This window comes from Pseudovibrio denitrificans JCM 12308 (assembly GCF_001310815.1).
GTDB lineage: Bacteria > Pseudomonadota > Alphaproteobacteria > Rhizobiales > Stappiaceae > Pseudovibrio > Pseudovibrio denitrificans.
Genome location: NZ_BAZK01000032.1, coordinates 1 through 50,382, shown reverse-complemented (window position 1 = coordinate 50,382; position 50,382 = coordinate 1). Strand labels below are relative to the sequence as shown.

The following is a 50,382-nucleotide window of genomic DNA, read 5'->3' as shown; positions in this document are numbered from 1 at the left end:
TACAAAGAGGTTTAGCAAAGCTCCCTCCCGGGAGCTTTTTGCTTTTGTGCCTTGTGTCAGCACTATGTCAACAAATGAGAGCGCGCAGGCTTCCCATAAGGCTTAACCTCCAAAAACCACCAACGAACTGTCCCGTATCTTCAGATCACAATCAAAATTCGCAACAAAAAGCATGTCCGCTTGAAGTAGAAGCGGAAAAAGTCGCTCTAATTAGAGTGATAACTTATTTTCTTCTCATCGCCTGACAGTCAAGCGGATACTTAAAAGGCCGACCTTGCGTTAAAGGAACTTGACGGCGCTACCTCGACCTAAACTCAAAGAAGCAAACAGATCAGGGAGTTTTAACTAGTTTCTCTCCATTTTTAAGAACCCCTCTTTTCTCAACCTAGAACTGCACGAACAGCCTTGCGTTGGCGCCGTGGTCTACGGCTTCGTCGGCAAGGAGGCCGTAGTAGTTTATGTTGAGTTGGATGTGATCACTGAGGTTGGACTGAAGGCCGGCTTCGATTAGGGCCACGTTGCGGGCAATTGGTACGCTGGCAACCGTGAACGGGTTACCGCTGTCGATGAAGCTTTGAGTGTAGTCCAGTGAATCGGCGGAAGAGTATTGCCAGGCTGCGAGGCCGACAAAGCTTGTCTCACCATACAGGAAGTTGGATAGATCAAACTCACCGCGTGTTCCCAGTGTCAGGAAAGTGAGGCCGTTGGACTGTCCGTCTGCTTTGAGAGCCGCCGCACCACCGGTTTCGTTGAAGCCAGGACCAGAGAGATAAGCGTAGGCGATACCAGCGAAGGGCTCCAGATTTCCGTAGGTGCTTTCCAGTGTGTAACCGAGTTCACCGAAAACCTGTACGGAGCCAGCAAACTGGTCAGCTGAAAGTGTTTCTTCCGGGAAAAGAGCAACATTACGGTCAGTTGCGATGTTGTACCATGTGCCGGCAACACCTCCGCGCAGTTTGACATTGTCAATCGGATTGGCGCTGGCGTACCCGCCGACGCTGTAGCTGTCGCTGTCCGAAGACGCATCAATTGAGCTGATGTCGATGGAGGTTCTGCCGAAGCCCGCAACCACACCGAGCTGCACCATGTTAAAGTAGGTCGCATCAACGCCAACTAGAACACCACCCACACTTCTGCCGGTGGTTCGGGCATTGCCGTCTGAGAAGAATTCCCCCCAGCTGCCATAGGCTTGCCCCCACATCTCAAAGTCGCCAACGGTTCGGGAAACCATGTCATCATCCATTTTTGATGCAAAAGCACTGTGTGCCTTATAGAGACGATCATTTACGGCCTGCCGCAGGAACCGGCTATCAGCAAGGAGGATAGCGCGGGTGGAGGCGTTGATTTCGCCGGCAAGTGGGTCGAGAAGAGCTTTAATTTGCGCGTTGTTCATCGGAGCTAGCTGTGTAAACAGGTCGCCGCTCTCATTGATAGTATCTAGTGCCTGCGCGACAGCATGTTCGTTGCGCGTATCTGCAAGAAAGTTGAAGTTGTTGGAGCTTCGGATGAACTGGATCGCCACATCATTTGCATCTCCTGGGATGCCATAGATAATGTTGACATCGAGCATGAACATGTCGTGGTTGACTGAACTGAATGTGCCAGTCGGAGGCTCTGTTCCCGGAGTGGAGAGATTGTCAATAATCACGAACTCATCGCCGATTTTGACGGGTGTTGGACCCATTACGTTAACAAGATTGAGCGCAATGCCATTCAGATCCACGCTTCCGCCCGCGAGGATCTGGATCTGATCTGTATTTACCGTTCCAGATACTGGATCTGAGCCGATCTCCATTTCCAGCGCGCCTCCAGCACCTGTTGCATCCAGGCTGCCGAGCGTGATGGTACCAAAGGAGGCGCCGGGAGCGATGATGCCGCCGTCAAGAGTAACACTCCCATCAGCAGTTCCGTGCCCACCAAGGCGAGCGTCTGTATCAACTGTAAAAGTTGACACAACAGATGCAGTGCTAAAGTCCGTTGCATCGCCAATCAGCAACGTTCCTTCCTGAACTGTCAGACCTGCCACAAATGAGTTACTAGAACTATTGAAGGCGAGAGATCCGACGCCAGTTTTGGTGAAGGTTCCCGTACTGATCACAGTGTTCGTAAACTGCAGAGCTCCACTGCGATCCAGCACTTCGACAGTAGCTCCAGCTGCTCCTACTGCGAGCGCGCCATAGCTGTCTGTTCCTACGCCACTATAGGCCAGCGTCGCCCCATTAAGAGTGGTGGTTCCTGTTCCCAAGTTCGCAACCTGTGAAACTTGCAATGTTCCCGAAGAAACAGTCGTCCCACCGCTATAGGTATTGGTGCCGGATAAGACAAGCGTACCTGCTCCGGTCTTGGTTAAACTGCCCGTGCCCGATAGATCCCTTGAAAGCGTCACAGCCGCTGCAGCATTGGCCACCTCCAATGTACTGGCACCTGTCCCCAAAGCTACGGTGGATAGAGTAGCGTCGATGCCCGCAGTATAGCTGAGTGATGTACCATTAAGCAGAGTAGTTCCAGTACCCAACTGGTTGGCAGCCGAGATCGACAGCCCGCCGCTATCGACGGTGATCACGCCAGAGTAACCGGAATTATTACCTGATAGGGTCAAAATACCAGATCCGGTCTTAGTCAGAGCACCAGAACCGGACAAGTCTCCGCTATAGGTTCCGTTTGTCGCTTGAGTAAGAGCCACAGTAGCCCCACTGTCAATCAACATATCTCCCTGAATGTTAGAGCTATCACCTTGCAGTGTTCCTGCTGAAACAGTTGTTCCACCACTGTAAGTGTTGGTCCCGGTAAGGATGAGAGTACCGGCTCCACTCTTGGTTAAGCTGCCCGTACCCGAAAGACCGCTCGAAACCGTAATACTCGCCGCACTATTGCTGATATCAAGCGTGTTGTCAGCACCACCTAAAACCAAATCAGAGAGCGTGATAGCGCCTGTTCCTGTATAATTGAGGGATCCACCGTTGAGTGTGGTTACTCCCGTTCCCAGGCGGTCCAGATCATCGACTTGAAGTACTCCACCTGTAATAAACGTTCCACCGCTGTAGGTGTTCGTTCCGGAGAGAACTAGCGTTCCGCTTCCATCTTTGGTTAGGCTTCCCGTCCCCGAAAGACTGCTGCTAACCTCAAGTACTCCCGAACTCTCAGTAACTTCCAAGGCGCCGCCTGCAGCACTCAAGACAAGATTGGAGTAAGTCGCACTCGCTGTTCCACTGTAGCTCAGCGTTCCACCATTAACAGTCGTCGTGCCCGTGCCCAAACTGCTGATATTATCAACCTGCACACTTCCGTCAGTTATGGTTATTCCGCCGCTAAAATCATTTGCGCCAGTTAAACGAAGAACGCCGGCTCCGTCCTTGGTAATACTTCCTGTTCCTGTCAGCCCGCTTGAGATTGTAAAAGTTGCAGAGCTCTCCGAGACCTCAATTGTTCCGGCACTACTGCCAATCGTTAGTGCAGAGTATGAGCCATTTGATGTGTCGGCATATACAAATCTCCCGCCATTAAGGACAGTAGAGCTATCATCGAGTTGATCGATATCTGTAACGCGAAGCGTGCCACCCGTGATCGTGTTGGTTCCTGAATAAGAGCTATTGTTCCCCGTCAGCGTGGTTGTGCCGTTCTCAATAAGAACATCACCATCCCCAAAAAGCCCGGCACCGAACGTATAATCTGTACTCGTGTGATTGAAGACGATCACATCCCGGCCAGCGGTCAGGCGCACTTGGCTGCCAATGAATGTGCCAGCTGCCGTTGCCACTTCACCAGTAGCGGCACCTATATTTAGTGTGCCACGAGCCCCGGCCTCTTGACCGAGTACCAACCTTCGATTTCCGCCAGTAATCTCGAGAACTCCACCTTCAGAAAGTGTGATCACCGCACTGGCAGAACGGCCTGCCACAACATTGTTTGCAGCCGTCCAATTCGAACCTGCGCCTGTAACAACAACAGAACCCGTACCGTTAAAGAGGCCAATTGTATTGCTCCCACGGGTATCAAGCGTCCCACCATCGGAAATTGTAACAACTGCATCTTCCTGGCGACCAATGATTATGTTTCCCGAAACAGTCCATATTGAATCTGAACCAGTGATTGTCACCGCTCCATTGCTGGTTGCAAACTCAGAAACAATGGAGCCCTGCGAGGTTACTGATCCACCATCAGAGATATTCAAGTTGCCACCCGCAGCCCCAGTCGCTCCAACAACAAGCTCATCAGAAATGTCCCAGGTAGACCCTGCTCCAGTCACATTTACCGTACCTAAGTTGTTCGATACGCCGAGCTGCCCCTCTGTACTTGTAACGCTAGCACTATTTTCAACATTTACGGTGCCAGTGCCAGCTATACCAACCCGCAAGCGATCACTGAGATCCCAAGTTGATCCTGCATCTCGAATGGTTACAACGCCCGTACCACTGCCACCATTGTTCTCGCCAACAGAGCTTTCACCAGTAATAAGCGCTCCGCCTTGCTCAACGATAAGATTGCCTGTTCCACCATTCCCAACAATCAAATCGGTATCAATGGTCCATGCAGACCCAGTTCCGGTAATAGTAGCTGTGCCTTGTGATCCAATCACCCCAACACGACCCTGTGTACTGGTAACTGTGGCACCGTCTTCAATATTGAAGATACCGGTCCCTCCGCGCCCGACGCGAATACCGCTACTTGCAGTCCAATTCGAATCACTGCCAGTCACTGTTACGGTTCCTGATGAGCCATTTGTGCCTAACGTACTTAAGCCACTGGTTAGCTCCCCACCTTGTTGAACTGTTAAAGTGCCAGCACCGTTATCACCAACGACGAGTGTGCCACCAACATTCCAGGTATCTCCATGTGTGGAACCGGGCCCGCCAACCGTCTGGTTTGGGCCCAAGGGATTATCATCATCAATCACGGCCTGCGCATAAACGTCAGGATGGAACCATACTAATAATCCTAGTACTAAAACTGACTGTCGAAAGCGCAAGAACACCATTTGCTGTCCATTCATTACGGTTCATCAGTCATCATCTTAGAAGAAAGCCAAATATATTCATCGCAAAATACGATTTTTATTAAATAAATTAACAATAAATTAATATTTATTAAGACTACCAAATAGTATGTAATAAAAAATCACAATAATATAAATGAGTTCACCTTACATATACTTGACGCGCAAGTTTTCATGCTTCAGCCGCTTTGATGGATATCTAAGCAGAATTGGTTATTGGAATAGTGTAGTGCCTAGCCCTGAAGTTGATAGGATATGCACGCTAACGCGAGTACTGGAAGCGTTCTCTCAATCTTAAGATTGCAAATAGCCCGCTATATCTATTAGGAACGCCAGTCTCACCTCAACTACTGATGCGATTAGTTGCCTCGTTTCTCATACACTTTGCTGCACGTGCAAAAAGCTCTCCCAAAATTTAAGCTATCTTGCAACTAGGGGCCATAAGCGGACACTGGTACTTTTCAGAGTATTAGATTGGTAGCGGCACATCGATCGGGAAATGTCACAAGGGAAGCCACAAACCTGACTGCGAAACAGTTTGTATAAACATCGATAGAAGCCTGCGGGCTTGCTCTTTTTCTAATTAGGGAGAAACCATGAAAGCCAGCATCTTCGCTCTTGAGTAGTGATGTATAGCTTAAAGCAAAGTGTCTTATAACTTTTTTGCGTTGTAGGCATGTTGGTCTTCAAATACCTAATCTCCGATGACATCAAAATGATAAGCGCAGAGTCCGGTTCTGTTATTGCTAAATTTAATAGGAGTAAGAAGAACAATAGCCTGAGCGATTAGCTTTGGCATGGGAGAAATGCCAGTTAGCAACTTGATGACACCCCCTTGTTGTCAGGAATCGAAGAAGTACCCAATGACTTCGCTTGCAGGAGTGTTCCTATCTATAGTTCTAAGGAGCCTCTACTTAATTACCCTGGCATTTCTCCCAAATTATTCCTTAGTTATTTTTAGACTGCCTTTTCACAGTGGAATACTGAGAACTGTTAGATCACAACATCTCAGCAGCATTGCGTTGATCGTAGTATTAATGTCAAAAATACACATAAAACTAAAATTACTTAGATTAATTAACGTATAATCTGCAATAATATAACATTAAAACCATTTATATTGCCACCACTTCGAGACTAATCTATATCCTTTCTGCACTTTTACTTAAGGGCGGCAATATTTATGTCCAGTTACTTAAATAGGCAATCCCTCCCTTAAGTTGAAAAGATCTTCAAAAAGCTGGAACGGCGTATTCTGCAGCGTGCTTGCAAGGCGTTGCCTACGTCATTTCACAGCTGATGTGTTTTCTTGAAAGGAATATCCTTTGCTACGAAATCTTTTGATTGCTTCAAGCTCTGCGCTCCTAGCCCAAACCCTGGTTGCGCTCCCTGTGCAAGCCGATTCCGCTCATCAAAACGAGGAAGAAACAAGTTGGGTAAACTGCGCTGATGAAGGCAAACACTGTTATCCCGACAGCGACGGTATCGTCACCATGCGGTACGGCGAGGGAGACAATTATACCTACATCCTCGCTCAGGGGTTGGACAGAAATTCCTGCAATAACTTCTGGGGTAACCCGTCGGACGGTCAGAATAAGAAATGCGCCTATACGACAGCAAACCTTCTGAAAGTTGCACCAGAGAGAAGCTATTTTGACGTCGCCAAACAAGGAGAAACGTTCAGTCTGCCGGATACAGGTAAGATGCACTGGATCCGATATAGCAGTGGCAACGTGTGGATGTATACGGTGATGTCCGGTGATAGAAAGCAAACCGTGGACTGCTCCAACGATTATTTCAACTATAACCCAAGCGACGGCACCACCAAGGTCTGCCAGTACAGTAAGGATGCATATTACACACTTTCGGACAATGAGACGCTGACAGAGTGTGCGACCGAAGGACAAAACTGCACTCCAAAAGTCGGTGATGTAGTTCTCATGCGTTATGGGACTGACAATCAATATGATTGGCGCTTTATGCATTCAGCAGACAATGTTTATGAGTGCAATAATGAGACGTTTGGGCCTAATCCGATCCACGAAACCAAGCGTTGTTATTGGATGGCTGTCGCACCATCTGCGACCAGCACATTCGGGCTCTGGTCAAAAGTCGAGTCTTGTCAGGGTCAAGGATGTACGATTTCGAAACAACTCTCTATCGGCACCTCGCGTACCAACACCTGGTCCACGACGGCAGAATGGACGTCCACAGTTACAGAAACAGTAGAAGAAAGTTTTGAAGTCCTCGGCGCTGGTGGCAAGGTGAGTGAACAGGTGTCGATGAGTTTTGCATTGTCAGAGAACTTCCAAACAGCACTGTCGCAATCTGTGACTGACACTTTTACCGCCACATGCAATCCAGACAAACATGCCACTAATCGCGTACTTTTCCAGTTTCAGACAAACACAACCGAAAGCTGTCTGGAGAATGGAAGTTGTTCAGGAGCCACTTACACGCAAGATTATGCCTGCATTTCTAACCCGCCAGCAGGCTATGGCGGTCCGCAATGCGTTCCGGGCTATTGCAGAGAAGATGACCCACTGTGCCTAGAGCCTTGTGCTGAGTGATAAGCACCTGAAAGGCGGCGTCTTTATCTTGCGCCGCCTCTCCAGTTAAATGCAGAGTTCGAACAGAGAATCAGCCTACAATCCTAAAGCTGACGTTCCATGCGTTGCTTTTCTTGTGACAATCCTTCACGCAGCTTCTCAATTAAGAACTCGGCTTGCGGTGTAAGAACCCGGCCCTGGATCCGATTAACGCAGACGTTGTAGTCCATGGACACATCTAGGGGCGAAACTTTGATGGCGGCGTCTTTAGGTGGATGAAAGGCTGTGATCATATCAAGGATACTCAAGCATTCTAATGAATCTACGAGTAATGGTAGTTGGCTGGGCGCTTCTGCGCTGATCCTGGTATCTGGAACTACACCCACATGCTCCAGGGTTCTTAAAATGAGCTTACCATACAAAGTTGAATCTGAAGGCAAAATGCTTGGATATTTGCCAAAATCAGAAACTGAAACTTTCTTCTGCGTTGCAAGTTCGTGGGTTGCTGGCATGACAGCCACCATCCGCAAGGTGGTCAAAACCTCACTTTCAATATCTGGATGAGGAAGCTTAGGAGTTCCTATCCCGAGGTCAATTTCCCCTCTGCGCAGTTTCCAAATCTGAGTATCGCGCCCTCCAACAGAAACAATCAGATTAATATCTGGCCATCGATCTCTCACGGCCCGGATAGCATCACTAAAGAGGCGCAGCTGTGCACCAGGCACAACAATCATCACCCTGAGAACTTGCTCACTACCGCGACGCAGAGATTGGACAGACTGGTCAATATGCTCCAGCTGATCAAACATACCTTTACATTCTTGATAGAGTGCATTTGCTTCTACGGTTGGTCGCAAGCGCCCCTTCTCGTTAACGAAGAGATCAAATCCCAGAGTGCGCTGAAAATTACTGATATGCTTGCTGACAGTGGGCTGCGCAAGTTTAAGCTCTGATGCCGCCTGAGTAAGACTTCCACTTTCATAGATGGCTCGAAAGATCTCAAGCCTTTGAATGGTCAATGTACTCAATTGCCCTCCTCGCCTCATAGCTAATAACTATAGGGCCTTCAATTTCTTTTTGTTGCGGTGGCCTAATGAGTTGCTTACTCACAGTCCGTAGTTTTACTAGAGCGCAAAATGGAAATGGAAAGAAGCGAATGTAATGAGCGATCTTAAGTAACAAGAGGCCAAAACTCGCGTTACATTTAATCTCCGTGTCTAAATCGAGCGTTCGATGATGTGCACTTCGGACTGAGAGATCTAAATTCTAACTTGATGAAAGTCAATAATGTCGAGATTAACTTTGATGCTGCAATGTAGTAATGGGTTAGAATTTAATATTATAGCCTAACGAGCGGCGCGTTTACGCAATGAGTATTGCAGATTAAATAACGCGCTTTAATATATTATTAGATGTGTACTTTGCTGTGTGGGCAATGAGTTTCACTGCTTCAATATCACATGTAAAACTCCGTTGTAATACTCACTCCCCTAACGGGTAGTAGTGCCGCGGCTTGTCAAATTGATGCACGGCCACTCCACACAACTAAAACGACATCCGGTGAACTGCTGCGCTTCAGATGGGCCTTCACGCAGATCATCAAGTGAACATCACAGATCTGTTTCACACGTGGCGACAAGATTAGAGAACTTAATTTATGGATACTCAGATGCTCTCTGGCATGAGATCGCGAGTTGTTGTTTCAACACTTGCGGTTATCGCCGTGATGCTCGCACTCCAAAGTGCTTTAAGCTTACTTAAGTTTCGAACTCTGGCTGTCGAGGCAACATCATCTCGGTTGCAAGTCACCGCCAGCGCTATTGATGTGGTTATCCGGCGCGCGGAAGCTGTCGGCCTTGGTATGCATGAAATATCCGACTTAGACGCGTTGATCGAACGCGAGCGCTTGCGCGATCCAAAGATACATCAAATTCTTCTCTTAGATCTTCAGGGCGCTACTCTGGCTCGTTCCGGGGGGCGCAATGTCTTGCTAGAGGACATGAATGAGGTTCTGCCCCGTGTTCTGACGAGTGATGATAAAACCATAACACATGAAAGTGGGGCGTACCTGTACGCAGGCCGCATTCTGCGCGATTCATCAAACTCCATTATGGGCGCTATTTTAATCTCAGAGCATACTGATGAGCTGTCGGTAAAAGTAAGAGACACATGGTCTCGTCTCACCTTTATGTATCTTGCCATTTTTGCAATCGTTGCAATTTCGATAAGCCTTTTCTCCTTGCTCCAATTACATGCTCGAAAGTCCTATTTCAGGAAGTCTGGCAAGGCTGATCTTGGAACCTTTGACCCGAAGAGTGCTGATGAGCTGCAAAAGCAGATATCGAAGGGCAAGAAAGTACAGGAAACAGCGCTACTAGACATATCGAACCTGTCTAACATGAGCGCAGTTATCAAACAGAGCGATCAGCTTGGGGAGCGTTGACGTGATGATGTTTTCAAGATTCTCAAGGCATTTTTTGCTTATCATGTCGGTTGCAATGTCGCTGGCAGCATTTCTAAGTGTTATTGTTACTCTGGCCGAGTTTAACTCTGGTCTAAACCCTTTCTTGCTCGCTAAGGCACGTAGCCTAAGCGAAACCGTAAAGCAAAATCTGGAGTATGCTCATGAGATTGGTATCCCGTTCTCTGAAATTAGAGGCGTGAACAAGTATCTCACTGATCTAACTGCAGAGCATAATGAGATAAGTAGCATTTCAATTGTTGCTGCTAACTCTTCCGAGCATTTGGGAGAAAGTAAAGCAGTTCACGCCGAGCTAATGAATAACGAGAGCAGTACTTTTTTGCTTGCTCAGCAAACACTCGACTCCCTGTCAAAACTAGGAACTTTCATTTTTGGCTCGGACAATGGGAAACAGACGGTATCGACGGATGTAGTTGTAAACGGCGCTACTGTTGTTCGAGTGCAAACAACTCTGGATGAGGACTACGTCAACAGCCAGCTCACCAGTATCTTTCTTGATACGTTTGTTCTTCTCTTAGCAGCATGTCTGATTGCCGTTGAAGTCGTAATTGTTTGCGTCAATTCAACCATAACAGTGCCACTTCGTCTTGTTGAGGCGGCCATAGTGAAGTGTGCTGGGGGGCATTTGGGCACATACCATGGGTCTGATCGAAAAGATTGGGCCGGTCGGTTCATTTCAGCGATGAATCGGCAAAATGCCAAAATTCGCAAAACACTTGAGCAGCTACAGCAGGCAAAAAACATAACACGCGAGGAGTTGCGCACTTTCGCTCAGAAATACAAGTTGTATCGTGTCGAAGAAGGCAACAAGGCATCTATTGCGGATGCACGCATACCACTTTTTGTATTTTGCTTAGCTGATGAGCTTCAAAAGTCGTTTCTGCCGTTTTTTTCCATGGAGTATTACGGTGAAAACGCTTGGTTCGAAAAAGACATCATGATGGGATTGCCGATTTCCGCCTTCATGCTCGTGGTCGCTATTACATCGCCGTTTTCAGGACAGCTTATTGAGCGCTTCAGCAACAAAACGCTTTATCTTGCAGGTTTAGTCCCGGCAATTGGTGGCTACATCTTCTGCATTTTGGCCCAGGACGCTAACGACATTGTTATTGCGCGTTCGATTACGGCAATCGGTTACGGGATTATTACAATCAGTTGCCAAAGCTACATCGCTGCTGTTGCAGAAGAAGGAAGCCGTGCAAAGGCAATGGCAACCTATGTTGGCGTCACCATGACAGCTACTATGTGTGGAACGGCGATTGGGGCAATTTTGGCTGATTGGGTTGGTTACAAGCCAGTTTTCGTTATCGCTATCAGTCTCATGATCCTTGCAGGAATTCTGGGTTGGCGAATGCTGCAAAACGAGTTACCAAGCCCTAAATCCGATGCGAGTTCAATAGTATCAAAAGCAAGCAAACCATTGATAACGCTCATAGGAAACACCCAGTTTGTGGCACTCCTAATGTTTTGCGCAATCCCAACCAAAATCGTCCTTACAGGGTTCCTTTATTTCTTTGTTCCAATCTATCTGGCCAGCCTGGACGCCAGTCAATCTGAGATTGGTCGGATTATGATGGCCTATTCCTTGATTATTATTCCAATTAGTCCGCTGGCCTCTCGTCTCTCTGATCAACTTGGGAAAAATTTATCGGTGATCACCTATGCAACAATTGCATCAGGTGTGGCTCTGATGGCGCTCTACCAAAACACGAACATCATCGCAGTGTTTATAGTGGTCGCGTTGGTAGGTCTCGCCCACGCCTTCATCAAAGCTCCTATTATGGTAGCGGTCATGGAAGCAGTCGAGAAGGACCAGCACATTAGCAGAACTGGCGCACTGAGTTACCTTCGTATGTTTGAGCGTGTCGGCAGCGCTGCTGGTCCGCTGATCGTGGCAGCACTCCTTGTAAAGCAAGACTATACCACCGTGGCCGCCCTTCTTGGCGCTGCGATTATTGGCTCGGGCCTCATAATGCTCTTGGTCTCACACTCCTCGAAACAGGAGGTACAAGCTCATGCCTAAAGTGATGCTCATCCTTGTTGCCCTTGTTTTGATGGCAGGAACGACAAGAGCTGAAGAGGACACCACGGAATCTTATCAGGTGCACATGGTTGTCTGGCGTGGCTGTGAAGAGGCTTGCAGAAGCTTTATTCATTTCTTCAACAGCAGAAAACTTCCTGTGAACGTGACTGTTACTGATGTGTCGAAAGACAAAAGCCTCTTGCCCGAAGTGAAGCAGCAGCTCATTGAAGAGCGACCTGATCTTGTTGTCACCTGGGGAACCACAGTCACGCGATCTCTCATTGGCACGATTGCCGATTACGGTACCAGCTCAGGTTTAGGTGACATTCCATCCCTTTTCATGATTGTTGCTGATCCGGTTCGAGCAGGCATTATAGTAGACCAGGAAACCTCCGGGCGGCCCTTGGTAACTGGCGTGCATAATCGCGTAAATGAGACAGTGCAGCTCAAGCACATTTTTGAGTACCACCCATAAAGCGCCTCGCCGTCATTAACGAGCCAAACGCGGTTAACTCTCGCCAGAACACTCAGAAATTGAAAGTTCTTTCAGATCAACTGGGTTTTGACGTCATTTCTCTTGAATACAATCTTGGCGCAGACGACCGGGCAGATCCAGCAGAAATACCGATCAAGATTGCTGAGGCTAAAGCCCTGGGCGCAGACGCGCTATATGTGGGGTCCAGCTCTTTTAACCTCGAAAATCGAGGGAGTTACACCGAAGCTGCAATATCTGAAAATCTCCCAGTTTTCAGCGCCTATGAGCAAATGGTTCGCGATGGACTGGCCCTTATGTCGGTTTCTAACAGCTACAAAAACGTGGGCAAACTGGCAGCAACTCAGGCCTACGAAATTCTATTCAAAGCACAGTCACCTGGGAAACTTTCAGTCAAGGCTCTCGAGCGTTTCTCAGTGCTCATAAACATGCAAGCCGCAAAGCAACTAAGCCTCTACCCTCCCTTATCAATCATCAGTATAGCAAAGATTGTTCGCTGATAACTCTGTTTGCTTAATGCCCCCTGGCGCTGACGGGCTGAAGGTTAAACACGATCCAAATGACCGGTACCGAGTGTCCCTGATCTGCTTCTCAGCCGTATTGCCAGCAGCCTTTGCAATTTGCAGGAGAACTCGCAGTTTCTTTCGGTTGTGAAGGCCCAGAAGCCTAAGTGCTTTCATCCCAAGAAATAATTGGAGAGCCTGTCAGAGATGGATTGAGCTGGATGAAATGAACGACAGCAAATAGCAAGAACGCATCTTTTCGTCTGATCTAATTGCCCACTGTTGCTCTCTACCACTTCAACCCGAATGACTGGCAGCGCTCGTTCTGCATGAGCGCATTGCCTATAAAAATGTCCTACCCAACCAGAAGCACTTCATAAGTGCGATTTTGTACTTTTTCGAGAAGCCATACCGAAAACTGACGAGTGTTCTTAAATAGGTCACCGATAAATTCTGCATCTTTTCACATCAAAGATTTAGAACCAAGAGTTCCAATAACCGTATAACTACGCCCCTACAAGAGTGTGTTTTGATCACTTCTTGGACCATCTGCAGTGCGGTGGATGCATGACCAAAGTAGTTGGCATTACACCAAGTCGAGCGCCCCATCTTGCAGCTACGTTATTGGCCTCAGTGCTTATGGTGTGGTCCGGTGTAACTAGCGCACTTAAACAGCCCTTGCAAGGCAGCGTATCGACCAACTGGTTTACAGATAAGTACTGGAGTACCAATATCTATCAAACCGGTGTCATAAACATGAGGCTCCCCAACCCGGCCACCGTAACAGATACAACCATCAACAGGTACGCTGAAGCTCTGGAACTTGTTGTTGGCGATTATGACCAAAGTACTCTGACTGTTTCCGATGGCGGTGCATTATCGAGTGGTGAAGCCAGCTTTATTGGCCAAAACAACGGTGCAACCTTGGACAATTTGGGCAGTCTAATTATCGGACACGACGGCGATGGCAATTTGACGATTTTAGAGGATGCGAAATCGAGCGTGTCCGCGGCGACGAAGCCGGGTCAACCTATCAGGTGAAGGTTGACGAAGCTCGCAATAGCGATCTGATCGTAACAACCAGCACGGCAACGATTAACGGCGCCACCTTGGCCGTTTCCGGCATGCTTGGCTCAGACTCCACTTATACGATCCTGATTGCGGCAAGTGGAGAGATCGGCACATTCAACAGTTTGACCAATCAGGCGGACAGACACAGCGTTCGTGATTAACACACTCTCTTACGATGCCAACGTCGTTTACCTGACCTCTATGCAGATGAAGGGCTTTTGTGGTCATTCAGTAACGATCAATCAATCAGCTGTCGCCTGCGACAGTCTTGAAAGTCGTGCCACGTCCAGCGATATGGCTCAGTCAATACTCGCGCTCGCCACAAAGGTAGAAACGAATACCGTTTTTGACGCTTTGCCCGCTCTAATCCATTCCTCTCTCCACGGGGCGCTGTTGACAACAGTCAAAACAACATTGCTACGCTGCAATCTGCAGTGGCATTTCCACCCTTACCGAAAACACTAAGGGCTTCTGGGCAGAAGACTACGGTTTATGGGGTAGGAACGAAACGACAGAAAACACGGCGGCGCTAGATAACACCGTAGGAGGGATTGTGTATGGTTTCGATTAAAGCGTAGGCGACAACTGACATCTCAGTGTGTTTGACAGTTACAGTCAAACAGAAGTCAAGCAGAGCAACTTACAATCGTCGGAATCAGCAGACATCCGGTCGCAGGGTCTGTACAGCATGATTGAAGCGCCATCGTCGGCCTTAAGTTTCGGAGGCACTCTACAACTGGCATTTGGTTCGAACGCGTGGTGAGCTTTACTGGCCTTTCCATTGTTTTATCAGCGGAATACAATGCGCGAAACTGGCAACTCTTTGCTAAGGCCTACCACAACATACAGCTTCACAAGCTAATGCTGGAGCCGCTTGCCAATGTGCCTTACAACAGTCTAGAGGCGAGTGGCTATAGTGAGAGCGGCAGCTCAGCTACCCTTACGGCGGCGTCAACTTCGCAAAGCACTACTTTCACGACGCTGGGAGTGCGATCCATGTTTCAGGTGCTGGATAAGCTCCATGCGCGACGCATGGTTGCGCCCATCACAAAAGATACCTTTGTCACCGAAGTGGCTCTGGACAGCGGGCTTTCCAATTTTACTTTTCATGAGGCGCCTTACAACGGCCAGTATCAGGACGGTGCCACTATAAACAGCTTCAATCTTAAATTCCACGCGATGTTCTAAGGATAATTAAGATCACTGGTAAACTGCTCTGGAGTTTAACTTGGGTATTGAAACTATACTCTACTTTGACTCATTCCTACTCTGAAAAACTATTGTTTCCGCTCAAGGATATCGGCAGTGCAGCTTAGGCTTTTAAGCGTCTTACTAAAGATTGCAGCTATTATACTCTATGAACCAAAATCCAGCTATGGTTGAGTTTCGCGATTACAGGATATACCTAGATCTAAGCCGAATGGCCGCAATTGGTCAGCTATTACATGCTAGGAATGCCTAGAGTTTTGGACCAACAGCAGACATTCCTGACGTTCTCGATGGAATAGTGAGCAGAAATAGCCAACATTCAACTCGACGAACTGTATATTTGATGTAGTACTACCTTTTAGAATACCAAGAACTGAAACCCCGAATTTTCTCACAAAGTCAGAGTCAGTTGCCAGAGTAGGTAAACAACCGAGTAAATAGCTACCAATTAGTTTTAAATTGGAGACAAAATACGTTATAGACTGCTTCCAGTTGAGATTGATATTAAGACCTGACACAAGTGAAACGGCGAATGCCCATAAAGCTCCCCGCATCTAAGACTGCTCTACGCACAGAGTAGTTTTGATTAACAAGAAGATAGAGTATCTTGCGATCAGCAGCAGAAGTTACACCAAGTACTTTAAACGCATTTTCTTACTCGTCTAAATCAAGTAACGAAATATTTGAGTAGATACAGATACCCACAGAAATTTAAAACTACAGTTGCTTCTAAAGTCTACTCAACCTACAATCACTACAACGAACTATCTACCGGTAGCTATGCAAAAAACTGCGTTCGTTTCCAACTCTTCTATCGTAATGTCTGGCAAAATGTTTTGTATTTTTCCTATGATGTCGGGAGTTAAGCGTTTTAGAACATTATCTGGTGAAGGTCGAAGTTCCCAAGTTTTGATTTTGAAAAATTCGTGTGTCAACTTTTGTAGCTCACCAATTCGCAGTTGATTAAGGTTGGTATGCAAATAATGGTCTGCGGGCAACTCTTCAACGATGTTAATGTGGTTCCAGTCACAAAACTTTAGGTGCTCAGGATTATTCGTGTCCAAGACAGAAGGGTTATGAGGTGCCATATGGTGCCCACTCCAACCATAAAAATTATGATGCAGATAAATGAGTTTTCCATTTTTCGACAATAGCTTTGAAATATCTGAAAATATATTTCTGATATCCGACAGATGCTCAGTAACATTGTGAAGGCAAATAACATCATATGTGTTCTTACCAAGAAGCTCGTGTGTTGATGTTTGGAGTAACTCAATACCTTCAATAGTACTTGCGATCTCTTGAGCTGATTTGGGGACTTCTACCCACTGCCTGATGCGCTTGTTGCGCATCTTTTTTTCACTAAGTGACATAGCAGGATCGATACCAGTGTAACTCTTCGCACCAGCACATAAATAGCCGAATGCGTACCCGCCAAAGCCACAACCAACATCCAATACGGTTTTACCTTTAATATAGCTTTGGATCTTTTTTGGCCAGGTACAATAACCAAGTTCAACGGCCTTCTCGACTAACTCTGGATCGAAATTTTTCAGCGCTCGTTTTACGTTGCTACTATTATGGAAAAAAGCAACTTTAGCCTGCAACTCTTGGTTATCCCAATCAATAGTAAGATCAATTTTTTTCAATCTTTGCGCTGCTTTCACTCTAGAGAGCTTCGATGATTGAACTGCACTAATGATATTCAGAGCATCGCGAGCTTCCTCTTGTCCTCGCAGATAACTCACTTGCTGAAGTACTTTCAGAGCGCGTTGATGTTTTGGATTTGTGTTTAACGCAATTTTTAGCTCATTCTCTGCTCGCTCGATGTCACCTTTGGCAATGTGAAGCAAGGCAGCGATTGTTCGCATGCCGGGATGCTGCGGGTGCCTAGAAAGAAAAGTCAGACAATATCTATCACAGTTATCGAGAATACCTTTTTTCGACTCGACCTGGCAAAGAAAGAAAGCAGCCGGATGATATGGAGTAGCATCTGCAATCGGACGCAGGAACTCCCTTGCTTTATCGATGTCACCATCAAGAGCTGCTTTTTTACCTAACTCGAAATTATCTAAGCTTGCAGTCACTTTGACAGTCATCGGCATCCTCAATTAAGGTGTTATAGCTTCCATCTATAGATGTATCAAAAATCATAATAGCATAAATCGACAGTTGCTAAGGTCTCGAATCGACATTAATAAATCAACCATCATACATAGATCGTAACATGCACAATTATTAATTTTAAGTACATGAAATACATATCTATTTAATCGGGTAAACCTCTTGGGAGTCTTGATAAGTGAGGGTATTTATTTTGGGAGGTGATGGGTTTTGCGGTTGGCCTACCGCCCTTCATCTAAGTAAACTTGGGCATGATGTTGTAATCATTGATAACTTATCACGTAGACGAATTGATTTGGAGCTAGGCATTGAGTCGTTAACGCCAATCTGTACGATCGATGATCGGATTAATGCTTGGTTTGAGGTTACTGGGCACGTTATTCGTTTCATTGAACTAGATGTTGCTCGTCACTTTGATGAGCTTACAAGCCTATTGGTAGAAGAGAAACCCGATAGTATCGTACATTTCGCAGAGCAACGTGCAGCTCCTTACTCGATGAAGAATAGCCGCACGAAAAACTATACAACCTTTAACAATATCTGCGGTACCCATAATGTTTTAAATGCAATAGTTGAAGTGCAACAAAATATTCACTTGGTACACTTAGGCACTATGGGTGTTTATGGCTATGGCCACGAAGAACCTGTTCCGATACCAGAAGGATATCTGGATGTTCAAATCAGAACATCTGATGACCGTCAAATAACAGACTCAATTGTCTACCCACCTAATCCTGGCTCTGTGTACCATATGACCAAAACTATGGATGCTCAGATGTTCCAATACTATGCGAAGAATGACAATCTCCGCATAACTGACCTGCACCAAGGCATTGTTTGGGGCACACAAACGCGGGATACAAGTTTAGACGAGCGGCTGGTCAATCGCTTCGATTATGATGGAGACTATGGAACGGTTCTTAACCGCTTTTTGATGCAAGCTGCTGTTGGCTTACCACTCACAGTTCATGGAACTGGCGGACAAACAAGAGCGTTTATTCATATCACTGATACATGTAAATGTATTGAATATGCACTCATGAATCCTCCTTCCGCGGGAGCCCGGCCTACAATTTTAAATCAAATGGCTGAGGCTCGCACTCTTTCTGATTTGGCGAAAGATATTCAGCTAATAACTGGATGTGAAATAGATAACTTGCCAAATCCCCGAAATGAGGCAGAAGAGAATGACCTTGTGGTCAGGAATGACCAATTGCGTTCGTTTGGCTGGAAGCCTACCCTCATGGAAGATAGCCTGTTTTTGGAAGTCACTGAGATCACTCAGCGTTATCGCAATAGGGCTGATCACTCCAAAATCCAATGCATTTCTTATTGGACCAAGCATACACAAGAACAACAAACCATCAATCAGCTTTAAAGAGATTTCGAGTGATGTTCGAACGTATCCTGATAACTGGCTGTTGTGGCTTTATTGGCTCGAACCTAATCAGAACATTAGCTTCCAAAATGATATCGTACGAGATAGTGGTTTTAGATAGTGAAGTTACTGGGAAAGCCAGTTCTCTTGACGGCGTACCCCATCATTTTATCCGTGGGGACATTAGAGATTATCGTACTGTAGAGGACGCTATGAGTGGTGTTGACGCGGTGATACATTTGGCTGCTGATACACGTGTGATGGATTCCATTAAAAACCCAACCTACAATTTTGACGTGAATGTAATAGGAACAGTGAATGTTTTAGAAGCTATGCGCAAACATGGCATAAAACGCCTTGTTAATGCTTCTACAGGAGGTGCAATTGTTGGAGATGCGCTTCAAGCAGTTCATGAAAGCATGCCTGCTAATCCAGCTTCCCCTTATGGTGCTTCTAAAGCTGCTGCAGAAGCATATTGTTCAGCTTATTCAAAAAGTTACGAAATGGATATCACGTCCCTGCGGTTTTCGAACGTCTATGGACCTCGTTCTGCTCATAAGGGAAGTGTTATAGCAACATTTATCAAATCTATTCTGAGCGACGAACAGTGTCATGTTTATGGCGACGGTAGTCAAACCAGAGACTATATCTTCGTCCAAGATCTCTGCTTTGGTATCTTTCAGGCGCTAAAGTCTGAGAAAAAAGGGACTTTCCAGCTCGGCAGCGGCAAGCCAACGTCCGTTAATCAGATCATCCAGATACTAAAAGGGGTTACTGGCCGGAATGAAACTTTAGAAGTTGCATACAGTGACTTTAGAGTGGGCGAAGTACTGCATAATTTCGCGGATATTACAAAAGCCAAAAGAGATCTAGGCTTTCAACCACAGACAAGCCTGACCACAGGCATTAGAGAAACATGGGACTATTTTCAAAAGAACTCCAAAGTCTTGCTAAGCAACAAAGAGTACGGAGTATCCAGTTATGCAGGTTGATGCATTTGCAGTAGAGGATTTTCCTAACCTAGCAAAGTACGCAGGCTACACATCTACAAGCAAACTTCGTGTGTGTATTGCCACGGAAGAGATTCTTGGACCAGTCCGAAACGGTGGTATCGCTTCGACATACTACCATTTGGCCAAAGGGCTGGCAGCACGTGGCCATGAAGTGCACGTTCTCTATCTCAAAGGTGCAAGGGTCGAAAACGAAACGCCTCAACATTGGATTAAGCATTTTGCTGAGTTTGGTGTGACTCTTCATTATTTGCATCACACATCAAAGACTATAATTGGCCCCTCTCATAATTGGCAGGGCCGCTATGACGCAGCATACAATTGGCTCAAAACGCAAAAGAAATTTGATGTGATTCATACATCAGAATGGAGGGGTGGCCTGATCTATGCGTTGATGGCCAAAAAGCTGGGTCTTGCATTCCAAGAAACACTTTTCATCGTTAAAACCTCCTCACCTCACCTGTGGAACCGCCACTATCAAATGCAACCCATTGCTAAACGAGATCTGTTGCCAGCGAGTTTTGCTGAGCAAAAGTGTGTAGAACTCGGCGATATTGTAATTGGTGGCAGCGCACATTTATTATGCTTCATGAGGCATGTTGGTTACCGACTGCCTTCAGCCACATATGTGCAACCAAACATTCTAGATTTTTCGGAAGTAAATGTTATCGACCGACGGTCCCCACGACGGGCTGGTGAGAAGGTTCACACTCAAGAACTGACGTTTTTCGGTCGGTTGGAAATGCGAAAAGGCATTGAGTTATTTTGCACGGCTCTTGATCTCTTAGAACGAGAAGGCATTTCACCCAAGGCCGTAAACTTTCTTGGTAAATACGGTGAGGCACTCCCAAACCAAAATAATGAGAAAGTAGCTGACTTCATTAGGCGAAAAGCAAAAAATTGGAGTTTTGAAGTCAACTGTGTAACAAATCTCAATCAGCCAGAGGCACTATCATTTCTTTGCTCTCGAGATATGATTGCTGTTATGCCATCGCTCATCGAAAACTCTACAATGGCTGTTTATGAAACGCTTGAGCACAATGTTCCTTTTATTGCGACAAATGTTGGTGGAACATCTGAACTTATTGACTCACAAGACCATTCCAGTTGCTTGATTGAACCAACTGCATTTCAGCTTGCGGAACGTTTGAAACATGCTCTCAAAGATGGCCATCAAATTCCGCGTGCTAGCTTTAGTAATCAAGAGAACTTGAAAACTTGGTACGGTTTTCATGCTTACCTTGCAGAAACATTTGATAAAAAATCTGTAAATGACTCCATAGCAAAACTGATAGATCCCTCACTGTTCAATGCTGAGCACCGACAAAAATCCATAATTGGGAACTTAGAAGTAATCGTTCTGTTGCGCGAAAATGAAAGCGCAATGGCATTCGTTACAAGCCTGTTAGCTGACCCTCCTGATACAGTAAGTGTTTTGATTACTGATCCAGCACTTGAAGACGCGGGTTTTGAAGTCGTCGAGTATTTGCAGAATAAAGGCATAAGTTCCAAATTATGTAGGTTCATCGGCTTTCCGGCTGGTGAAGCGTTCAATCACACGATGGATGCGTCTGAAGCTGATGCTTGTATTTTGTGTGACGGTACAGCTGTTCACTTTGCCTCAGACTTTTGTGCCGATATACGCGTTGCAATCCAGCGCCAACAAAACACACTCTTTTCTAGCTTTGTGGAACTGCCAGACAACAAAATTATTATGCCGATCGGAAGCGATGTTGTATCCGAGGTGGTGTTTGGAAACTCAGTTGGTGCAAGTGTAGTCTGTGTTCCCAAGAATCTTATCGAGCAGTTAGGCGGGCTGCAGCCATATGACCTTCGCTTTGGGCTTTTACAAGAGTTTGTACTGCGAGCAAGCAAAGAACACGGCATTGACCTTTTAGTTATTCCAGAATGTCGATTAACAAGTCCATTTGAATTAGAAAACATAATTCAAAATAACGCACATGCTTCATACTTGCGCTCTATGCCCTTGATAGAAAACGACAACATCGCATATCGCAAGTTAGCTCTTTTACCTCACACCGGTAGTGGAAGCCTCAAGTTCCAATCCAAGTTATACCGGGATAAAAAACGAAGAGACGATGAGCCGATTTGGCTCGTACATGCAGATAGATCTCGCAAGCTAGGAAATAGATGGTCCAAAGTTGCACTTGGATTGGATGAAAGTGAATCCAGAATACTCTGTGTAGCGATAGGCCCTGGGGAACGTTTTCTATCGGTAAATGGAACAGAACAACAAATGTCACTCCTCAGCCAGGCCGGTGAAGCAACTTTGCATTTCTTCGATATCCCAAAGGATTGGCCAGAGGGCGAGCGGTACAATATTAAGTTTCATTTAGTAAATAAAGATAGAACACGTACTCAGTTTATTCGAGTTATCAAGTTATCTACGAACGTTTTTGCAGCGGTCTCAGGCGGTGTAATATTAGACCGAGATGCCGCCGAAAGCATGTTCAGCCGGCATGATGCTCTTTTTAAGATTCCGGGCATTGCTGCAAAGAAATTACAATCAAGCCTAGATATCGAAGAGCATAAAGTAACTGAGCCAGCAGCAAACCTGGATGTGGCAACTGCGCGTTTTCAAGAAAGGCGGAGGCCATTTCTCTCAGTTGGTCGCGTTTTATCTATGCTTAGACTTAAGAGAAAATTTCTTCGCTTACTCCGTGGTTATTCAGGGTCTCCAATTAAAGCATCTATACCGCCAAAGGAGCTTTTGGCCTTGAACCCAACCCATGTTGAAGGCTGGGCATGGGATAGAAGAGATACTTCAAAAAAAATATCAGTTGTTTTGGAAGTCAACGGAGTTGTCTTGGCTGAAGCTAAAGCAGATCGTTATGCTGAGAGATTTGGTAGTAGAAACAAAAAGCTGGCTCAGCATGGCTTTATGTTGTTGGTTCCCAAAGAAGCAAGAGATGAAAGTGCCGAAGTCACAGTAAAAGTTAAAGAGGATGGCAGCATAGTTCGTAATGGTAAGCTAAAGTATCTTTCGGAAATGTTGGTTGCACAATGAGGAAGCCGCTTGGATGGTCGAGCTACAGCAGGACATAAATGCGACTGCCCCATTGGCCAATAAACGCATTTGCATTATAACTGCTGATATCTTCGGGCCAATTAAAAATGGTGGTATTGGCACCGCATATTTCCATTTGGCTGTGTTTTTAAAACGTATTGGGCACCACGTAACTATTTGCTTTGTGAATGGTCACGCTAAGAACCAGCAAAAAATGCGGGCTGCGCGCGATTTCTTTTCTGAGCATGACATTGAGTTTTCCGCTGTAGCTCCTCAGATTCTTGCAAAAACTGAGATGGCCCAGACTATGGCGCCTCCGTATGCTGCCTATGAATGGTTGCGAGAGCACGAAAACCATTTTGATATGGTGCATGTTTCAGAATGGCGTGGCTTGGGTTATGTAGCGTTACTGGCTAAGAAACTTGGTATTGCATTCCTCAACATACATTTCGTTGTCAAAGGCTCGTCTCCAACACTTTGGGCTGCGGAGGGAAACTCGCAGTTTCTGGAAGAATACCGTCAACTTGGTTGGGTTTTCATGGAACGAGAGAGCGTGGAAATGGCTGACACTCTCATCTGCGGCAGTCAACATCTTCTGAACTGGATGCATCGGAACTTTTATAAACTTCCTGCAAGAAGTTTTTACTGGCCCAACGTGTTTCTGGAAGATCTCAACAGCGTGACTAGAAAACAATACTCTCATGTGGGTGAATGGGTATTTTTTGGTCGATTAGAACCTCGCAAAGGCATTTTACTATTTGTCAATGCTCTCAATGCTCTGGCTGCAAAAGGTATTTCAATTCCGCCGATCACTTTCCTTGGTGGTTATTCTCATCGGTTTGATGCTAAAAAATTCATTCAGCAAAACAGCAAGAATTGGCAAACCAAAATCACATTCAAAACGGACTATAATGCTCTTCAAGCCGTCGAGTACTTAAGTGCCGAAGGGCGTTTAGCAGTAATTCCGTCTTTGCTGGAAAATTCTCCATTGGCTGTTTACGAATGCTTAGCTGCGCGAGTTCCCTTTATTGCCGCAAATACTGGCGGGACACATGAACTAATCGAGGAAGTCTCGCACGATGAAGTCCTGTTTGAACCGCACCATCTATCGTTAGCAGACCGACTTGAACGTTATACAGAACGCCTTCCTACTCCCGCAGTGAAACATAACAGGTTAAAGAGATCGCTGGCTGTCTGGAGAGGCTGGCACCAGCAAAGTCGTTCAACAACAAAGACAGCCACAGCAAGGAAAGAGCCCCGCCCGCAAGTTAGCATCTGTATCACTCATTTTGAGAGACCCCATTTTCTAACACAAGCTTTGGAGAGCATTGAGCGTCAAACCTATCAAAACGTGGAGGTGATAATCGTTGATGATGGTAGTCGTTCGCAGCTTGCAGGTGCAACACTTAAGGCCCTTGCCCAAAGATACAAAGATAGGTCGTGGAGCATCCTTTATCAGGAGAATCGATACGTAGGGGCAGCCCGGAATAAGGCTGCTCAAGTTGCAAAAGGAGAGTATCTTTTATTCTTCGATGACGACAATATCATGATGCCCAAAATGGTAGAAAAGCTAGTGTTTGCAGCAACTTTCGCAGATCTTGATTGCATAACTTGCAGCTCGCTACGTTTTAGCGGTGAAGGGGAACCTCATTCCGCCAATAGTATCTTGGGAACACAAATACGTTTTGTAGGTCCAGCTAAGGCATGGGCGACGAAGGTGAATGTCGTTGGAGACGCGACATGTCTTGTTAAGAAGACCGTTTTCTCAGCTTCAGGAGGGTACTCTGAAGGATATCGAGTAGGAAAAGATGACATCGAGTTTTACAATCGACTAATACTAGATAACCGGAAAGTATCTTACTACCCTGATCCATTGTATTATTACAGAAAAAGTTCAGACAGTATGAAGTTAAAAAATCAGAGTAAAGAGGAAGCTGATTTTAAGCAGGTATTACCGTTTTTGGACAATATGGATGTTGAAGATAAAAGCCTCTTTTTACTGCGATCTGATGCGTCGCAGCACATAGGTAATAAAGAAAATACGACAAGGTTGTCTTATAGGCCAGGGAAAATAAGTTCGGCACTACGAAAAGCACGTAATTTTGTTAGGGTGAAAATTTGAGACCTAGTAAACACTTTAGTAGCTCCACCCAATCAGATTTTCCGTTGATCTGCGTAATGCGTGACGAAGCTGATATTTTGCCAGCGTTCCTACATCACTATCGCTCGATTGGAGTTACTTGCTTTTACATTATTGATACAGGGAGTTCAGATGGTTCTTTGCAGTTTTTACATCAACAAGGTGATGTCCAACTCTATGAAAAAAATGGTGGCTACCCGCAAGCAAACGCTGGAGTTGATTGGGTCAATGAAATTGGCTGTAAGTACTGTAAGGATAAATGGACAACAGTTGTAGACGCGGATGAGTTTCTGCTACTTCCTCAACCAACGATGGATGGTACAACGAGCATCTTACAAAACGAGTTGGCATTTGCACTTTATACTCCTCTGATAGACTTTTTTTGTGATGATCTTACCAGTGCGCCCAAATGTGCAATGGATCTAGATGAGCTCATTTCTAATACACCTAACTATGTCCCTTTCTCTAAGTTTCATGCAGAACCGTCTCTGGCTTTTCCATTTTTTGAGCTTCGCTCTTCAGCCAGAGCGGAGCTGTCTGGCAAAAAGAACTATCATGTAAGATCTTACAAGATACCTCTTGTTTACTGGCAATCAGACTTCCAATATCTTCGGTCAACGCACTTGTGTACCCCAGTTCCGTTAAGCGACACGTGTGGCCATCTGTTTCATTTCAAGTATCGGTCGGGTTTTGAGAAACGCCTTTTAAAAGAACTTGAAAACCCAGATAGAATGAATGCAGATGTATACCGCATTTCAAAAGCAATTATACGCAATCAAAAACTGCTTCCTCAGCATACAACGGTTCTACGCAATAAAGACACATTCAAGGATAGTGATTGGTATTCCAACATGGGTTTCACTGCAAAGTGGAAGGAAGTTAACCGTTCCAAAGCACATTACTTCAATCTTCTTACAGGTAAGAAAATTACCACAGATAGTACATTAGAAGAAAACCTTGTGCGCCTAACTAACTCACTAAGTTGGCGACTAACTAGACCCCTGCGATCACTTCTCTTTAAGCACGGATTGCTGCGCCATGAGCATTTCCCAGAACGTGCAAATTTTAAGCAAGCATCAGCTGAACAGACTATAGCCATTTATGAATCGTTTTGGTGGTTGCTAACTGGTTTGATGAGATTGCCGGTTGCGTTATATCGCGCGGTACTCTGGTACAAATTTGGACAACGCAATTAAAGGCATAAATGAACTTGCTCCATTGCAGTACTCTATTAAATTTACTGTTTAGTAGCTTTGAGGTCCAGAAGACGATCAGGCGCTTAAGATCTCCAACTCCCCATCTCATCCTTGGTAAATGGTTGTCACTGTTAACTGAAACAGAAGATGACAATTAGTGACATTCATCATCTAGCTGAGTTTAATCAATCTGAGATTGACGTCTTGTCTCAAACGGGGCTGCTTCATAACTTGGCGAATGTCTGTAAAGTTTACTTCTTTCCTAGTGTATATCACCCATTGCTGGCTTCTTCGGACTATAAGAACACAATTCTCATAATCTAAGCAATACTATCTCATACATCAATTTTGCCTAAAAGCAGAAACACCCAAGCTTCCCCTGAGTGCTTGAGGTTTGCAGCATGACGCCAACTCTGGTTTGCTTAATTTATTTTGCAGCAAATAATATGATGTGGAGTTGATTAATGTCGGGCCGGATCAGGAAACGAATGAGATAAACCGGAACTGAGCATTTTACTCCCGCTCATCATGGTCCCGTTAGGTGGTGCTGCCACGGACATCTATATTTCCTCATTGCCAGCCATGGAAAACTATTTTCAAGCAGACCGCTTCGCAGTCCAATCCACGCCGTTGGTCTTTTAGGCTGGCTATGGTGTTGGGCAGATTATTGCGGGGCCGCTGACGGATTCCATGGGTCGCCGTATTCCTATCTTGCTCAGCGCAATCCTGTTCGTGATTGCGTGTGTCGGATTGCTATGACTCCACTGCTCTGGGTGATCATTGCCTTACGAGCAGCACAAGGCACCCTGGTGGCCTTTTCAGCTGTCGGAGCCCGAGCAATTGTCGCCGACTGTTACGAGAGCAGTGAGCGATTCAAAACTGCCAATTGGATGACGATTGCCTGGGTAACCGGTCCGATCCTATCCCCTGCTCTTGGCGGATATTTGCAGGTCTAGTTTGGGTGGACCGCATCATTCTGGTTTCTTGCGGGCTGGGGGCTGTTGTCGTCGTTATCGCTGGTGCATTGCTACCGGAGACACGCGTACACTCATTTAGACAGCCTTTGGGCAAAGCATTTGCGGTTCATCGAAGGATGGCTATTAACAGAGTCTATCTGCCAACCGCATTGAGCATGGCTTGTCTGATTTCTGTAATGTACGGCTTTGAAAGCCTTGCTCCGTTTTACATTCAGACTGACCTGAAACACAGCCCAGTGTTTTACAGCCATCTGCAACGGCTCCTTGGTTGTCTGTGGCTTGGTGGAAATTTTTCAATCGAATCATCAGCTCTAAAGTCAAAGTTAACCGGAGCATCACCGCTGCTGTGGGAATATCTTTATTCATCAGCATAATGATGTTAGTGCTAGAATTTCCGGCATATTCAGAGTGGCAGCGCAAATGCGCTCGTCAGCGGGCTTTTCATTATCGTTAATGCCGTTTTTACTGCTATAGCCTCACTGTTTGACGCACCGACAGCCTGGCCGATGTGGATTCTATACATCTTCGTAACAGCAGCGACATTGTTTTTCTTTGCAGGCTTATTACGGAAGGAGTTTGACCATGTCATCAAATAGTTCATTCTTAATGGCGATCATTGGATTACAAAGTTTCAACTTTAGGCTAACTAAAGTAAACTTTTGTCCCCACCTCTCTTTCCAATCTTCTCAGTAAGTATACAGATCACGTGAGCATCTTGTTTCACATAACGGTTAGTAATTGTAACGTTCCCATGGCACCGAAGATGGCTGATGAGATAAAAGCGTTGCCGCGTTTTAGTTTTCTATTAACAGATACGTGTTTGCAGATATATCTTTCTACAAGAGCTTTGATCGTGAGAGCAGCTAGCATCGCTTCCCGCGGTAAAAGAGGAGCATTTCTGCTAAACACATCTGTCGCCAGACTGTGGGCTGGCGGTGTCATATCTTCATATCAACCAATGCTCACACGTAGGGACTGTCTTGACGGTTCGAACTCGTACAGGCTTGCCATTAAATTCACGAAACGTAAGGCCGAGGTAGCAAAGCTTCCTTCTGAGAGCTTTTGCGTTTCTGCGATGTGTTTGAAAGTTGCCCTAAAGGTTCAATACACAACCTTATAAAGCATCACATCAGTGGGAGTTCTCTCCTCCCTCACTTTTTCACTACCACGAGCAAGTAGCCTGCCGTCGGCTCTTTCTAGGCGGACCTCAATCAGTTGCACTTGAGAAACTTTAGTTTTCGACGGCATTGCGAATGTGTAAGCCAGTGTTTTGGCTTTACCCGTGCTTATGAGCTGGGTTTGGGATACAGTGACTTGAGACTTGGACTGCGTTTGGCTGTCTTTCAGGAAAATCTTGACCTGACCTTTTGGGATAGCCTCATTACCTGCGTAGGTGATTGTGCCGCTAATTGTGTTGGATTGGCTTTTCACTGCTTCTGCGTTGGTTGAGACCGCGAGATCATAAGGCCTGCCGCAAGTAGAGCTGATTGGCGGTTTACTCGGGTTTTCATTGTTTAACTCCCCAGTCCTCATAAAAGAGGCGAAAAGGCCTGACAAAGCAGTGAGATGTGCAAAAACAGGAGGGGAACCTGTGAATTCCCCTCCTGGATCTTATCAGACGATAACGAAGTCGTCTGCGGATAGAGATAGGCCAGCGTTCAACTGAGCGAACTGTACCGCTGCAATATCACCGGAACCGTCAGCATCGTAGAACAATGCTCCACTATCGGTGTCATAGATGATGCGGTCATTTGCATCCTGACTGATACCAGCTGCACTCTTATGGAATGCATTAAGTGCAAGCGGACCATCGCCACCAAGTTCAGCAAAGATGTTGCTGTCCAACAGGATCACATCTTCATCAGTGTTGAAGTCCTTGATCCGGTCAACATTGTCTTCACCAAGCTCGGTAGAGAAACGGAAGGAATCCTCTCCTTTACCACCGACGAGAAGGTCAGCTCCAAGGCCACCATCAAGGAAGTCACTACCGTTACCGCCATAAAGCTTATCATTACCGGCTTCGCCCGGCTGAATTGGCTCAGGTGGGAACTCAACAGAGACGTTCAGTTTATAGGTAGAGCCTTCCGGCACAGCTTCTGACCAGCCATCACCTGGAACATCCGGTGACCATGCGCCCTCCAGAATGTAGTAGGTGCCAGTCTCTTCAACCACGAAGACAGTGCTGGAATCGCGGTTGGTTGCAGAACCTGGATCTCCACCGCCATCATCGTTCTGGGTGACGATGTTTCCATCGCTATCGAGCAGGCGAACCCAGCTGTCATGGACATTTGGATCTGCAATGCCGTCAATATCGATCGTGATGATCGTACCGGCAGCCAGCTCGATGCTGTAGTATCCACCCTTGCCATTTCCGGTCGCGTTAACTGTTGTGTGAAGAACAGTCGTTGAATCGAAGATGTCCGGGTCTTCTGTCAGAGAGAAGTTGTTGGAGATGTCGAAGGCTGTTGCGATCGAGTTGTTGGTAGCATCTGCCCCAAGGGTTGCGTATCCCGTACCCATACCCGGGGTAGGAATTGCTTCGCCTTGGTCTGCAAAATCACCAAACAGGATGTCATCGCCACCGCCACCGCGGAGCACATCGTTGCCACCCTGACCCGTCAGAGTGTTGGCAGCTTTGTTGCCCTTGATCTTGTCATTGTGGCCAGAACCAGACAGGTTCTCGATGGAGATGTAGGTATCACCTTCAGACTTACCGCGAGCCAGATTAAGCTTCACGCCGCTGGTTGCATCGGAATAGTCTGCAGTGTCACTACCAGCACCACCATTTAGAACGTCAGCACCTTCACCACCAGTCAGTACATCATTACCTGCACCGCCGGAAAGTTCATTGGTCTGATCATTACCGATCAGGTGATCATCGTAGAAAGAACCAACGACGTTCTCAACATCAACAATAATGTCGTGCTTGATGGTTGTACCACGACCTACGATCTGTACTGGACCGTCAGCATCACCACCGCTGGCAGTGCCATTGGCAAGGTCCACAGTTACACCGTCAGAGCTACCGGAATACACAACGGTATCAATGCCTTCACCGCCATTCATGTAATCCTGACCGGAACCACCAATGAGGATGTCGTTGCCTTCATCGCCATAAAGCAGATCACCGTCACGACCACCATCCAGAATGTCATCACCGCCGCCGCCGTTAAAGACGTCACCGCCACCCTGACCCCAGAAGTGGTTGTTGTCGTCTGTACCGATAAAGCGGTCGATACGGTCGTCAGAACCAATCAGGTTTTCAATGCTGTAGAAAGTGTCGCCTGAAGCTGTACCACCAACAGCAATGTTGGTCTCCAGGTTAACCAGCAACTGGAACGGGCTTTCATGGCTGAAGTCAACAGTATCAACACCGTCACCACCTCTGAACACATCGGCACCAGCCTGACCCATCAGAGTATCATCGCCGTCACCACCGTCCAGAATGTCATCACCAGCACCACCGAAGATGGTGTCGTTGCCACCACCGCCGTAGAGGACGTCGTTACCGTCATCGCTCTCGGTCTGGTCTTCAAGCTCATCAAACGGAATGGTGTTGTTGATGTCGCGGCTTGCAAGCGTATCACGACCACCGATGATCAGATCATCACCATCCAGGCCGAAGATGGTGTCGCCACCCGCACCGCCGTCCAGCGTGTTGTTGCCTTCATCACCAAAGATGATGCTAGTCAGTGTATCGCCTGGGTTCGCTGGAGTATCATCTTCTTCCACAGGAGGCTGCGGAGGAGTGCCGCCAACATAGATAATGTTTTCAACGTTCTCAACTTCACCAAGATCCAGATCGCTGTTCACGACGATGATGGTGTCGTTACCGCCATCAGCTTCTTCACGAACGATATCGTCAATGGAGTCAACGAAGTAGATGTCATCACCAGCACCGCCAGCCATCTTGTCAGCACCGCCGCGACCGTCCAGAACGTTGTCGCCATCGTTACCGATGATGATGTCATCATAGTTACTGCCGATGCCTTTTTCGATGTAGTACTCAGTTTGATCTTCGTTGTGGCCAGCAAAGATCGATACGTTGTTGCTGTGGCCGTTCACGGAGGAGAATTGGCCAGCCCGCAGGTCAAGGATTGTCCCAGCAGTTGAACCAGAGAAGTCAATAGTATCCATGCCGCCAGTATCGTGGATTGTAAATCCGATATCATGCTGCATGCCATCAGATGTCAGCTCGTAGCCGTATTCTGTGCTGTTGAAGCCGTAAATGTTGTCGCCAGTGTTTAGATCGATCTTCTGATACGTCCGTACACCATCTTCATCAACTTCAGAGAAGAAGCGACGAATAGTGGATTCAATATCCGCCATCAGAGGTGTGGAAGCCGACCAGCGTGTTGTTTCCCCAACATCGATGCCATCGAAATACGACATCACGCTGTACTGCTGGCGATCATAGATCCATGTTGCGTTGTTCAGGTAGTTGATCTGAACACCACCTGGACCGCTGTAGTTGTAAAGACCTGGGTGGTTCAAACCAAACTCATGGCCGAACTCATGGATGAAGCTGTCAAACACATAGCCGCCAATGTCTGTTTTATTTGGCTCAGTGTCATGGAACTTTTGACCGATGCTGACATAACGGTTGCTTGAAAACGCGCTACCATCACTTTGCTCGCCAATTGCCGGGCTGACAACTTCCATCCAGTGAAGGTCAGGATCATATGGAGCATCGTCCACAATCTCAAACTGCAACGGCGTAACTGCTGACCAAACTTCCAAAGCACCGATGGCCGCCGCCTTGTACTCCGGATAATCATTCAGACCTGTCACATTGATCACCAGCGGCTGCGCGGCAATCTCCGGTGTCAGGCTGCGTGGTAGTGCACTGATGTAATCGATATAAGCTTCGTAATCCTCGCTTTTGCCAAATGGATTATCAGGTGTCTGATCATTTACCCACCATTCATCGGGCTGATTTTGATTTGGCATCTTTGTGTCTCCCTCTCTTACAAAGCTTGGGTTTTTAATGCTGCGTAGTATTGGTGCTCCAACTCAAACCGGTCGTCGCACAGGACGCCGTCGTCACCGGCGTTTTCAGTAAATTGACGTGCTGAAGAACTGGAAATTCCATAGCGAGTTCCTCCTCCAAGGAACTCACTGCGCAGTCATTGGCGGTTGTCTCAGATCTACTTCGAAACGAAGCAGATGATTGACCAATGACCACCTTAACCGTGCCGTTGAAACGGCACGTCCTCGACCTGATCTCAAATGGAAAAGTGGTCCGTTCATGATGACCATAATCGCGTTGCAATACGCTCTGAAAACAGTCAGGAAACCCCAAGGGCAAAAGCCCTATATCCTGCCAGTTATCAGATGCGATTAACCATGGGCTATCGATACATCCAGCAACAGAATTTGCGTAGTCATCAAACATGTTTCGATAACTCCAAAATTGCGGCCCACGCAATTGGATCAAGAGAAAGTGCGGTTATAAATCTATTTATTCTTCAGCATGTTACGTCACATTATGCATGAGCATTACTCATACAATCGCAGAATTGTTGGCCTCTTTTGACGTAAAGTCAACGCTGATTGAGATGATAATTTCTAAGTGAATAAACGTAATTTTTGATTTTTATATAGATAATCGATTAGTTTGTTTAACTATTATTTTAGTGAAATTTATGGGCAATTTATTGCCATTTAAATACACTTAATTCAGCATATGCAGTTATCAAAAAAGTCTTATGTAAGACACATTAAGGCTACAAAACACTGCATCAAGCTTTCGGAACTCGCTCTAAACCCGTAAATGCGTATCTGAGGCGCTCAACCTACCAAAGTGAAGCGTGAGTGTATGGGCAGATGTCTTCGTGAGCTTGTACACCACGTATCTTGCTCTCTCATGTAAAATGAACTGAAGCGGGTACACCGGAATCTCAGTTCATATCCTTCAACAACCGCCCATGTTTCCTCGTTTGCTCTACGACTTTCCCAAAGGTGTCGAAGCCGCGGGATGTCAGGATGGGGAGGAGTTTGCAGAGAGCCTCGGCGGTGGCTTGGGCGTCGCCTAGGGCGGTGTGGCGGAGGGCTTCAGGGAGTTCGATATCAAGTCGAGAACAGAGAGCGTCGAGGGTGTGTTCCTGCTCTGCTCCAAAGACGACTGCTGAGAGCAGAACAGTATCGAGGATTGGATGATCCCATACATGACCAGACATATGGCCATAGCGTTGCAAGAAAGCCATATCGAATGGGGCGTTGTGGGCAACGATAACAGCATCTTTGGCGAACACGTGAAAATCTGAAGTCGCAGTCACAGGATCCGGGGCATCTGCCACCATATCGTCGGTGATACGGTGCACTCCCGTGGAGGCGGCTGGGATCGGGCGGCCCGGGTTCACCAGTTGATTTACTGTTTCACCGGGAATTATCCGTCCATTAACAACCCGTACAGCACCGATTTGAATGATTTCATCTTTGTTCGGCATCAGACCCGTGGTTTCAGTATCAAACACAACAAAGCTCAGATCTTTCAGAGGTTGCTGCTCGATCGCCTTTTCGGTCTCAAAATGTTGAGTGGCGTCAAAATCATAGATCAATGGCCGTGGAGCTTCGGGTGCGAGGCGTGCGGTGGCATCGTCGATCAGGATCATGTAGCCCGATGCCTGACTGAGCTTTTTAAGGCGCAGTTGGAAGTTGAGATTACCTCTTGCCCCTTTGGCCTTCACCGCAATTTCGGTGCGCAGTTCCTTGAGCTGCTCATAAGCACCAAGAATCTCGTCTTCAGCAAAGTAATCAAAGATAGATGCACTCAGACGTGGAACGTGGACCTGCCCAAGGATATCTGCTGCTTGTCCATCATAAAGCATGATCTTGTGAGCTGGGCTGACAAGAACGATGGCAACGGGAATTTCAGTAAGAAGCAAGGCAAGCTGTTCGCGTTCGGCAGCTAACTGCGCTGTTGCATCGGCGACCAGATCACCCACACCGGCGGCTTCGTCAGTCAATCGCCCTGTTACAGCCTGTGCAGCCGGTGCAAGGTCGCCCAAATACTTTGCACTTTGTAAGTCAATTGATGCTTCCACATCTGCGTGCGTTCTTGTGCGGATCGCTGCGGAAAGCTGTTGCACTGGTTTAGCGACGTTTTCATCAAATAGCAGCCAGATGCTGACAGAGATGGCAAGCAGTCCAAAACTGGAAAGCAACCCGGCGAGAATAAACCCGGAGGCAGCATTGGTTTCAGGGATACGGGTGTATCCGAAATAGAGCGCAGCCCCGACGACGGCACAACTGGCTGCGGCAACGCCTGCAAACAGAAGAAAAATCCGAAGTCGTAGACTGAGCCCTACAAGCATTATCCTGCTCCGCATATTGTTGAGATGATCGGGTCATCTTTGGACGCTGCAATCCATTGCGCACCCGTCACCGCACCGTTTTTTTTGAAGGTAATGCCATCTGCCAAAGCTGCCCGCCGACCTTCCGCGCAGTCTGTCAGGACAGGAAGCTTGTTCACTGGTGCCCAACGCCCGAAGAAATAAGCCTGCGCCAACTTCATGTCTGGCTGGTCCGGATGCCTCTGAATTGTTGCCGTATCAATTGCCACAAATCGTTCAGTAAAGGGCTGCACATACGTCCATGGTCGATAGAAGGCTTTGCTCTCAACCGTTTGCGCCACAACCAGACCTTCTGGCAGAGTGTCTTTGGTGCGGGAGAACCAACTGTACTCGCTTGAGATTGTTGTTAGAAGCATTGCAAGACCCGCTGCAACAGGAGCGAACCAGCGCGGCAAGCGACCACGAAGAACATGATTGATCAGCATCACAAGACCAGCCCCGGCGACACCTGCGATAAAGGTCCCGATCAATTCGATAAACATTCTATTCCTCCCAAGCAGCCGTCATGAGCCTTCGCTCAATCCAGCCATTATGATTGTTATTTAGCTCAGCATACCGCGGCCATGCCCAACGGCTGATTGCATGGTTTTGACCACTACAAACGCGTCACGTACATGGGCCCGCTCAAAATCTGACAGAGTAGATGGTTGCAAAAAATTGTCTGGCTCAGACCCTTGTTTGACCAAGTCTGCCTGATGCTGGATGCGGGTTTCTGCAATCAAATCATAAGCATCCAACAGATCCCCAGCGCCTGACTTGCTCAGTTGGCCAGTTTCCCGAGCTTCTTCCAGGCGAGCACGGGTGTTAACGGCACCAATCTGCCCTTGCAGCGCGTATATGCGCGCCAGATCAACCACAGGCACAACTCCGTTGTGCTTCATATCCAACGTGTTTTTGTGTTCTCCAGAGCGGATAGTTGCCAATCCGCGCAGCAAACTCAAAGGCGGAGTGTGTTTGAGAGAGTTGCTGACCATGTGCGCAACAAAGATTGAGTTACGGCTGGAAGCTTCCAAAGTTTCAGCCTGCAGGTTCTCGAAAAGTGATGTGTCTCCACCAATTGGCCTTAAATCGAACATTACCGAACTCAGCATTTGCGCTTCCGGATCCGGCTTATTGATCCAACCTTCGAAATAAGATTTCCAAACCGAAAGTGGCTGCGTCCATCGTGGATTGGTTGCCATCATATCACCTGGACAATAGACATAGCCGCTGGTGTTCAGGCCATCGCAGACATATTGAGCCAGCTCAGCAAAGTAGCCTTCACGGTCAGTCTCTGTGACACTGTCATGCAAAATCAAACAGTTGTCCTGGTCACTGACGCCAGTCTGCTCCCGGCGCCCCTGAGAGCCACAGGCAAGCCACAGATAAGGCACCGGTGGAGGGCCAAACCTCTTTTCTGCTAAAGACAATAAACGTCTGGTCGCCGCATCTGCTATATCAGTAATCAGGCGGGTCACGATCTCATGTCGGCTGCCACCTGCGACCAACTGAACGAGGAGATTTGGTATTCTGGCTGTCGCCTGAGCAATCTCTTCTGCATCTTTAGCCGTTGCAATCTGGCTCACCAACTCAGCAGAACTGATGGCCTGAAAACGGGTCAGGTCTGTCTGGGTCACCATGCCGACCAGATGTCCACCTTCGACGATTGGCACGTGCCCAATGCGGCGTTCCATCATGAGGTGAAGCAGGTCTGATCCGATTGCTGCAGGACCAAGAGTAATTGGGTTTGCCGTCATCACAGCTTCAACCAGTGTCTCCACCGGGAGCTCGGATGCCAGCACTTTAAAAGATAAATCGCGTACCGTGATGATCCCAATCAGCCTGCCTTCATCATCTGTCACGCACAGGGATGAAACACGCGCATCGCGCATCTGCTGCGCAGCTTGCTTCACCGTATCTTCAGGGCGGCAGGTCAGTGGATTGGAGGCCATGAAGGATTCGATGGGAATAGCCGTCAGATCATTCTCTCGGCTTCGCGGCTTCTGTGTTCTGTCAAAAAAACGAGCAACAGGTTGATACTTTGCGATCAGGCCAGCGATGATCTCAGGTGAAAACACCAATAAAATTGTCGGTTCTGCGCTGTAAGCTGATGTGACAGCGCGTCCATCAAGGAGAAGCCCACGCTCGCCAAAAGAGTTCCGGATTCCAAGGCGACTGATCATCGCATTGTTCTTGTCGCGGATTTCGGCTGCACCTTCATAAATCAGAAAGAGGCCCGGCAGGTCATCGCCGAGCTGGTAAATGCCTTCACCTGACGCTTTTTCCCAGACGCCGATCTGCCCGGCCAAGTCCTTCTGATCCGCCTCTGGAAGAGCATCATAAGGATGCACAGATTTCAGGAAGTGCAGGATTTGCGCAGATGTGAGAGGCATGATTCCACCTTTGGGTAGAAGAAGTAAGATCTTGCCCAGCCTAAGCCGGGCAGGATTGATTTTGTAGAGTGCGGCTTACAGATTTTATGTAAGCCGCTCCCTGAACTTAGTGGTCTGCAGCTGCGCCAGCACCACGTGGGATACGAACGCTTTCGACCAGATCTTTGATCGCTTCCGGTGTTTCTTTGGTCATACCAGCCACGATGTAAGCGACTGCAAAGTTCACCGCTGCACCAATTGCACCGAAGGACGTTGACTTGATGGTACCCAGAAGTGGATCCGCATCGGTGAAGCTGTTTGTATCTGGAATGAAGAACCAACCTTTATGCAGGAAGATGTAAACCAGTGTCACAACCAGACCAGCCAGCATACCAGCAACAGCGCCGGTGTTGTTGATGCGGGTTGAGAAGATACCCATCATCAGCGCCGGGAAGATCGAAGCCGCAGCAAGACCAAAGGCCAATGCCACTGTTTGTGCCGCAAAGCCCGGAGGATTAAGCCCCAGATAAGTTGCCACAACAATCGCGACAGCCATCGCCACACGGGCCGACATCAACTCGTTCTTTTCCGAAATAGACGGATTGATCGCCCCTTTAATGAGGTCATGACTGACTGCTGAGGAGATCGCGAGCAACAATCCTGCTGCCGTTGAGAGCGCAGCAGCCAAACCACCGGCAGCCACCAGACCAATCACCCAACCTGGTAGGTTGGCGATTTCCGGATTCGCCAGCACGAGGATGTCGCGGTTGAACTTAGTCAACTCATTGCCAACCCAGCCTTTTTCTCCGGCAAGGGTCTGCATGTCTGCATTCTTGTCGTTGTAGTACTGGATTTTGCCGTCGCCGTTCTTATCATCCCAAGCGAGAAGACCAGTCTTCTGCCAGGTGTGCATCCAGTCGTACTTCGGATCATTCTGGATCTGCTCGACAGCAACTGCTTCGCCTTTCACGCCGCCGTTTGGCCACATCATTTCAGTGATGTTCAGGCGAGCCATCGCACCCACAGCTGGTGCTGTGATGTAAAGCAGTGCAATGAACACCAGTGCCCAACCAGCAGACCAACGCGCATCAGCCACTTTCGGCACGGTGAAGAAGCGCATGATCACGTGTGGAAGACCAGCTGTACCGATCATCAGAGACAGCGTGAACAGCACCATGTTGAACGTGTCAGCGTGATGCGAGGTGTAAGCATTAAAGCCAAGCTCAGTCACAACCTGATCCAACTTGGTCAGCAGTGGAACGCCGCTTGCAGCGTCATTACCGAACAGGCCAAGACCTGGGATTGGGTTGCCAGTCAACTGTAATGAGATGAAGACAGCTGGAATAGTGTAAGCGGTGATGAGCACCACGTACTGAGCCACCTGTGTGTAGGTCACGCCCTTCATGCCACCAAACACTGCGTAGGCAAACACCACACATGCGCCGATCAACAGACCGGTTGTGTTGTCTACTTCAAGGAAGCGACCAAACGCAACACCAACACCGGTCATCTGACCGATCACATAGGTGGTTGAAGCGACAATCAGACAAACAACGGCCACGATGCGGGCGGTCTGGCTGTAGAAGCGATCTCCGATGAACTCAGAAACGGTGAACTTTCCGAACTTACGCAGGTAAGGTGCGAGAAGCAGTGCCAACAGCACGTAACCACCGGTCCATCCCATCAAGAACGATGAGTTGTCATAGCCAGTAAACGCAATGAGACCCGCCATGGAAATGAAAGACGCTGCAGACATCCAGTCAGCAGCTGTTGCCATACCGTTGGTGACAGGGTGCACACCCCGACCAGCGGCATAAAAGTCAGAGGTTGAGCCCGCACGAGCCCAGATCGCGATGCCAATGTAGAGCGCAAAGGAGCTGCCTACAAAGAACAGGTTGATAGTAAACTGATCCATGATTTACAGCCCTTACTCTTCTTCAACGCCGTGTTCACGGTCGAGACGGTTCATACGCCACGCGTAGAAAAAGATGATTCCCAAAAAGACCAGAATGGATCCTTGTTGTGCAAACCAGAAGCCAAGGTCTGTTCCACCAATAGCGATGCCGCTCAGCAACGGGCGCAGCAAAATGCCAAACCCAAATGAAACCACCGCCCAAATGACGAGGCTGACCATAATGATGCGCTTATTGGCTGCCCAATAAGCATTGTTGGATGAGTTCTCGGACATAAATCTCCTCCCGTTCGGGTCCGGATGACTTTCGACCGGACGGCATTTCCGCCCCCCAAATCACAAAGTGGCCCTGCCGAAACGACCGGTTCCTCCCACCGATCAGCAGAACTGGAGATAAGCTTTGGATCTTTCTTAGAGTTCAACTCTCACTGCAGCACAGGCACTAAACCTGCCAGTAAGCCGGATTTCAGATTACGTACGCACCCACTTCGCAATCCAGTTGCCCCAGCCAACCCTTTGCTTCAGTTGTTATCATCTGAGCAAAGGCGTTTTCACCAAATCCTACAGGTACAGATTGAGATCCCTTAAGACCCTCACGCTCCCCAAACAAACCACCTTCAACACCCAGTGTGTTCCCTACAGGCAACCTCTTACAAGGCTACTTACGTAGAGAAGACTTATGTATTAGATCGAAAGAACTTGAAGATACTTACAGCAGGCAGAAGCGTGTAGTTAGCAACACGCAACCCAAATCATACGTTCATGCTGTCTTGGAATAGATCCAATTTTTTGAGAGAAACTTCTGCAAACCAACCCTCAAATGCCCTAGAAACTTGCTTAAGAAAGAAAGTACACATCCTCACCCAATCATCCATTTAAGTGAATTAGCTTCACTTCAGCTCTTCAAACTCGGGAAATGTGCATTAAATTCAGGCTGCACAATTTAATTGTCCGGGCAATCAAATGAAATTTAATTATCAAAACCCGACCAAGCTGCTGTTTGGTCAGGGACAAATCTCTGAAATTCGCGACCAGATCCCAGCAGGTAGCCGTGTGCTGTTTGCGTATGGTGGTGGATCCATCAAAGCCAATGGCGTCCACGATCAGGTGATGAGCGCACTGGAAGGCTTCACTGTGGTGGAGTTCTCCGGCATTGAACCAAACCCGCATTTTGAGACGCTGGAAAAGGCTGTTGATCTAGTAAAGGAACACGACCTCAACTTCATTCTCGCTGTTGGGGGCGGGTCTGTCGTTGACGGGTGTAAGTTCGTTGCTGCAGCTGCTCATTATGATGGTGACCATTGGGATATCCCAAGCGGCAAACACCGCATTCAAAAAGCCACTCCATTGGCGTCTGTGTTGACATTGCCAGCAACCGGTTCTGAGTCCAACGGCAACTCCGTCATCACGCGCAAGTCTACTGGTGAAAAGCTGGCTTTTGGCTCACCGCATGTCTATCCGGTTTTCTCAGTTCTGGATCCGGACACGATGAAAACGCTACCTGAGCGCCAGATTAAGAATGGCTTGGTCGATGCCTTCGTTCATGTATGCGAGCAGTATCTGACCTTCCCGACAGGCGCACTGGTTCAGGATGGTTACGCGGAGGCACTCCTGCGTACGCTCATTCAGCTGGGTCAGACATACTCTGAGCGAGACACTGACGAGTGGCGCGCAAATCTGATGTATGCAGCAAATCAGGGGCTAAATGGATTGATATCCTGCGGCGTACCGCAAGACTGGGCAACTCACCAGATCGGTCACGAGTTGACCGCAATTTACGGGATCGACCATGCTCAGACACTCTCCATTATCCAGCCGAGCCTTCTGCGTAGCCAGATTGAGTTGAAGCGGGAAAAACTGGAGCAGATGGGCACCAAGGTCTTTGCCTTGCCGAAAACTGCTGATCTAGCAGAAAAGACAATCGATGCCATCGAAGATTTTTATCAGGAACTAGCAATGCCAATCCGCCTCTCTGATGCAAAAATCACGGAGCAGAACGACATCGACACGCTGATGCAGATTATTGAGGGACGAGACTTCTTGCAGGCCATTGGTGAGCACGGCAAGATCACCCCTGACGTGATCAAAGAAATCGTGTACGCAGCACGGTAAGCTGATCAGCCCGCCGATCAATCGGCGGGCTTTTTTGTGGGTACCTCTCGTCCTCTACGAAATCTCAAGTGACAAACCCAGCCCTTCGCCAGTAATCCTGTGAGATATCAGAGTACTCTTCGCAGAATATGAGGGAGCAACGGGGATGTTGCAGCTGTCCGACACTCAAACAAAAAACGCCCTGCCCTTCCAGCCACTGGTGGAAGCCTTGAGAACCATGTTCAGGGAAGGCTGTGAAATGCCGGTTCGGCACCATCACACAATGGGTGTACCAGACAAAGCAGACGCCACACTCCTTCTTATGCCAGCCTGGCAATCAGGTGCCTATTTCGGCGTGAAGCTGGCAAGCGTTTTCCCAAGCAACGCAGACTTGGGCATTCCTGCAGTTTCAGCTACCTATCTGTTATCTGATGGAACAACAGGTGCTCCGCTTGCCTTGGTTGACGGAGGAGAACTGACAGCCCGCCGCACCGCAGCTGCCTCAGCTCTGGCTGCAGATTACCTCGCACGCAAAGATGCAAAGACACTGACCATGGTCGGAACCGGTCGTCTGTCCGCCAACCTCATCGAAGCGCATTGTGCAACCAGACAGATCGAAACCATCTACCTCTGGGGCAGAAACTTCGAAAAGGCACAGCAAAATGCACAAGATTTGAGTGCAACGCTCGGCCTCAACGTGATTGCCGAACAGTCACTGCAAAAGGCCGTTGGGCAAGCAGACATCATTTCAGTGGCAACACTCTCCAATGCACCGTTAGTCAAAGGCGAATGGTTGCCAGAAGGATGTCATCTTGATCTCGTCGGCGGTTTCACCCCGAATATGCGCGAAGCAGATGACACAGCGATCACCCGTTCCAGAGTGTTTGTCGATACACGCGCAGGCGCCATGAAAGAAGCAGGTGATCTGACCATTCCGCTCGCAAACGGCACTCTGAAACCTGAGGACGTAGTTGCAGATCTATACGACCTGACCCGAGGCGAAAATCCGGGCAGAACAAGTAATCTAGAGATTACCTTCTTCAAGTCCGTCGGGGCTGCTCTGGAAGATCTGGCAGGCGCGATTCTCGCCTACGAAAACTCAAAGGAACTGCAAAGCGCCTAAATGCAACGGCTCAGCACAACTATCCATTACGGTGCTGAGCCAGAACCTTTGCCGCATCTCAGCAGTTCTGAAGTGAGTAAAGTGTGCATCACGTTGCATGGAGACCAAGGGCTGGTAATGGAGAAGGTCAACTTCTTTTGTAGCCACCGGACGCAGACTGTCGAGCACATACCGCTTGCCCTGAAACTGTACTGAAGTCACAGCATGGATAACCTGCCTGCGACTGTCTTTTACCACTATAAAGCGTAGATCCGCTTCCGCATAGCCCAGCGCAAGCAGGCTGAAGTACTTGGCGATCGCATAATCTTCGCAATCCCCCCGATACCCAAGAAACTGCAACGGGGCACGCCAGACGTCCGCATGCCCAGCGGCGACAGCTTGCGGGTCGTAACCCGCACTTTCATTGATGTAGGAGTTGAGCAAGGAAAGCTGGCGCACCGACTGCGTCTGCCCTACCCCACGAATAATACGCGACCAATAGTCAACCGAGCCAGCACAGCGCACATTACCAGCAATGCACTCTTTCAGCGAAGCCAGCTGCTGATCGCATTCCGGCAGCACAGCCTCCCACTTCTTGAAAGCCCGACTGTCTCCACCAGAAATCTCGACAGATCCAAACAACCCAAAGCTCTCTTGTGACTTTCGGTTTGCTGGATTGGTGAAGCGGATAAACGAAAACAGACGGCGACGGCGTATTTTGCTGGGATAGTCGAGCTTTACAGTATGCGCCTGCCCTCTGGAGATGCTGGACACAATTCCGGAAAGAAAGGCGGCTTTCACCACCATCCCTATAAAGCTTCGTCGCAGCAAACCGCGTTTTCTACGATGTTTGCCCCGGTATTCCGGAAGAGCCATAACGCATTACCGTTCTCTTAGCGCCTCCTCACGTGCACGATTAACCGGCTTAAGAATGTAAGAAAGCACACTCTTCTCTCCGGTGAGAATATCGACGGAGGCGACCATCCCCGGCAGGATGGGAAGACTCTTGTTGCGACTTTCTAACTCTGTTTGCTTGGTTTTGATAATTACGGAGTAAAACTGCTCATGGGTCACTTCATCGTAAACAGTATCTGCAGAAATTCCCTCAACTTCTCCATCAAGCCCACCGTAGATGGAAAAATCATAGGCACTCAATTTTACAAGTGCCTGCTGGCCCTGATGGATAAAGGCAATATCCTGCGGCTTAACTTTGGCTTCCACGAGCAGAATATCTTCAACGGGCACGATGGTCATCAACTGCTGCGATGGTGATGCAACGCCGCCAATCGTGCTCACATCAATTGTATTCACAATGCCATCCATAGGAGCGCGAATTTCAGCCCGCTTAACCTTGTCGCCAGCCCCTTTTGAGGTTTCGGTAATGATATCCAGCTGTGCCTGTACCTCACTCATCTCAGCTCGGGCAGCTTGACGGAACTTGATGTAAAGGCTCTCAATCTCCTGTTCGGCCTCATCAACGGCAGCTTGCAGCCGACCCTCAGTTACCTGAAGCGTATTGATTTGCCCTTCCAGATCCCCAATTTCTCGCTGCAACTTGAGCATATCAGTGCGCGGGATGATCTGCTTTTCAGCAAGGGGCGCTTTCAACTCACGTTCTTCGTTCGCAAGACGCAGCAATTCCATCAGTTTACGCTTCTGGTTCTCAGAGGCTTCCAGCTCTGCCATACGCTGCGCAACACGAGACCGATTGATGGCGACCTGCCCTTTCAGCCCTTCTATATTCGCCTGAAACAGAGAAAGCTCTGAGGCGACAATCTGAGGGGCTTTCTCCTGATAGTGGTCAGTATAAGACAGCTCCTCGCCCCGTTGTGGCCAGACCGATTGGAACTCCAGCCGCTCCCGCGCGATCTCCAAAGCAAGTTGCTTGGCGACAAGTTCTCCGAGATTGGATGAAAAGCCAGTATCATCCAACCGGATCAACACATCCCCTTTACTGACAAGATCTCCGGTCTTAACCAGCACCTCCTTAACGATCCCCCCCTCAAGGCTTTGGATCACCTGTATCTTTGCCGAGGGAATGATCCGTCCGTCACTACGTGTCACTTCCTCCAGTTGAGCCCAACTGGCCCAAACAACAAATGCAACAAGAAGAAGACCGATGAGCAGGATCAACAATCGTGTTCTGGCAAACACAGCATGCTCCAGCCCAGCGGAAACCTGAGCAGCTCCTTTGGGAAGCTGGGCAGTTTCAGAGCCCTTACCAATCCACTTTCTCATCAGCTCCTTTAGATTTAACAGGCGCAAAGATGATCCCCCTAGAAACTCCCCAACAAGTTCCAGAGGCACGCAGCCAACCGGAATCAAGCTATCCTACCCAAGGGTAACTCTCCTTGTTTTTTCTGAATACTACGGGGATCTATTGCGGAGAATTGCAGGTTGGAACTGAAAGAAACGGCCAAGCCCAAAACCAAAAAAGAAAAGACGCAGGTTTCTGGAAAAGAGGCCAAACCAGACTTGCCCAAAGCGTCTTCTGACGAAGATGATGCATTGGTGATCGAAGGATATGCTTCGGAAGTCGCACCTGAAATTGAAATGCCCCAAGAAAAGAAGTCACCAAAAACGCAGCCCAAGGAAGATACGGCAGAACCTCATATCTTAACCGAGATTGATCCTCTCAGAGGATGTCTTGAGATCCTGCTTGTTCAGCACAACATGCCCGCCAACTCGGAGAACCTGATCGCGGGACTTCCCTTGGCAGATGGAAAGCTGACTGAAGATCTGCTGCAAAGAGCCCTGCAGCGCGCTGGCTTCTCTACGAAGGCATTCCATCAAAAGATCACCGACCTGTCTTCTCTCTTGTTCCCTGCTGTACTCATGCTGAAATCTGGCGGAGCGCTGGTGGTTCTGGAAAAGTACGATGAGCACTCCTATGCCGTCGCTTTACCCCATGCAGACGGTGGAGCAGTTCTTGCGAAACTGGAAGAACTTCAGGCTCTTTGCAGCGGAACTGTGATTGTCGCCAAGCCCTTTTACAAACCGGAACGCACTGAAGAAGAAGTAAAGGATCAGGAACAGTCTCACTGGTTCTTTGGCGGCATCAAAGCGGTTGCACGTGATTATGTCTTTGTCGCACTCGCTGCAGCCTTCATCAATTTACTGGCTTTGGCCTCACCTCTGTTCACAATGAACGTCTACGATCGCGTGTTGCCCAACTCGGCATTCCCTACACTCTGGGTGCTTACGCTCGGTGTCACCGGCGCTTTGCTCTTTGACCTGCTTTTGAAGACATTACGCGCATCCCTCATTTTCTTTGCCGGCAAACGCGCTGATCTGATCATCTCGTCCCGACTGTTCGATCAGGCCTTGCACCTGAAGATGTCTCACAGACCCAGCAGCACAGCTGGCTTTTTGAACGAAATGCGCGAGTTTGAGACCATCCGCGAGTTCATGACATCGGCAACGATTGCTGCGATTACGGATCTTGCCTTTCTGGGAATGTTCCTCGGGCTAATCTGGTACATCGGTGGACCGATGGTTTATCCCCTTGTAGCTGCCATAATCGGTGTTGTCGCAATTGGTTTGATCATGCAGCTCCCGATTAAGAAAGCCGTTGAAACCACTGTCGCAGATGCCACACTCCGAAACGCCTTATTGGTTGAAAGCCTCTATGGACTGGAGACAATTAAACTCCAGCGAGCCGAGGGACAACTGCTGGGCAAATGGGAAAGTGCCAGCGCAGCAGCTGCTGCAGCCCAAAATAAGGTCAGATCCCTCTCCACGTGGGCATTGAATCTGACAGGTTTCCTGCAACAGCTCACCACCGTCGCTCTATTGGTGACAGGAGCCTATCTCTTCTCAGAAAAGCTCATTTCCATGGGTGGCATTGTGGCTTGCGTTATTCTGGGCGGCAGAGCCGTTGCTCCGCTCGCTACGCTTTCCAGCTTCCTTGCTCGTTTCCAGCAAGTCAAAGCCGCATACAAACGCCTTGATGCCATCAATCAGTTGCCAAGAGAAAAGCCCTGGGCTTCCCGACATCTGACCAAGACTATTGATGAAGGCCAGCTTACTCTGAAGAACCTAAGCTTCACATACCCTCAGTCGGAAGAGCCGTCTCTCAGAAATCTCAATCTTTCAATCAAGGCAGGCGAACGTATCGCGATCCTCGGTCCCGTCGGTTCCGGAAAATCGACACTGGGCCGCCTCCTGAGCGGTCTTTATGCGCCAGAAGCAGGCAATTACTCCGTCGACAATCTGGATCATCAACAGTTCGCTCCCACTGAACTAAGAAGGTCCATTAGCTATATTGGACAGGATGCCAGCCTCTTTTCTGGCTCAATCAGAGACAACATCAAGTTGGGACGTCCGAAATCCTCTGATGCTGATCTGGTCAAAGCCTGCGAGCATTCCGGCGCTTTAGAGTTCATCGATGCACACCCCCACGGCTTCGCCAGATTAATTGTAGAAGGTGGCAGAGACTTATCTTCGGGACAGAGACAAAAGCTGATCCTTGCAAGAGCGTTTATGGGCAATCCAAAGGTGCTTTATTTGGATGAACCGACTGGCATGATGGACGGGCAAACAGAGCGGCAGTTTATCAACGCGCTGTCATCTGCCATAAAACCAGAACAAACACTGATAATCGCGACACACCGAACCGCACCACTCTCACTGGTCGACAGACTGATCATACTGGATAAAGGCCGCATTCTGGCAGATGGACCAAAAGAAAAGGTCATCCATATCCTCTCAAAGGGAAATGGATGACCAAACGGCTTAGTACTCTCTCATGTACTCATGAAAGCAAAGGCAGCGATTGACGGCCTCATCATCCCAAACCGCCTCTTTCATGTATCCAATGGCGACGCCGCACCAATCCCGCGTTTCTAAGGCCCAGTCAAACCGCAGTTGCACAATGGTGGCCTGCTGAGCGGCCACAACGATTGTGTTTGCCTCCTCAAAGTAATCACGCACCCGAATGGAGATCTCATTGTGCAGCTCCTCAGGATGCTGCAAATTGAAGTTATAGCAAACGCCACCACGATAATAGTCAGAGGTCGCTACTGAAAGGTCCGCACTTGTCGCTTCACTCGCCCAAATGCTGAGCGAAGCCGCTGTGCCCCAAAACAAGAGCGCGGGGCCACTCGCCAGCTTTAACAGCTTATGCATGTCCATAATCCCCTCCCTCACTGTTTTGGCTTAGGCATAGCAACAGGCGTACCTCGCACCCATTGAGCGGTGACACCCGGCAAGGCTTTACCCGGCAACCAACTCTTTGTCTCTTCATCATCCCGCACTTTACGATAGCCAGCTTCAGCCTGTGCCGGAGGCTGAACGTCAAACGTCTCCAGCAACCCGCCCATAGCCGCAAGCAGTCGGTAATTCGCAAAGGTCTGCGCATACCGCGCAGAAATCTCAGAAACTTCGGTGAAGAACACCGTGTTCTGCGTATCCAGAACATCCAGCAGAGTGCGCTGACCAACTGTGAACTGTCCCTCATAGGAAATCAGCAGCTGCTGTGAAGCTGACAGCTGTTTTTTGATGATTGCCAGCTGTTTGGAAAGCTCCACCCGCCGGATCCAAGAAGCGCGTGTCTCCCGTTCCACTTCACGATACGCACGCGCCGTCCGCATGCGCGCCTCTCCAGCACGTTCCACCTGTTCTGCGCGCCGGTTCTTTGTGATGTTGCCGTTAAACAGATTCCAACGCATCACGACCAGCGCGGTCGCTTGATTGTTCACACCGGGAAAACCGTTGAGGTTCTCTCCCACGCGAGACGACAGTTCCAGATCAAATCTAGGATAGTAATCCGCCTCCGCAATCTTAATCTGAGCGTTTGCAGCATCTACATCCGCTTTGCGCAAGGCAATCAGCGGGTTGTTGCGCCGCGCCACATTCAGGACTGCTGGAAGCGTGCCCGGAATGCGGTGCGTCACACTTGGCACGCCCCCCAAGCGCCCCACTGGTTTGCCAACCACCTCAATAAACGTCGCCTCGGCCAGTTCCAGCTCTTCAACGACTTCTTCCAATGCCAGCGTTGCAGCAAACACTCTCTCGCTGGCCTGCTGAACATCAGCCACCGACACAACACCGCGCGATAAGCCGGCACGCATATCCGAAGCAACCTTGCTGTGATAGGCAATGTTACGCCGCGCCGCCTGCTTGACCTCAGAAAGGCGGGAGACCTCTACATAAGCCCGCACAGCACTCAAGCCAATGAACTCAGAGCGCTCCCATACACGGAAGGAAGTCGCATCCAGTCGCGCCCGTTGACGTTCAATCTCATAGGTCGTCGCAAAGCCGTCAAATAGCTTTTGCCGACCTGTTGCGCGAACTTCATAAGGACCATAGAAGAACTGATCGCGTTGGCGAGTAAAGCTTCGGTCCGCCCACTCCGCACCTCCACGAAACTCCAGATCAAGACGCGGCAGCCATTCACCTTTGGCCTGCTTCAGCTCAAAGCCGATCGCATTGCGATCAAACACTGCTTCACCAATTTCGGGATTGCTGTAAACGGTCAGATTCACTGCGTCTCTGAGAGACATCGCGTGACCTGCTCCGCTCAACAGGCCAACTGCAGCAACGCCAAGGAAAAAAGGCGCAAACAACTTCATACACACGCCCTCTACGCAATACTTAAGACAACCGGGCAACTGAAGCTTTAATTTACTTTATTTTAATATAATGTCATTCCTCAACCAATTAAGTGTAATAAATATCGATAGCTCAAAAATTAATAACAATAGCACTTCATAAATCAGAGCACGAATACATGTCATTTATACGTATTGCATAATGTATATATAAATTTGAACCCTATTTGATTTAGAATTCGGCAACACAATTTCATCCTTGCAACATTTTCCTCCTCGGAGAATGCCCGTCAACGTCTTGTTTCTGTTTGCAAAGGAAGACCTGCATGCCGACGATCAGAGCTGATGAAACACAAGCCCTTTCAGTCCAGGACACTTCCTCAGAACAAGTTGTTGAGCTGCAACCTAATGAGGGCCCATCCGCTCCCTCTCAAAGCCGCCTCATCATTGAACTTCCACCAGATATTGCAACCGATCTGGAGAACCAGCCGGATGCCCCACCACGCGGCATAAACCTGCTGCTGAATGAGGTGGAATGGGACCCGGTCAGAGAGATTTTGCTGCTTCCATCAGGCTTGGAGCTCGCAGGCATCCAGACAGCCAATAACACCACCCAGATCACACTTGCTGATGGTACACTGCTGATCATCCAGGGACACAGCGAAAATCCCCCATCCATTGAAATTGAAAATCAGATCCTAACTGCACAGGAGATTCAAACAGCGTTTGCCGCTGCAAGAAACGCAGAACCAAGTGCAGGTCCGGAGGCCTCATCGGGCCCTTCAAGTGGGTCAGAACCCTCCAGTGGCAACAACGAGCCACAGTCTCCATTACCAGCAAATGAGGACCTGACCGGAAGCGGTAATGATTTTGAGCCCATTCCGATCGCCGTTCAGCCTTCCTTTCCAATCACTCCGCTCCTGCTCCCTTCAGAGCGCAGCGAGGAGTTTCTGGAAAGAGACTTCGGGGATGGAGCCTTTGAAAGCAACGAACCAATCATCTCCAGCGCAGATCCATCTGATCCAACAGTGCGCCCCGCTTTCTTCGAAGGCAACACCGACGATGTGTATGAGGCAGGCTTGGCATCTGGCAGCAATGCTGGTCAGGCTGTGACGCAAACAGCAGGCCCCATGAACATCCAAAGCGGATCATCGCCTCTTCAGACTCTCGAAGTCTGTGATCCGACACAAGATGTTTGGATTGATGTAACCAATGGCGGACAAATCACCACGCCTCATGGCACCTACACCATCGCAACTCATCCAAACGGAACCTACAGCTGGACGTACACCCTCGATGCAGCAGGTGATCACAGCAACAACGCTCAACAAGACATGTTAAAAGTTCGTGTTACGAACGAGGAAGGCAATCAGGCAACCGGCGACATCACCATAAACATCGTCGACGATGAGCCACTCATCGATATCACCGATAACCCGGCTCATGTGGCTGAAGGCGACACCCTCACAAGCACATGGTCTCTCAACCCGGGAGCAGATGGCGTCACGCATATTACCGTGTCAGTGCCCGGCGAAGCGAACCAGACAATCGCTTTGTCCGGCAACACATCCGCCACCTTCACGCTGCCGAAGGGCATCCTAACCGTCAATCCAGACGGCACCTACGCCTTTGAAGCAGCAACCAATCTGGATAATGACGATCCGCAAGAGCAAAGCTTCACCATCACCGCAACGGATGCGGATGGAGATACAACAACAGACACCCAGACCATCACAATCACTGACGGTACATCGCCAACACCGCCAGACAATCTCCCCGGTGAAGCCGTCGATCTGATCCTCACAGTTAACGAAGCAGCCCTTGATACAACGCAGGATCAGGAT

Annotated in this window: 32 protein-coding genes and 1 pseudogene; 18 read left to right on the top strand and 15 right to left on the bottom strand. The window is 48.3% G+C overall.

The window, feature by feature from the left end; translation table 11 throughout:
* Nucleotides 1-385 precede the first annotated feature (385 nt).
* Nucleotides 386-4,894, bottom strand: a complete 4,509-nt coding sequence (locus tag JCM12308_RS25495) for an autotransporter domain-containing protein (protein ID WP_054785529.1) — start codon at nucleotides 4,892-4,894, stop codon at nucleotides 386-388.
* A 1,424-nt stretch (nucleotides 4,895-6,318) separates the two neighbouring features.
* Between JCM12308_RS25495 and JCM12308_RS25490 the strand changes: the two genes are divergently transcribed.
* Nucleotides 6,319-7,563, top strand: coding sequence for a hypothetical protein (locus JCM12308_RS25490; protein WP_128647505.1), 1,245 nt, complete (start codon nucleotides 6,319-6,321; stop codon nucleotides 7,561-7,563).
* Between the two features lie 83 nt (nucleotides 7,564-7,646).
* Here the strand turns inward: JCM12308_RS25490 and JCM12308_RS25485 are convergent, their stop codons facing one another.
* Complete coding sequence (locus JCM12308_RS25485; protein WP_158309184.1) at nucleotides 7,647-8,570, bottom strand: LysR family transcriptional regulator; 924 nt, start codon at nucleotides 8,568-8,570, stop codon at nucleotides 7,647-7,649.
* A gap of 629 nt (nucleotides 8,571-9,199) precedes the next feature.
* On the opposite strand from JCM12308_RS25485, the gene JCM12308_RS25480 reads away from it, so the two are divergent.
* The 7 genes from JCM12308_RS25480 to JCM12308_RS25455 all read left to right on the top strand — a co-directional run bounded on the left by JCM12308_RS25480 (nucleotide 9,200) and on the right by JCM12308_RS25455 (nucleotide 15,302).
* Nucleotides 9,200-9,985 carry a hypothetical protein gene (locus JCM12308_RS25480; protein WP_054785527.1) on the top strand — a complete coding sequence of 262 codons (786 nt, stop codon included), beginning with the start codon at nucleotides 9,200-9,202 and terminating at the stop codon, nucleotides 9,983-9,985.
* 4 nt (nucleotides 9,986-9,989) lie between these two features.
* Nucleotides 9,990-12,047, top strand: a complete 2,058-nt coding sequence (locus tag JCM12308_RS25475; RefSeq protein WP_244272028.1) for an MFS transporter — start codon at nucleotides 9,990-9,992, stop codon at nucleotides 12,045-12,047.
* Nucleotides 12,040-12,522 (top strand): ABC transporter substrate binding protein, encoded by a 483-nt coding sequence (locus JCM12308_RS32620; RefSeq protein ID WP_128647504.1) that lies wholly within the window; start codon nucleotides 12,040-12,042, stop codon nucleotides 12,520-12,522. Before JCM12308_RS25475 ends, JCM12308_RS32620 begins: the two co-directional genes overlap by 8 nt.
* On the top strand, nucleotides 12,519-13,040 hold the full coding sequence (locus JCM12308_RS32615) for an ABC transporter substrate binding protein (protein ID WP_128647503.1): 522 nt from the start codon (nucleotides 12,519-12,521) through the stop codon (nucleotides 13,038-13,040). Before JCM12308_RS32620 ends, JCM12308_RS32615 begins: the two co-directional genes overlap by 4 nt.
* Before the next feature lie 570 nt (nucleotides 13,041-13,610).
* Entirely contained in the window at nucleotides 13,611-14,084 is a 474-nt protein-coding gene (locus JCM12308_RS25465; protein ID WP_128647502.1) for a hypothetical protein, read from the top strand.
* Nucleotides 14,081-14,275, top strand: coding sequence for a hypothetical protein (locus JCM12308_RS25460; protein WP_054785525.1), 195 nt, complete (start codon nucleotides 14,081-14,083; stop codon nucleotides 14,273-14,275). The genes JCM12308_RS25465 and JCM12308_RS25460 overlap by 4 nt, the downstream gene beginning before the upstream one ends.
* 598 nt (nucleotides 14,276-14,873) lie before the next feature.
* Complete coding sequence (locus JCM12308_RS25455; RefSeq protein ID WP_164845367.1) at nucleotides 14,874-15,302, top strand: autotransporter domain-containing protein; 429 nt, start codon at nucleotides 14,874-14,876, stop codon at nucleotides 15,300-15,302.
* Between the two features lie 785 nt (nucleotides 15,303-16,087).
* Here JCM12308_RS25455 and JCM12308_RS25450 read toward each other — a convergent pair.
* Nucleotides 16,088-17,422 (bottom strand): class I SAM-dependent methyltransferase, encoded by a 1,335-nt coding sequence (locus tag JCM12308_RS25450; RefSeq protein ID WP_054785523.1) that lies wholly within the window; start codon nucleotides 17,420-17,422, stop codon nucleotides 16,088-16,090.
* A 203-nt stretch (nucleotides 17,423-17,625) separates the two neighbouring features.
* Here JCM12308_RS25450 and JCM12308_RS25445 point away from each other — a divergent pair, with 203 nt between their 5' ends.
* The 6 genes from JCM12308_RS25445 (at nucleotide 17,626) to JCM12308_RS25420 (ending at nucleotide 27,550) form a co-directional block, all read left to right on the top strand.
* Nucleotides 17,626-18,825, top strand: a complete 1,200-nt coding sequence (locus JCM12308_RS25445; protein WP_054785522.1) for an NAD-dependent epimerase/dehydratase family protein — start codon at nucleotides 17,626-17,628, stop codon at nucleotides 18,823-18,825.
* Between the two features lie 14 nt (nucleotides 18,826-18,839).
* Nucleotides 18,840-19,817, top strand: coding sequence for an SDR family NAD(P)-dependent oxidoreductase (locus JCM12308_RS25440; RefSeq protein ID WP_054785521.1), 978 nt, complete (start codon nucleotides 18,840-18,842; stop codon nucleotides 19,815-19,817).
* The gene (locus tag JCM12308_RS25435) at nucleotides 19,807-22,863 is read left to right on the top strand and encodes a glycosyltransferase family 4 protein (RefSeq protein ID WP_054785520.1); all 3,057 of its coding nucleotides are present in this window, start codon (nucleotides 19,807-19,809) and stop codon (nucleotides 22,861-22,863) included. Before JCM12308_RS25440 ends, JCM12308_RS25435 begins: the two co-directional genes overlap by 11 nt.
* Nucleotides 22,864-22,876: 13 nt before the next feature.
* Nucleotides 22,877-24,985, top strand: coding sequence for a glycosyltransferase (locus JCM12308_RS25430; protein WP_054785519.1), 2,109 nt, complete (start codon nucleotides 22,877-22,879; stop codon nucleotides 24,983-24,985).
* A 56-nt stretch (nucleotides 24,986-25,041) separates the two neighbouring features.
* Nucleotides 25,042-26,199, top strand: a complete 1,158-nt coding sequence (locus JCM12308_RS25425) for a glycosyltransferase family 2 protein (RefSeq protein WP_054785518.1) — start codon at nucleotides 25,042-25,044, stop codon at nucleotides 26,197-26,199.
* Between the two features lie 961 nt (nucleotides 26,200-27,160).
* Nucleotides 27,161-27,550, top strand: a complete 390-nt coding sequence (locus tag JCM12308_RS25420) for an MFS transporter (protein ID WP_128647501.1) — start codon at nucleotides 27,161-27,163, stop codon at nucleotides 27,548-27,550.
* A gap of 727 nt (nucleotides 27,551-28,277) precedes the next feature.
* On the opposite strand, the gene JCM12308_RS25410 is transcribed toward JCM12308_RS25420, so the two are convergent.
* The 8 genes from JCM12308_RS25410 to JCM12308_RS25380 form a co-directional block, all read right to left on the bottom strand.
* Nucleotides 28,278-28,733, bottom strand: a complete 456-nt coding sequence (locus JCM12308_RS25410) for a hypothetical protein (RefSeq protein WP_208978940.1) — start codon at nucleotides 28,731-28,733, stop codon at nucleotides 28,278-28,280.
* Between the two features lie 57 nt (nucleotides 28,734-28,790).
* The gene (locus JCM12308_RS25405; RefSeq protein ID WP_054785515.1) at nucleotides 28,791-32,126 is read right to left on the bottom strand and encodes a M10 family metallopeptidase C-terminal domain-containing protein; all 3,336 of its coding nucleotides are present in this window, start codon (nucleotides 32,124-32,126) and stop codon (nucleotides 28,791-28,793) included.
* A 34-nt stretch (nucleotides 32,127-32,160) separates the two neighbouring features.
* On the bottom strand, nucleotides 32,161-32,571 hold the full coding sequence (locus JCM12308_RS28045) for a hypothetical protein (protein WP_128647500.1): 411 nt from the start codon (nucleotides 32,569-32,571) through the stop codon (nucleotides 32,161-32,163).
* A gap of 505 nt (nucleotides 32,572-33,076) precedes the next feature.
* Nucleotides 33,077-34,492 (bottom strand): 3'-5' exonuclease, encoded by a 1,416-nt coding sequence (locus tag JCM12308_RS25400; protein WP_054785514.1) that lies wholly within the window; start codon nucleotides 34,490-34,492, stop codon nucleotides 33,077-33,079.
* Nucleotides 34,492-35,013: a hypothetical protein gene (locus tag JCM12308_RS25395; RefSeq protein WP_054785513.1), complete on the bottom strand. Its 522-nt coding sequence runs from the start codon at nucleotides 35,011-35,013 to the stop codon at nucleotides 34,492-34,494. Before JCM12308_RS25395 ends, JCM12308_RS25400 begins: the two co-directional genes overlap by 1 nt.
* A 60-nt stretch (nucleotides 35,014-35,073) precedes the next feature.
* A complete protein-coding gene (locus tag JCM12308_RS25390; protein WP_054785512.1) occupies nucleotides 35,074-36,903 on the bottom strand; it encodes a DUF294 nucleotidyltransferase-like domain-containing protein in 1,830 nt (609 codons plus the stop codon).
* 106 nt (nucleotides 36,904-37,009) lie between these two features.
* Nucleotides 37,010-38,797: a sodium:solute symporter family protein gene (locus JCM12308_RS25385; protein WP_054785511.1), complete on the bottom strand. Its 1,788-nt coding sequence runs from the start codon at nucleotides 38,795-38,797 to the stop codon at nucleotides 37,010-37,012.
* 12 nt (nucleotides 38,798-38,809) lie between these two features.
* Nucleotides 38,810-39,070, bottom strand: a complete 261-nt coding sequence (locus tag JCM12308_RS25380; RefSeq protein ID WP_008546250.1) for a DUF4212 domain-containing protein — start codon at nucleotides 39,068-39,070, stop codon at nucleotides 38,810-38,812.
* A 687-nt stretch (nucleotides 39,071-39,757) separates the two neighbouring features.
* Between JCM12308_RS25380 and JCM12308_RS25375 the strand changes: the two genes are divergently transcribed.
* Both JCM12308_RS25375 and lhpI read left to right on the top strand, forming a co-directional pair.
* Nucleotides 39,758-40,906, top strand: a complete 1,149-nt coding sequence (locus tag JCM12308_RS25375; protein WP_054785510.1) for an iron-containing alcohol dehydrogenase — start codon at nucleotides 39,758-39,760, stop codon at nucleotides 40,904-40,906.
* 145 nt (nucleotides 40,907-41,051) lie between these two features.
* On the top strand, nucleotides 41,052-42,008 hold the full coding sequence (gene lhpI / locus JCM12308_RS25370; protein ID WP_054785509.1) for a bifunctional Delta(1)-pyrroline-2-carboxylate/Delta(1)-piperideine-2-carboxylate reductase: 957 nt from the start codon (nucleotides 41,052-41,054) through the stop codon (nucleotides 42,006-42,008).
* Here the strand turns inward: lhpI and JCM12308_RS25365 are convergent.
* Nucleotides 41,985-42,863, bottom strand: a complete 879-nt coding sequence (locus JCM12308_RS25365; RefSeq protein ID WP_208978939.1) for a transglutaminase-like cysteine peptidase — start codon at nucleotides 42,861-42,863, stop codon at nucleotides 41,985-41,987. The genes lhpI and JCM12308_RS25365 overlap by 24 nt on opposite strands.
* Before the next feature lie 6 nt (nucleotides 42,864-42,869).
* Nucleotides 42,870-44,225: an HlyD family type I secretion periplasmic adaptor subunit gene (locus JCM12308_RS25360; RefSeq protein WP_208609009.1), complete on the bottom strand. Its 1,356-nt coding sequence runs from the start codon at nucleotides 44,223-44,225 to the stop codon at nucleotides 42,870-42,872.
* Nucleotides 44,226-44,384: 159 nt separating this feature from the next.
* Between JCM12308_RS25360 and JCM12308_RS25355 the strand changes: the two genes are divergently transcribed.
* Nucleotides 44,385-46,712, top strand: coding sequence for a type I secretion system permease/ATPase (locus tag JCM12308_RS25355; RefSeq protein WP_054785507.1), 2,328 nt, complete (start codon nucleotides 44,385-44,387; stop codon nucleotides 46,710-46,712).
* A gap of 9 nt (nucleotides 46,713-46,721) precedes the next feature.
* Here the strand turns inward: JCM12308_RS25355 and JCM12308_RS25350 are convergent, their stop codons facing one another.
* On the bottom strand, nucleotides 46,722-47,120 hold the full coding sequence (locus JCM12308_RS25350) for a hypothetical protein (protein WP_054785506.1): 399 nt from the start codon (nucleotides 47,118-47,120) through the stop codon (nucleotides 46,722-46,724).
* Nucleotides 47,121-47,131: 11 nt separating this feature from the next.
* Nucleotides 47,132-48,559: a TolC family outer membrane protein gene (locus tag JCM12308_RS25345; protein ID WP_054785505.1), complete on the bottom strand. Its 1,428-nt coding sequence runs from the start codon at nucleotides 48,557-48,559 to the stop codon at nucleotides 47,132-47,134.
* 305 nt (nucleotides 48,560-48,864) lie between these two features.
* On the opposite strand from JCM12308_RS25345, the pseudogene JCM12308_RS25340 reads away from it, so the two are divergent.
* Nucleotides 48,865-50,382, top strand: a pseudogene (locus JCM12308_RS25340) (beta strand repeat-containing protein); the annotation flags it as partial.

Coding starts and splice junctions, on each gene's coding strand:
- JCM12308_RS25350 (WP_054785506.1), bottom strand. CDS start 47,120: ATGGACATGCATAAGCTGTTAAAGCTGGCGAGTGGCCCCGCGCTCTTG.
- lhpI (WP_054785509.1), top strand. CDS start 41,052: ATGTTGCAGCTGTCCGACACTCAAACAAAAAACGCCCTGCCCTTCCAG.
- JCM12308_RS32620 (WP_128647504.1), top strand. CDS start 12,040: ATGCCTAAAGTGATGCTCATCCTTGTTGCCCTTGTTTTGATGGCAGGA.
- JCM12308_RS25430 (WP_054785519.1), top strand. CDS start 22,877: ATGGTCGAGCTACAGCAGGACATAAATGCGACTGCCCCATTGGCCAAT.
- JCM12308_RS25385 (WP_054785511.1), bottom strand. CDS start 38,797: ATGGATCAGTTTACTATCAACCTGTTCTTTGTAGGCAGCTCCTTTGCG.
- JCM12308_RS25395 (WP_054785513.1), bottom strand. CDS start 35,013: ATGTTTATCGAATTGATCGGGACCTTTATCGCAGGTGTCGCCGGGGCT.
- JCM12308_RS25360 (WP_208609009.1), bottom strand. CDS start 44,225: ATGAGAAAGTGGATTGGTAAGGGCTCTGAAACTGCCCAGCTTCCCAAA.
- JCM12308_RS25365 (WP_208978939.1), bottom strand. CDS start 42,863: ATGGCTCTTCCGGAATACCGGGGCAAACATCGTAGAAAACGCGGTTTG.
- JCM12308_RS25435 (WP_054785520.1), top strand. CDS start 19,807: ATGCAGGTTGATGCATTTGCAGTAGAGGATTTTCCTAACCTAGCAAAG.
- JCM12308_RS25425 (WP_054785518.1), top strand. CDS start 25,042: ATGCGTGACGAAGCTGATATTTTGCCAGCGTTCCTACATCACTATCGC.
- JCM12308_RS25400 (WP_054785514.1), bottom strand. CDS start 34,492: ATGCTTGTAGGGCTCAGTCTACGACTTCGGATTTTTCTTCTGTTTGCA.
- JCM12308_RS25440 (WP_054785521.1), top strand. CDS start 18,840: ATGTTCGAACGTATCCTGATAACTGGCTGTTGTGGCTTTATTGGCTCG.
- JCM12308_RS25475 (WP_244272028.1), top strand. CDS start 9,990: ATGATGTTTTCAAGATTCTCAAGGCATTTTTTGCTTATCATGTCGGTT.
- JCM12308_RS25375 (WP_054785510.1), top strand. CDS start 39,758: ATGAAATTTAATTATCAAAACCCGACCAAGCTGCTGTTTGGTCAGGGA.
- JCM12308_RS25450 (WP_054785523.1), bottom strand. CDS start 17,422: ATGACTGTCAAAGTGACTGCAAGCTTAGATAATTTCGAGTTAGGTAAA.
- JCM12308_RS25480 (WP_054785527.1), top strand. CDS start 9,200: ATGGATACTCAGATGCTCTCTGGCATGAGATCGCGAGTTGTTGTTTCA.
- JCM12308_RS28045 (WP_128647500.1), bottom strand. CDS start 32,571: ATGTTTGATGACTACGCAAATTCTGTTGCTGGATGTATCGATAGCCCA.
- JCM12308_RS25465 (WP_128647502.1), top strand. CDS start 13,611: ATGACCAAAGTAGTTGGCATTACACCAAGTCGAGCGCCCCATCTTGCA.
- JCM12308_RS25380 (WP_008546250.1), bottom strand. CDS start 39,070: ATGTCCGAGAACTCATCCAACAATGCTTATTGGGCAGCCAATAAGCGC.
- JCM12308_RS25390 (WP_054785512.1), bottom strand. CDS start 36,903: ATGCCTCTCACATCTGCGCAAATCCTGCACTTCCTGAAATCTGTGCAT.
- JCM12308_RS25405 (WP_054785515.1), bottom strand. CDS start 32,126: ATGCCAAATCAAAATCAGCCCGATGAATGGTGGGTAAATGATCAGACA.
- JCM12308_RS25345 (WP_054785505.1), bottom strand. CDS start 48,559: ATGAAGTTGTTTGCGCCTTTTTTCCTTGGCGTTGCTGCAGTTGGCCTG.